The organism is Streptomyces sp. NPDC039424, assembly GCF_055639495.1.
Genome location: NZ_JBVKAI010000010.1, coordinates 56,649 through 111,366, shown reverse-complemented (window position 1 = coordinate 111,366; position 54,718 = coordinate 56,649). Strand labels below are relative to the sequence as shown.

Below are 54,718 nucleotides of genomic sequence, written 5' to 3'. Positions count from 1 at the left end.
GGCGTGATGGCGGTGGCCTCCTTCGACATCACCTCCGACAGTTTTGTCTCGGCGTGTTTGCCGCTCTTGTAGTGACTCTTGGCCGTGGTGACCGCCTCGGCGTAGGACGTGAGGGCGTCTGCCACTTCGCGAAAGGCGACCGACAGGGCATCGGTGAGGTCCCTCGCCTCACTCAGCCGCTTCGCGTACAGGTCGCGCGCCTCACTTTGCCAGTCCACTTTGCCCGCCTTGCGGAAGGCGTCGTCAGTGGTGTCGATCAACTTGTGCAGACGTGTGAACTCCGCGGCACTCCGCCCGATGAGCGCAGGGTTCGCATCTTCCAGGAACTCGACATCCTCGCGGTAGGCCACAGCGGATCACCGGTCTCCGGCTTCGGTGTAACGCCCCGACACCAGAACGGAGTGCAGCTGCCGACGGACCGCGTCGTCGTACTCCGTGTACGCGTTGCCCGAGGACTTCAGCGTGCTGGACAACGCCGCCAGCAGTACGACCGCGTCGGTGTACTGGTCCTTGGCGAACCGGGCGAACGTCTCGACGCCCGAGGCGACGTCGGGGTGGGACCTGGGAGCGCGGCACATGGTCGCGTTCTCGCCGTCCATCCGCCCCTCGTACAGGACTCCGGCGATCTCCAGCAGCAGATGCGAGCTGCCGTCGATGGAGTCCGCGCTCACCGAGAACCCGTCTCCGTGACCGCCGGCACCGGCGGCGGAACCAGCGCTTCCGTCAGCCGGCAGCTGGTTCAGCTGCATATGCGCCGACTGCTGTTGCCGGACAAGAGCATCCGTCTTGAGCTGGGCCCATTCCTCTTCCCACGACACCGTGTCCGCCCCCCGTCCGACTGCCGCACCGCCTGAACACAGACGTTCTTGCCACCCCCAAGTCTGCCATGAACAGACCAAGGATGATCAAAGTCGAACCGACACCCTGGCCGCCCGCTCACGTGGGCATAGTTCGGTCACCACCCGCGGAAGAAGTCGTGACCGCTGCGCCCCGCATGCCGTCGCTGCGACGCTCCGTCATCACGCCCAGCTCGATCGGCTCGGTGACCAGCCGGGGCAGGTCGTCCGGGCGGCGGGGGCCGGTGCGGACGAGGGAGGGCTCGGCCAGTGCGGCCGGCAGGTCCCCGTCCTTCCACAGGCCGAGCACCGTCGCCTCGGGGATGGGGACCTGGCAGCCCGCGAACGGCTCTATCGCCAGCTTCACCCAGGGCGTGTCCTCGCTCGTCTCGTGGTGCAGCGCGCGGCTGTGGGAGGGGTTTTGCCCGTGCGCGTGGCGTCAGCCGCCGCGGCCAAGGCTTGGAGGAAACTGCGGGGGCTGATCTGGCCCCTGCCATCCATGAGGTGGTTCGGCAGCCATGTACAGGGCCTGCCCTTGCGGTAGTTGCCGCCCATGAACGGGTCGGCGATCTCCGCGAAGAGCTTCTCCTGGGCCTCTGCGACGTTCCGCAGCAGCAGGGGCGGCTCGTGCCGCACGACCTTCTCGTCGCTCTCCGGCGGTTGTGGGCGTAGCGCACCGCCTCGGCGAGCTGGCGTACCAGGTCCAGACGGACCTCAGGAGTGAGCCGGCCACTGTACGCGTCGAGGTAGGCGTCGAGCCGCAGGTCCGAGGCGCGGTGCCGGAACAGGATCGCCGGGCCGCTGACGTGCTCACGTATCTGCACCGCCTGCACGATGCCGCGGTGATTGATGCCCTGACAGCACCTGGTACTCGCGGCGGGCCGCCCGGTCCACCTCCTCCCAACAAGGGCCCGCGTCCAGGGCGCGCGGCTGTGACCGCCAGTCGTCACCAAAACGAAGATGAGCCGTCGAATGGCTGACCCCGATGCGCTTCATCAGCTCTCGAGCAGTGCGCCGGCCTGCGGCGTGACCCGCCGGCTCTCCCGCTCGGGCGGCAGACTCAGCAGACCGTCCCAGATGCCCGGCAGTCCGCTCCCGCCGCCGTCCGGTCTTTCCGTTCACTGCGACAGGCCGGTCGGGGCACGAGCTGCTCCGCTGCATCGTCCCGCGACATTGCACCGAAACGACGAGATCCCGGTCAGACGGTGACCGTCTGACCGGGATCTCGGGACCACTTCCGGTGTGTCCCGGAAAGTGATGCTGCGTGGACCTGAGGGGATTTGAACCCCTGGCCCCCTCGATGCGAACTACGGGCGGGGCGGTCGTTGAGGTCTACCGAGCTGGTCAGATGGGCCGCCAGAAGCGTGGACGGTTGGAGCCGGCCGGTGGGGTTGCTGTACTTCGCTGCTGTACTGCAAGCCCCGGGCCACCTGCACGGGGATCCTCGTCTAGCTCACTGCTCGGATAGCCCCTCGGGCTTCTGCCTATTGCGGCACTCGGGCCGCCAGCACCCAGCTGCGTTTACCAGCGCAAGATAGAATTCGAGGCTTGCCGAAATCGCTTGCCCGGTGCCGGGGTGACGCCAAGTTAGTACACCCTGAGCAATCGCCAAAGGCAATGGAATTGCACGGCAAATACACCTCCACCACCACATCGCGGAACCTTCTTCACGCTCCCACATTCTCCCGCCTCCCTGGCAGAACTCGGCACCTCATTTGAGTGGACAAACCCAGACGCGCGGACCACTTTGGCCCTGGACTCACAGGCTGCCGAACTACTTCCAGAGAGGCAAAGATTTGTGTGTACACACGTGTACACCTTGTGTACACACAAGTACACTCGACCCATTCCCCGCTCGTGCTTCAGGCGCTAAAATGCCCGCGTGGGCGAACTCTCCGAGGAAACTTCTGATCTTGAAATCGGGATTCGCGAGGCGCGAGCGAGTCTTAGTGAGCTGATCAATAAGGTCGAACGGGATGGCATTGTCGTGCACCTGACGCGACACGGCCGCCGCGCCGCCTCGCTGGTAGCACCTTCTTTCGAGCAACCTACAGTCGTCTCGGGAAGGCCAGTTCAGTATCCGAGGGACACCACGACGTCCATCCGACTAATCGAGAGCATGTTGGTGGATAGCGCCGAGCTCACCCCCGACCTGTCTGAAGTGTTTCACGAGCGCAAGGGCGAACTAGTCGGCGAGCTAGCGCTCCTCATGATGTTCCTGTATCACCCCTTTATCGGAAAGTCGGACGACGGGAGCATCATAATCCTGAAGGAGGACGGCAACGAGGATGCAGAGTCAAGGGATCGCATCTCTCTAACGGACTTGATCATCCCGAGAGTTTTAGCCGCGAAAGATGACGGATATCTATTCGATGGCAGCTCGCTACCCATTATCGCGGGCGCCCTTTGGGCCTTGCAACTGGGGAAAAACCCAGCGGAATGGCGAAATTCGCTAAACATCCCAATCAGTATCGATGAATTAATGACATGGGTGTACGCTACGTACTACTTCGCAGCATTTTTGAATTACGCTTACGGTGACGGCTACGCCGAGCACCTGATGTACCTCTCAGACGAGGCCCTGCGAAGCAATATAATTTAGCCAATGGCAATAAAGGGCATATTTTCCACGGGCTCGACGGAGTCACGATGGGCGAGTTAAAGGCCTCTGGGCGTGATCAGTACCAGAAGCAGTGAAAGGCCAATTCTCAGACGTGCCGCCGGGCAGTCGATTGATCCATGCTGATGCGTCCACCAGGCCACGAAGGTCGGCGTAGCGACTTTGGCCGGGAGCTGCTTTGGCGCGAGTGATCATGGCCCCGTAAGCTTGCGGCGCGTCGGGCAGTCTGTGGACCTGCCCGTTAAAGCACGACGTTGGGGCCATGATCTTCGAGGCTCGCGCCAAAGTGGCTGGCTAAAGTCGCGGAGCCGACCGCCCCAGCCACCGCGGGTTTCTCTCCACGTCATGGCCGCGTCCGCCGTCCGGCCGTGGCCCGGTAGCGGGATCAGCGGGCCGTTCGAACGCCCGCGCATCACGTAGCGTTGGCCCGCATGCCGCCGCCACCACGATCCGGCCTCTTTCGGTAACACAAAGCCTCTTTGACCTGCACCGTTAAGGTCAACGTCGCCCCCGTGCCCGTGTTGGATTTGGCCGCTGCGTGCGGCGACGGGCGGGCGGCGACGTGCGGCCGGTGGCGGAGACATGGAGGCGGCGCGGCGGCGACCGACCGGCGCCGCCGCGCTTGGCGCGGCCCTCGGACCTGGTTCGACCCCTTGTGGGCAACTGGGTGGAAAGGGGTGCGTGTGTGGCCTGTGAGACGTGGGCGTTGGGGTCAAGCGGCTGTTGATCTTTTCCATTCCTGAGGCCGGATCGTGGTGGCGGTGGCGTGCGGGCCGACGCGTCCGTTATGGGTCTGGGCGAAGTATGCGGCGGTCGGGTTGGCGATGATTGGCAAGCGCCGTCGGCCGCCGGACGAGCGAGCGCAGCGAGCCTTGATGAAGTAGGGAAACTCCCACCGCATCCCGGCGGCAGAGGGCTGGTGATCTACGCGTCGTAGCTAACAGGCCTACTCGTGCGCGTAGCTACACGGCTACGCTTGTGTCGGCCGACATAACCGACGGGAGCGTGCTCAGGGGATGGGACCAAAGTCCGAGCGGGTCTACCGCACGATTCGCGAGTGGATCGCGGCAGGCAAGTACTCGCCAGGCTCCAAGCTCCCGTCAGAGCGGACCCTCACTGAAGAGTTGGACATCGGCCGTACGGCACTCCGGCAGGTACTCGCCAAGCTCGTCAACGAGCGCGTTATCGAGGTACACGGGCGTAGCTCTTACCGCGTTCCCAACCGATCAGCGATCACTGAAGTGCCCGGCGACCTGGAGCCGTGGCAGATCCACGGCGAGCGGACCGTGTACGACAACCGCTGGGTGAAGCTGAGCCTCGTCGACGTAGAGCCTCCGGGTGTCGAGCGATTCGAGCATCACGTCGTGCGGCTGCATCACGTCGCTATCGCTGCCGTCCTCGATGACCAAGAGCGCGTGCTCATGCTCTGGCGCTACCGCTTCGTCGCCGACTCCTTCGGCTGGGAGCTTCCTGGTGGCATCGTGGACGAGGGGGAAGATCCCGCCCAGGCTGCGCTTCGAGAGGTCGAAGAGGAAACCGGGTGGCGACCCGACTCGCTAGAGCATGTGGTCACCTACCAGCCCATGGTGGGCATGGTCGACTCCCCGCATGAGATCTACGTAGGCCGCGGCGCCAAACACATCGGTGATCCGACCGATGTTGAAGAGTCCGGCCACGTGGCCTGGGTCCCGCTCGCCGACATCCCCGGCCTGATGGAGCGAGGCGAACTGCTGGGATCAGGAACCCTCGTTGCCCTTCTTCACGTACTCGCATCACGCACGGCAGGGGCGTCGCCTACAACCGCTGTGTGAGCTGTTCGATGCGCCGCCGATGACGCACCGAGCCGGTTCGGCTAGCCAACAACCGGGCCTCGCGAAGGTGCGTGTGCGCCTGGTCGCACTCGCCGCGCGCGAGGTGAGCTTGCGCAAGATCGCACCGCAATCCGGCTGTGGCCCGGACGAAAGTCGGGTCTGCGGAGTCCAGTGCGACGTACAGGCTACTGACGGCATTGTCGTCCCCAAGCAAGGCGAGCACGTTGCCGTGCCACCTGGCTAGGTGGCCTTGATTCAGGAAGATGCTCAACATGTCCGGGTCCCGAGCTTCTTCGCCGGGCGGGAGCAAGTTCATGGCGTTGTCGAGCGCCCGCCGGCACTCTTCAGGCATCCCGGCCTTGGCACAGATCTCCGCCTCAGCGGCGTATAGCCATGCTTGGAGCCGGGGCGACATCATCTTGCCGCCCTCGCGTTGAGCGTCACGAACGAGCTGCACTGCGACCTCAGGCCGACCAGCGTCGCAAAGCACATACGCCTGCTCTGCCATCGCGTGGGCGAGGTACATCGGCTCGTCGGCCTCCTTGGCTGCCCGCTTGCCCAACTCGTAGTGACGCCACGCTCGTTCAACGGCACCAACGTCAAGTGCTTGCCATGCTGCGAGCGTTGCGGCTCCGGCAAGAGCAAGAGCGACGGGGCGTCGGGTCTCGGGGAGCACCGCGAAAGTTAGGGCATCTTCCAGCGTGGACAGGTGGCCGGTCATCTGGTCGATGAGGCTCGCGGCTCCCATCTGGCGATCGACGGTCCGCAACAGCTCTGTCTGATCCATGAACGTCTTGACCATGGTCAGACTGACACCTCGTGCCGCATCTATCCGGTTCACTAGCTCGTCGTATCCGTCGGCTTCGATGGCCGCAGTTGGGGCCACGTGCCTGCCGTGCAACTCGTCGTCCGTGGCGCCGAGTAGAGCCCTAAGGATCTTGGCGTAGCGCTCGCTGATCGGCCTCTTGCCGTTCTCCCACTCCGAGACGTAGACGCGCAAACTCGCCGTCGAAGCAACGGAGAGCATGTGCTGGCGTGCGTACTTCTCGATCTCGTGGACTAAGCGCTCTTGTGACCACTCACGCGCATTCCGCACCGTTCGGAGTCCGCTACTCACGTGCACCGCCCTGCATGTGATTCCTGATCCCTAACACCAGCATGCCTCACATCGACGCAGGTCGGGAGGGGTTAACAGGCGCCTTAACTGTGCTGCCGTGAACCCTTGTTGGCTACCGCGGCGTTGGGCTGCGCGGTTCCCTAGAAGTGTCGCAGCAAAGCGAGTTGAGCAAGCCGAAGCGCGACACCGCTTGACATCTGGTGCGCACCAGATGCAACCTACTGGTGCGCACCAGTTGGGAACGCAACGCCCGAGCCTAGGTGGCCGGGCCCAACATCCGCACAGGAGCGGCGACCCACCGCCAAGCAAGTACGCCGCTCCCGCCCCTCTGAAGGGAAGTTCAATCATGCGTCAGATTCCCGTCGACACGAACGGCGCGACCTTGATGGTCGCTCAGCCCCCGCAGACCAAGATGCGTGACAAGCGCAACGGCGTGATCGCTACCGACATCGACACCGGTCACACCCTCGTGACGGTCGACGTGCTGTTCGTGATGAATGGCAACGCGGAGGTCGTCACGGTGACGGTGACCGAGCCGGACATCTCCGGTGACCTGGCCATGGGCACACCGATCGCGATCACTGGCCTGGTGGCGCGGCCGTGGGAGAACGAGTTCAACGGCCAGAAGCGGCACGGCATCAGCTTCCGTGCGGTCGCGATCACCTCGCTCGCCGCTGCCGCGTCGAAGCCGAAGGCGGCCTGAGCATGACGACGTGGATAGGGGTCGCGCTCGCGGTCCTGGCCGGTGTGGCGCTGCTGCTGAAGTGGCGCCGCCCGGTCTGGTACTGGCTGAGCTTCGGCGTCACCCTCGCGATCCTGCGGGTGCTGTTCCGCTACGCGGCCGTCATGGAAGCCTGCCGCCTGACCGTGCCCGCCTCGCGGATGCGCCGGGCGCTGGCCCGGTGGATGAAGAAGCCGGTCCCGCAGCAGCGGGTGCCGCGTCTGCTGTGGATCCGCCCGACCCGGACCGGCCTCCGGCTGCGGATCCGGCTGTGGCCCGGACAGGACGCGTTCGAGTTCGCCGCCGCCTCCGACCGGCTGCGCCACTCCTTCGCCGTCCATCAGGTCACCTCCCGCGAGATCAAACCCGGCGTCATCGAGATCGCCCTGACCGGCTACGACGTCCTCAAGCGGGTACAGATGCCCGCCGACACCGACCGGAGCCTGTTGAAGATCCCGCTCGCCCTGGTCGAAGACGGCTCGGTGCACTACCGCAACTACCGCGAGGTCCCGCACGCGATCACGGTCGGCGTGACGCAGTCCGGGAAGTCGGTCACCCAACGCACCGTGATCAAAGAGCTCGCCTCTCAGCCGGTCGCACTGGTCGGGATCGACTGCAAGAAGGGCGTCGAACTCGGGCCCTTCGCCCGCCGCTTCTCCGCGATCGCCGACAACCCCGACGACGCCATGGAACTCCTGGAAGCCCTCGTGGCCCGCATGGAGATCACCTACGACACGATCCGCCGCACACAGAGGATCAGCGCGGACACCCCGGATGCGGAGATCGCCGCGAACATCTGGGACCTCCCCTCGGAGCTGCAGCCGGTGCCAATCGTGGTCACCATCGACGAAATCGCCGAACTCGCGCTGAGCACGAAGAAGAACGACCCGCGCCGCGACCGCATCGTCAAGGCCCTGGTCCGCCTCGCCCAGCTCGGCCGCGCAGCCGGGATCTTCCTGGACATCTACGGCCAGCGCTTCGGCTCCGAACTCGGCGACGGCATCACCATGCTCCGCGCCCAGCTCACGGGCCGGATGGTGCACCGCGTCAACGACGAATCGACCGCGAAGATGGCGTTCGGGGACATCTCCCCGCACGCGGTGTTCGCCGCCACACAGATCCCCAACGACCGGCGCGGTATGGCCGTGGTCGGCTACTCGACCGGCGAATGGGTCCGCATCCGCACCCCGCACACGACCATGCGCCAAGCCGTGGCCGCCTGCAACAAGCACGCTCACCTGGCCCCGGTCCAGCCGGAGTTGGCCCGCTTCCGTCCACTGGATGACCTCGCGCCGGTTGAGGCGCCCGCGGTGATCGAAGCCGCCTGACTCCCCCTGTTCCACGGTCGGCGCGACCGCCTTCGCGCCGGGTCCCTACCCGTCCCATGCCTGAAGGAGGAACGCCTCCCATGTGTGAGAACTGCGAGGACTTCCACCGCACCGTGATCCTGCTGGGCGCCCTGGCCCTGTACGCCGACACCCTCGGCCCCAACGCCGACCACGTGTTCATCGAGACCGTCGGCCCCTCGCTCGCCGCGTCGCTGCCGGAGCCGCCGCCCGGCCTGTTCCCGCCCGGCTACGACCCCACCGACGGCCCGGAGTACCCCGGCGAGGGGTGGACCCCGTGACCGCCGCGAAGAAGCGGACCACCCGCCGCCGCATGAGCACCGCCCCGAAGCCGGAGCCGGTGAAGTGCCCGACCTGCAAGGGAACCGGCGAGGTCTCCCGCACGGTCCGCGTCGGCCGCAGGCAACGCCCGGTCGGCCAGCAGACCGGCCTGTGCCTGGCCTGCCTCGGCTCCGGCGAAGCCACCGACTGAACCCTCCCGGGCGGGACGGCCGGACTGGATCCCCGCCCCGCCCGGGCCCAACACCCTGAAGGAGGTGAAGACATGACCCGCTCGATCCGCCCCGATGCCGTCCTGATTCAGGCCGTGATCGCCGGAGCCCTGTCCTTCGCCCACCTGCACGACCTCGCCGCCGCGGCCGGGCAATCCGGCTGGAAAGCCTGGGCCTACCCGATCAGCGTTGACCTGCTGCTGGTGGCCGCCTGGCGTCGGCTCCGCTCGGACGGCCCGTCCCGCCTGGCCTGGTGCTGGTTCCTCGTCGCCCTCATCGCCTCGCTCGGCGCCAACGTCGCCACGGCCGGATTCCTCGACCTCGACCAGCCGCCCGCTCTGCTCCGGCTCGGCGTCGCCGGATGGCCCGCGCTCGCCTTCCTCGGCGGCACGCTCCTGGCCCACTCGCCGACCACGGCCGGGGACCGGGTGCCGGTTCCGCCGGCGCCCGCAGCCCCGGCCCCCGCACCTGCCCCCGAGCCGGTCTCCGACCCCGCCGCGCCGCCTGCTCCCCTCGCCGCGAACGAGGAAATCCCGGCCCTGCCCGCCGCCGCGGAGCCTGCTCTGACCGTGCCGGTCCCTGCCGCTCTAGTGGCACACGCCCGGAAGGTCGCCGACGACCACCACGCCCGGACCGGATCGCCGATCGACACCGACACCCTGCGTGCCCGCCTCGGCGTCCCCGCCCCCATGGCCGACGCCATCGCCGCCCAACTCACCTGAGGAGAAAGGAACTTCACCCATGGGCCTGTACCAGATCTGGAGCGAGATGCACCGCGTGGGCACCACCGCGATCGGCGGCGGACCCGACCGACGCACCGGCGAGATGAAGTACGTCGCCGCCTGCGAAGCCGAGGACTGCGGATGGTCGTCCGCCTACGAGTCCTACGAGGCCGCCATGGTCGCCGCCCGCGGCCACCGCTGCCCCGTCCGCTGACCCACCGAAGGGAGATCAGCTCATGTCCGTTCCGCTGTGGTTCTTCATCGCCTGCCTGGGCCTGGTCGGCGTCAAGCTCGTCCGCCCGCCCTGGTGGCTCGTGATCGTCCTGCTGATCGGCGGCTACCTCCTCGCCGACAGCTTCCTCGCCCCCGCCATCGACACCGCAACCAAGTAAGGAGACCCCGCCATGATCCGACCCAAGATCCCCGTCAACCCGACCCCCACCGGGCTCAGCACCCCGCCCGCCGTCATCCAGCCGACCAGCATCACCCCCGGCGCTCCGACCCCGCCCGCGCCGATGGCCCCGGCTCCGGCACCCTCCCGGCCCACGGTCCAGCTCACCCCCGGCACGGTCGTCGCCGTCGCCGGAATGGGGACCGCGGTCGTCCTCGTCGTCGGCACCGTCCTGGTCTCCATGCTGCTCGCCGTCGCCATCACGGGCGCCTCGCTCGCCATCTGCGCCCTGGTCATCCGCTCGATCCTCAGCACCGACACCCGACGCTGACCGGCCCCCGGAGCGGCCTCTGTCGCCAAACTTCGTCCGCTCCGGGCGCCGTCCCACTCCGAACCAAAGATCCGGAAGGAACCTCCATCATGACCGGCCACACCCCGGCCCCGCACACCGCGGCGCGCATCTGCCCGAACTGCCACGGCTTCGCCACCGTGGCCGTATCCTCCGGCCTCGGCCGTGACCACCGTGGTCACCTGTGCACGATCACCGTCGACTGCCCGGCCTGCCACGGCCACGGCACCACCCCGCTCCCCGCCGCCGCCCAGCTCGCCGGGGGCCGCGCATGAGCGACACCGCGACCTTCGCGGGCCTGGACCCGGCCACCCTCGCCGACACACTCAGGGTGGCCGGGTCACCGGGCTTCGACCGCTGGCAAGACCAGATCCGCCGTACGGGCGGCTGCTCCGACCCGATCCACCTGACCGGTTGGGTCCTGCACAAGGACAAGACGACCGGCGAACTCCTGCACCGCTACACCACCGCAAACGAGCCGGGCGGACGGCTCCGCATCGCGTGCGGCAACCGGCGTGCCTCCAGCTGCCCCGCGTGCGCCTGGACGTACGCCGGAGACACCTACCACCTGATCCGCGCCGGACTCGTCGGCGACGACCGCCGCGACATCCCCGGCTCGGTCCGCAATCACCCCCGCGTCTTCGCCACCCTCACCGCGCCCTCATTCGGCCCAGTCCACAACCGGCCCAAGGCAGGTGTCTGTGCCTGTGGCACCCGCCACAGTGCCGACGATGCCGCGCTCGGTACGGCCCTGGACCCGGCGACCTACGACTACGCGGGCGCGGTCCTCTTCAACAATCACGCGAGCGAGCTGTGGATGCGCTTCGCCAACCGGCTGCGCCGCGAGATCGCACGCCGGGCCGGGCTCACGCAACGCGAACTCGCGGAGGTCTGCCGGGTCTCCTACGGCAAGGTCGCCGAGTTCCAGAAGCGCGGTGCCGTCCACTTCCACGCGGTGATCCGCCTCGACGGACCCGAAGGACCCGACTCCCCACCGCCCGCGTGGGCCTCGGTCGGCCTGCTCACCGACTCGGTCCGAGCTGCCGTCCGGCACTCCTACACGACGGTGAGCGTGCCCGCCTCCGGCGACCAGCCTGCCCGCACTTTCCAGTGGGGTCGACAGCTCGACGTGCGCCCCGTCAAAGCCTTTGGGGATGGCTCCGAGCTGACCGAACAGGCCGTCGCCTCCTACGTCGCCAAGTACGCCACCAAAGCCGCCGAAACGACGGGCACGGTGGACCGGCGCGTCGGCAACAAGGAAGTCCTGGAACTCCTGGGCGTTCCCGACCACCCCCGGCGGCTGATAGAAGCCTGCCTGGACTTGCACGCCTTCTATCCGGACCGCAAGCTGCGCGACTGGGCCCACATGCTCGGCTTCCGCGGCCACTTCAGCTCCAAGTCCCGCCGCTACTCCACCACCCTCGGCGCTCTGCGCCAGACCCGCGCCGACTACCGCGCCGCCCAAGAACGCCAAGCCCGCGGCCTCGACGACACCGCCCCCGACACTGTGCTCGTGCTCGCCGACTGGCAATACGTCGGACACGGCCACACCCCCGGCGAATCCGCACTCGCGGCATCGATCGCCCGCGACCTCCAACTCAACCGCGAAACCGCCCGCGAAGCCCTACAAGACCACCGCGCCCTGGAAGGAGCGGCCGCATGACAACCACCGTGATCGAGAGGAAGTGGTACACCACAGCAGAGGTCGCCGCGATGCTCGGCTACGGCCTCTCCAAGACCAAGATGCTGGTCCTGACCGGGGAGATCCGCTCGATCAAGGACGGCCGCAACCGCCGCATCCTCCCCCGTTACGTTGACGAGTACGTCGAGCGCCGGGCCCAGGAAGCCGAAGCGGCGTGGTCAGCGTGAGCGGCAAGCGGGGCAACGGTGAAGGCTCGATCTACCCGTACAAGAACGGCTTCGCGGCCTACGCCTGGGTGACCACCCCTGAGGGCAACCGCAAGCGGAAGTACGTCTACGGCAAGACCCGCGACGAGGTCCACAACAAGTGGATCGAACTGCACGCTGAGGCGAAGAAGGGACCGGTGGTCACCTCTACACCGACCCTCGCGCAGTACCTCGCGCGGTGGCTGAGGGAGGTCGTAGAGCCTGATCTGAAGCCCAAGACAGCCGAGACGTACGCCATGCATGTCCGGCTCTACATCGTGCCGGCGTTGGGCTCGAAGCGGCTCGACAAGCTCACCGTGCGCGATGTACGGAGCTGGGTGAACACCCTCTTGGAACAGTGCCAGTGCTGTGCCCAGGGCCTGGACGCGAAGCGGGATACTCCGCGTTGCTGCGCCGCTGGCGACTGTTGCGAGCGCATCCCCTCCCGCCGAACCGTCCAGGACGCTCGCGCGGTCCTGCGGTCGGCCCTGACCAACGCCATGACGGAAGAGCTGATCTCGAAGAACGTGGCGGCTCTCGTCAAGGTCCGGTCGGCGCGGAAGAAGAAGCGGCACCCGTGGTCCGTGGAAGAAGCGCGGCAGTTCCTCGAAGCGGCCAGTGCGGCCCATGACCCGCTGTACGCGGCGTACGTCCTCATCCTGGTTCTTGGCTTCCGGCGCGGCGAGGTGCTGGGCCTCACCTGGGAGAACGTGAATCTGGATGCCGGGGAGATCACTGTGCAGATGCAGCTTCAGCGGATCAACCGGCGCCTGGTCCATGACGAGACCAAGACCGAGGCGTCTACGGCCACGCTGCCGCTGCCTCAGATCTGCATCGCTGCTCTACAACTCCGCCTGGAGGAGAGGGAGTTGGCGAAGCGGGCGGCCGGTGAGCTGTGGACGGACTCCGACTTCGTGTTCACGACCCGCTACGGCACCCCGTATGAGCCGCGCAACTTCAACCGGCTCTTCGTCGCTCGGTCGGCCAAGGCGGGCGTCCGACGCATCCGTCTGCACGACACCCGGCACACGTGCGGCTCGCTGCTCGCCGCTCTCGACGTGCATCCTCGCGTCGCGATGCAGATCCTCCGGCACAGCAAGATCGCGGTGACGATGGAGGTGTACACGCACGTCCCGTCCGAGTCGACGCGTCGCGCGCTGCGGAAGCTCGGCAAGCACCTTGGGAAGCAAGATCGGAAGTAGTTGCTGTACTTCGCTGCTGTACGGCATGCCAAAGCCCCTACTGATGATCACCAGTAGGGGCTTTGAGCTGCGTGGACCTGAGGGGATTTGAACCCCTGGCCCCCTCGATGCGAACGAGGTGCGCTACCGGACTGCGCCACAGGCCCTTGCAACGAGTGAAACTTTAGCATCCCCATCGGGGTGCTTGGAAATCCGTTCCCTGACTGGTCAGAGGCGGGCTTCCGCGGGTGTGGCGGCCGTCACTCGTTGGCCGCGCGCGGCCGGTCGCCGTCCTCGTACTGGTCGAAGAGCGGGGTGCGTCCGCGCTCGCGGGCGCGTCGGGCGGAGGCGGCCCGCCGGGCGTCGCTGCGCCCGTCCGCGGTCGGCCGGTCCTCGTCGGCGCCCTCCGGCTCGTCCGCCTCCGGCGCGGGTTCGGCAGCCTTCGCCTCCTGCTCCGGCACGACCGCGCTGGACCGCGCCGAACTCCAGGCGTCGGGCGCGCCCAGGTCGACGTCGGAGGTGGCCCGGGGTGCGACCGGTGCGGTCACGTACGTCGGCAGCGGCACGGGCACCGGGTCCCAGCTGTCGCCGTGCCCGGGCCGGCGCCGGCGCTCGCGCTGCTGGTCGACCCACTCGGCGTGGTCGGTCTGCTCGACGAGGGCGCGGCGGTCCGCGGCGAGCGCGGACAGCCCGGGGTCGGTCTCCGCCTCGGGGCTCTCGTCCGGCTCCGGGGAGCCGGTGCCGCCGTCCAGGGGTGCGCGCCGGCGCGGCTGGCGCTCGCGCAGCCGCTGCGCCGCGGCCTCGGCCCGGCGCCGGTCCATCTGGTAGGCGAAGCGGCGGCGTTCCTGGGCGCGCAGGTAGACGATGTACGCGCTGAGCAGTACGGCGGGGACGCCGGGCGCCCACAGGAAAGCCAGGCCGCCGACGGCGGCGACGATCGCGCCGAGCGTGAAGGCGAGGAAGAGCATCACCGTGGTACGCCGCCGGCGGGCGAGCACCTTGGAGCGCTGGGCGCGTGCCGCGGCCGCCTCGGTCGAGGGGGCGCGCCGCGGGACGGGTACCCGCTTGGGGTCGGACGCGGGCGCCGGGGCGGACTTGGGCGGAGGCGTGACGGTGTGGTCGCGCATCGGTTCCGGGCTTCCGGAAGCCTCCGGCTCGGTCTCCGCCCGTACCTGCCGACGGGTCGGAGGAATGGCGAAGGCCCGGACGTCCACCGAATCGGTGACGGCGTCCGGGGCGTCGTCCGGCTCCCCCTCTTGGGCGGAGCGCGCCCGCAGGTCCCTGGCGTATCGGCGCTCCATGCCCGCCCTTCCGGACAGCAGCCGGATGGCGGTGCTGAAGCGTTCCGTCGGACGGGCCTCATTAAGCTCGTCCTGCCTACGGAGCCACATCGGCACCAAGTAGGCGGCCCAGGCCCCGACAATGACTGCGTAGATGAGGCCGCTGCTGCTCACGCCTCACACGGTAGAGGGGTTTGCGCGAGGCCATCCGCCAATTGGGCCGGTGTGTCGCACGATCTGGCTGATATTTCCAGCTTTTTTTGCGGCCGATGCGATCAGCCGATCAATTTCGAACGCTTATTCGAGTTAGCGGGCTTGCTCAATTGGAGGCGTTCCGCGAGCGTGCGCGCCTCCAGCGCGCGAGCAGCCCTTCCGGCACCTCTTCCGCGGTGAGCGCGTACACGAGGTGGTCGCGCCAGGCTCCGTCGATGTGGAGATAACGCGGTCTGAGCCCCTCCTCGCGGAATCCGAGTTTCTCCACGACCCGCCGACTGGGCCCGTTCTCGGGGCGAATGCAGACCTCGATGCGGTGCAGTCCGACGGTGCGGAAACAGTGGTCCACGACGAGCGCCACGGCCGTGGGCATCACCCCGCGCCCGGCCACCGCCTCGTCCACCCAGTAGCCCACGTGCCCCGAGCACATCGAGCCCCAGGTGATCCCGGCGACCGTCAACTGCCCTACCAGGTGCCCCTGGTACTCGATGACGAACGGCAGCATCCGGCCCGCGTTCGCCTCCGACCTGAGGTGCCGCACCATCTGCCGGTAGGTCGGCCGGTGCGTGACCGGCCCGGTGGGCGTGGGCGGCGGAATGGTCGCCTCCCAGGGGCGCAGCCAGTCACGGTTGCGCCGGTTCACCTCGCGCCACGCCCGCTGGTCGCGCATCCTTATCGGCCTCAGGACGATGTCGCCGTCCCTCAGCACGGCGGGCCAGGACGGGCCGTTCAGCTCGCACCCCCACTGCCGGCGCCGGGTCTGGGGTGGTCACCGCCGCGGATCTGGTCGACGGCGTGCACCAGGAGGGGTTCCAGGACGGCCAGTCCGTCCTTCACCCCGCCCGTGGAGCCCGGCAGGTTGACGATCAGCGTGCCGCCCGCCACTCCCGCGAGGCCCCGCGAGAGCGCCGCGGTCGGCACCTTCTCCCGGCCGAACGCCCGGATGGCCTCCGCGATGCCCGGCACCTCGTGGTCGATCACCCGGCGGGTCGCCTCGGGTGTGCGGTCGGTGGGCGAGATGCCGGTCCCGCCGGTGGTCACGACCACCTCGTACCCGGCCTCGACGGCGGCACGCAGGGCCGCCTCCACCGGGTCCCCGTCCGGGACGACCTGCGGCCCGTCCACGGCGAACCCGAAGCGCGCCAGGCCGTCGGCGACCAGCGGGCCGCCCCTGTCCTCGTACACCCCGGCCGCGGCCCTGTTGGAGGCGGTGACCACGAGAGCCCGGTATGTCATGCCCGGCTCCAGTCGCCCGACTTGCCGCCCGTCTTCTCCTCCACCCGTACGTCCGTGATGACCGCTCCCTTGTCGACCGCCTTGACCATGTCGATCACGGTGAGCGCCGCGACCGAGACCGCGGTGAGGGCCTCCATCTCGACGCCCGTACGGTCCGTGGTCTTCACGGTGGCCCGGATCTCGACGGCGTCGTCCGCGACCGACAAGTCCAGTTTCACACCCGACACCGACAACGGGTGACACAGCGGGATCAGGTCCGGGGTGCGCTTGGCCCCCATGATTCCCGCGATGCGCGCGGTGGCGAGGGCGTCGCCCTTGGGCACCCCCTCGCCGCGCAGCAGCTCCACCACGCGGGGGGAGACGAGGACGCGACCGCTGGCGCGGGCGGTGCGGGCGGTCACGTCCTTGTCGGACACGTCGACCATGCGGGCCGCGCCCGCGTCGTCGATGTGCGTCAGTCGGTCCTGCGCAGGGGGTCCGGGGGTCTCCCCCCGGGAAGGTACGGTCATGCTGTGCGGCGCTCCCCGGTCCGGGCCTGTTGTGGCGACACGGTACCGCCAACCGGTGGCGCTCAGCCGAGCAGGACCACCTCGACCTCGGTGCCGGGCTCGACGGTCTCCATGTCCTCGGGGACGACGATCAGCGCGTCGGCCTGCGCCAGCGCCGCGATCAGGTGCGAGCCGGAGCCGCCCACGGGCGACACCTCGCCGTCGGCGTACGCCCCGCGCAGGAACTGCCGGCGCCCCTTGGGCGAGCTGAGCGCCGTGTCCGTCCTCAGGGTCGCCCTGGTCGTGGGCCGGTGGACGTCCTCCAGCCCCATGAGGGTGCGGATGGCGGGGCGGACGAACAGCTCGAAGGAGACGTACGACGACACCGGGTTGCCGGGCAGGGCCAGCAGGGGCGTGTGGTCGGGGCCGATGGAGCCGAAGCCCTGGGGCTTGCCCGGCTGCATGGCGAGCCTGCGGAAGTCCACGCCGCCGCCCGGCTCGTCCTCGTCGCCGACGTGCGCCAGCGCCTCCTTGACCACGTCGTACGCGCCGACGCTCACACCGCCCGTGGTGACCAGCATGTCGGCGCGGATGAGCTGGTCCTCGATGGTGGAGCGGAGGGTCTCGGCGTCGTCGACGACGGCGCCCACCCGGTAGGCGATGGCGCCCGCGTCCCGGGCCGCCGCGGTGAGGGCGAAGCTGTTGGAGTCGTAGATCTGGCCGCTGCCCAGCGGCCCGCCGGGCTGGGCGAGTTCGCTGCCGGTGGACAGGACGACCACGCGCGGGCGCGGGCGCACCCGGACCGTGCCGCGGCCGATCGCGGCGAGCAGCGCGATCTGCGGCGGGCCGAGGACGGTGCCGGCCTCCAGGGCGCGGTCCCCGGCCTGCACGTCGCTGCCCGTCGCGCGCACATGCGCGCGTGCCTCGGCCGGGCGGTACACGCGCACCTGCCCGGTGGCGCCCTCGGGGGCCAGGCTGCGGGCGCGCATCCCGCCGACCGGGCCCTCGCCGAGCCCGCCGTCGGTCCACTCCACGGGGATGACGGTCTCGGCGCCGGGCGGCAGCGGCGCGCCGGTCATGATGCGGGCGGCCTGCCCCGGTCCCACCGGGGTCAGCTCGGCCGCGCCCGCCGCGACGTCCCCCACGACGTCCAGCACGGCCGGGAACTCCTCGCCCGCGCCCGCCACGTCCGCGACCCGCACCGCGTACCCGTCCATGGAGCTGTTGTCGAACGGGGGCAGCGAGACCGGCACCATGACGTCCTCGACCAGGACGCAGCCCTGGGCGTCGAGCAGTTGCAGCTCGATGGGTTCGAGGGGGCGGACGGTGGCGAGGACGTCCTCCAGGTGCTCGTCCACCGACCACAGGCGGTCGGAGGCGGCGGGGCGGGTCGCGGCGCTGCTCAACTCTGCTGCATCTCCTCGGCTACGTAACTGCGAAGCCAGGTCCGGAAGTCCGGGCCCAGGTCTTCACGTTCGCACGCGAGTCTGACAATGGCACGCAGATAGTCGCCGCGGTCGCCGGTGTCGTAGCGGCGGCCCTTGAAGACCACGCCGTGCACCGGGCCGCCGACCTTCTCGTCCTCGGCGAGCTGCTGGAGCGCGTCGGTCAGCTGGATCTCGCCGCCGCGGCCGGGCTCGGTCTTGCGCAGTATGTCGAAGACGTGCGGGTCGAGGACGTACCGGCCGATGACCGCGTAGCTCGACGGGGCGTCCGCCGGGTCCGGCTTCTCCACCAGTCCGGCCACCTTCACGACGTCGCCGTCGTCGGTGGGCTCGACGGCCGCGCAGCCGTAGAGGTGGATCTGCTCGGGGGCGACCTCCATGAGCGCGATCACGCTGCCGCCGTGCTGCTCCTGAACCTCGATCATGCGCTTCAGGAGCGGGTCGCGCGGGTCGATCAGGTCGTCACCGAGCAGGACGGCGAAGGGCTCCTGTCCGACGTGCGGGGCGGCGCACAGGACGGCGTGGCCGAGGCCCCGGGGGTCGCCCTGGCGGACGTAGTGCATGGTGGCGAGGTCGCTGGACTCCTGGACCTTGGCGAGCCGGCCGGCGTCCCCCTTCTTCTGCAGCGCCGATTCGAGCTCGTAGTTGCGGTCGAAGTGGTCCTCCAGCGGGCGCTTGTTGCGCCCGGTGACCATGAGGACGTCGTCGAGCCCCGCCGACACGGCCTCCTCGACCACGTACTGGATCGCGGGCTTGTCCACGACCGGCAGCATCTCCTTGGGAGTGGCCTTCGTGGCCGGCAGGAACCGGGTACCGAGACCTGCTGCCGGGATGACAGCCTTGCTGATCCTGGGGTGCGACTGAGTCATGTCCGCAACCTTATCCGGTGCCTTTGTGGAAAAACTGTGGCTCCGGCTGTTTGTCTCTCATATGAGCACATTGAGAAAGGCGCGGGTACGACCTGTGGAACACGTGGGCCGTGAGGCCGAGCCTGGCAAGCGAATGTTGCGCCGGGAGTTCCTCGCGGTGAGGAACAGGTTGACGCCGGATGGCGTGCGGGAAGCGGGCACCGCGCTGGCCGGACGCGCCCTGGAGCTGCCCGAGCTGGTGCGCGCGGGCACGGTGGCGGCGTACGTCTCCGTGGGGAGCGAGCCCGGCACGCTCGCGCTGCTCGACGCGCTGCGCGCGCGGGGCGTGCGCGTCCTGCTCCCGGCGCTCATGCCGGACAACGACCTGGACTGGGGCGTGTACGCCGGGGCGGACTCCCTCGTCCGTGTTCAACATGGCGGCCGGATGGCCCTCTTGGAACCCTCCGGCGAGCGCCTCGGCCCGGACGCCGTGACGGCCGCCGACGCCGTCCTGCTGCCCGGGCTCGCGGTGGACGCGCGCGGGATGCGGCTGGGGCGCGGCGGAGGGTCCTACGACCGGGTGCTGGCACGTCTGGAGCGCGCGGGCGCGGACCCCGCGCTGGTGGTGCTGCTGTACGACTCGGAGGTCGTCGAGCGGGTCCCCGAGGAGCCGCACGACCGGCCGGTGCACGCGGTGGTGACGCCGTCGGGGGTGCGGCGCTTCCGGGGCGCCGCCTGAGGACCGGACGGGAACGGCCCTCCACGCGCGCGTGGAGGGCCGTTGTGGTGACGTGTCAGGGCGTCACGGTTTCAGCACGAGGGTGTCGCTGGTGCTGTCGTCGACCGCCTTGTCCGAGAAGGACCACGGCAGCAGCTCGCCCTTGGCCCACTTGCCGGTCTGGTCGGTGTAGTGGGCGCTGTAGGCGTGTCCGGAGGCGCCGCTGAGGTTGATCCACTTCGACTTGTCGAGGTCGCCGAGGTTGACCACCATCCGCATCGACGGCACCCAGACCACGCCGTAGCCGCCGGCCGCGTTCCAGCCGCTCGCGTTGACCGTGGCCTCGCCGCCGCTGAGCTTCCAGGGGCCGCGGTTGAGGACGTACTTGAGGAACGCGGGCCCGTCGGTGCCCAGGGTCTGGTTCTTCAGGAACAGGCGGTGCAGCCGGCCCCAGCTCCAGGTGTCGATGTCCTTGCCGAGCTTGGCGGTCAGCTCCCAGCGGGCGTCGATCATGGCCCGCCGGAACAGCTCGTCCCGGTTGTCCGCGCCCTTGCGGTTGCCCGACTTGGGCGTCTTCCACCAGTCGCTGTTCGGCTTGTCCATCAGGGTGCGGACCACCTCGAACCAGCGGTCGCCGCCGTCCGGCTGCGCCTGGTCGGCATCGCGTTCGCCGCACTCGCGCACCTTGGTGTCGTCGTCCACGGGACCGGTGCTGTCGATCTTGTCGACGTACAGGCACTGGCCCTTGACCCGCAGTTCCTTGGGCAGCTTGTTGCCGAAGGCGAGCTTGAGGATGTTGCGCCAGACCGCGTTGAAGTAGGCGGCCGCGGCGGAGTCGGCGTCCTGGGTGTAGTCCCAGCCCTCCAGGAGCTTCTGCGCCTGGCGGACGTCGTCGTCGTCCAGGTTGATCTTCAGCAGCTTGGGCACCAGCAGCTTGGCGATCTCACTGCTGTTGTCCAGCTGCATCTGGCGCATGTCGTCGGTCGAGACCTTGCCGCCGCCCTTGATCTTCGACTCGATCAGGTCGCTGATCCGCTGGCTGCGGGTGCCGTAGCCCCAGTCCGCGGTGAGCGTGTAGGGGTACTTGTCCTTGTCGACGACGGACTGGTTGGCGGTGACGATGTAGCCGCGCTCGGGGTCGTACTCGTAGGGCAGCTCGTCCTGCTTGATGTAACCGGTCCACTTGTACTTGGACTCCCAGCCCGGCACCGGGACGGAGCCGTCGTCGCCGTCCGCGCGCGTGGGGATCTTGCCGGGCAGCGTGTAGCCGATGTGCTTCTTGTCGGCGTAGACGAGGTTCTGCGAGGGCACGTCGAACAGCGCCGCCGCCGCGCGGAAGCCGTTCCAGTCGGCCGCCTTGTCCATGGCGAAGACGGCGTCCATGGAGGTGCCCGGCTGGAGGGCGGTCCACTTCAGGGCGATGGCGTAGCCGTCGCCGCGGTCGGGTGCCGAGGCGTCGACGCCGGCCTTCTTGCCGACCTTGACGAGTTCGTCGTCGCGGTCGGACAGCAGGGGCATGCCGTCGTTGGTCTGCCGGACGACGATCTTCTTGGCCTCGCCGCCGGCGACCTCGATGGTCTCCTCGCGGGTCTTGAAGGGCCGGACCTTGCCGTCGTACAGGTAGCCGTCGCCGCTGAGCTTCTCCAGGTAGAGGTCGGTGACGTCGACCCCGGAGTTGGTCATGCCCCACGCGATGTTCGCGTTGTGGCCGATTATGACGCCGGGCATGCCCGCGAAGGTGTAGCCGGTCACGTCGTACTGGCACTTGGCGGAGACGCTCCGGCAGTGCAGGCCCATCTGGTACCAGACGGAGGGCAGCGAGGCCGACAGGTGCGGGTCGTTGGCCAGCAGGGGCTTGCCGGTGATGGTGTACTTCCCGGCGACCACCCAGGAGTTGGAGCCGATGCCCTGCCCGTTCACACCGACGGCCGTCGGGAGGTCGTCCAGGACCTTGTAGAGGCCCTCCAGCTGGCTCGTGAGGCCTGAACCGTTCGCGGACGAGCCGGCGGTTCCGGTGCTTCCGGCCGTGCCCGCGGCGCCCTGCGTGCCGCTTGTACCGGTTGCGCCGGTCGTGCCGCTTGCGCCGTTCGCCCCGCTCGTGCCGTTCGTGTCGCCACTCTGCTCGAACGTCTTGGTGAGCTCGTTGTACTGGCCCTCCTGGACGATCGCCTTGTTGCGGCCGTACGGGTAGTCCGGGTACAGGTCGGCGATCTGCTGGGGGCCGAGGCGGCTGGTCATCAGGGCGCGGTCGATCTCGTCCTGCATGTTGCCGCGCAGGTCCCAGGCCATCGCCTTCAGCCAGGAGACCGAGTCGACCGGGGTCCACTTCTCCGGCTTGTAGTCGTTGGTGAAGCCCAGGGCCGCGTACTCCAGTGAGAGGTCCTCGCCGTCCTTGCCCTGGAGGTAGGCGTTGACCCCCTTGGCGTACGCCTGGAGGTACTTCTTCGTGGCGGGCGACAGCTTGGTGTCGTACTCCTGCCGGGCCACGCGGTCCCAGCCCAGGGTGCGCAGGAACTCGTCGTTCTTGACCTGGCCCTTGCCGAACATCTCCGACAGGCGCCCGGAGGTCATGTGGCGGCGCACGTCCATCTCGTAGAACCGGTCCTGCGCCTGGACGAAGCCCTGCGCCATGAACAGGTCCTCGTCGGACGAGGCGTAGATCTGCGGGATGCCGTAGCCGTCCCGCTTCACGTCCACGGGCCCGGACAGCCCGTCGAGCGTGATGGAACCCTTGGTCTGCGGGAAGGAGGCGCGGACGGTGCTGATGGACCAGTAGGCCCCGAAGGCGATGCCTCCAATGACGGCCAGCACCAGCACGAGCACGATCAGACGGGCTTTGCGCCCCTTCTTCCTGCCGGACTTGCCGGGCTTGTCACCCGTTGAGGCGGTGGTGTTGGGGGGCATCGCTGTCCTTGCTGTCCTAACGCGAGCGGCAGGCGGTACTGGAGTGCTGGAGCAACCATAGGCGCAGGGCCCGATGGCACTTGACGCGGAGTCGGGTCCAGGCACGGACGGACGTTCGATCTTGCCCTGTGAAGCGTCAAGAAATCGTCAAGAGTTAGGTAAGGTAACGAAGTAACCGGGAGAAGTTGACCGGAAAACATCGACCGAAATCTGCCGGGAACCCGCCCGACGGGAACCGCCCGCCGGAGACCCAGGGGAGGCACCGCCGCTGACTGTCCACCACCTCAACCAGCTCCTGCTCGTCTGCTCCCTCGTCCTGCTCGTCGCGGTCGCGGCGGTCCGGATCTCCTCGCGCAGCGGGCTCCCCAGCCTGCTCGTCTACCTGGGGATCGGCGTCCTCATGGGCCAGGACGGCATCGGCGGCATCCACTTCAACAACGCCGAGCTCACCCAGGTCATCGGATACGCGGCCCTGGTCGTGATCCTGGCCGAGGGCGGTCTGGGCACGAAGTGGAAGGAGATCAGACCGGTCCTGACGTCCGCCTCCACCCTGGCGCTGGCCGGGGTCGCGGTGAGCGTCGGGGTCACGGCGGCGGGCGCGCACTACCTGATCGGGCTGGAGTGGCGGCAGGCGCTGATCATCGGGGCGGTGGTGTCCTCGACGGACGCGGCGGCGGTGTTCTCGGTACTGCGCAAGATCCCCCTCCCCGCGCGCGTGACGGGCACGCTGGAGGCGGAGTCCGGATTCAACGACGCCCCGGTGGTCATCCTGGTCGTCGCCTTCTCCGCGGCCGGCCCGGTCGAGCACTGGTACGTGCTGCTGGGCGAGATAGCGCTGGAGCTGGCCATCGGCGCGGCCATCGGCATCGCGGTGGGCTGGCTCGGCGCCTGGGGCCTCAGGCACGTGGCGCTGCCCGCCTCCGGCCTCTACCCGATCGCCGTCATGGCCATCGCGGTCACCGCCTACGCGGCCGGCGCCCTGGCCCACGGCAGCGGCTTCCTGGCCGTCTACCTCGCCTCCATGACGCTGGGCAACGCCAGGCTGCCGCACTGGCCCGCCACCCGCGGCTTCGCCGAGGGGCTCGGCTGGATCGCCCAGATCGGCATGTTCGTCCTGCTCGGTCTGCTGGTCACCCCGCACGAGCTGGGCGACGACGTCTGGCCCGCCCTGGTCATCGGCCTGGTGCTGACCATGGTGGCGCGTCCGCTGAGCGTGGTGCTCAGCCTGGCGCCGTTCCGGGTGCCGTGGCAGGAGCAGGCCCTGATGTCCTGGGCCGGGCTGCGCGGCGCGGTGCCCATCATCCTGGCGACGATCCCCATGGTGAACGGCGTCGACGCCAGCCGCCGCATCTTCAACATCGTCTTCGTGCTGGTCGTCGTCTACACCCTGGTCCAGGGCCCGACGCTGCCCTGGCTGGCCAGGGCACTGCGGCTGGGCGAGGACACGGAGGCCGCCGACCTCGGCATCGAGTCGGCGCCCCTGGAGCGGCTGCGCGGTCACCTGCTGTCGGTGTCGGTCCCCGAGGGCTCGCGGATGCACGGCGTCGAGGTGAACGAGCTGCGGCTGCCGGCCGGGGCCGCCGTCACCCTCGTCGTCCGCGAAGGAAAATCGTTCGTTCCGCTGCCGAGCACGGTGCTCCGGCACGGGGACGAACTGCTCGTGGTCGCCACCGACCCGGTCCGGGACGCGGCGGAACGGCGGCTGCGCGCGGTCGCCAGGGGCGGCAAGCTGGCCGGATGGCTCGGGATGAACGGCACGAATCCCAGGTGAACGCGGCCATGGTGCTCTTCTTCACAGCCGTATCCGGCCTTGATCCCTGTATGATGAAGGTCATAGGTAACCCTGATCGAACCAACTCTGCCTGACGCAGAGCTGGCGCGACCGTATGGCGGCCGGGACACCCCGCGGTGGGCGCCGGTATCTACCGCAGTTCCGCGCAAGAGGACAGCTCTCGGCGCCCCCCGCACGGGCGCGCTACCAGGCGGCAGAAAGGCACGGGCCGTGGCATCCACGGTCACCTCCGAGCGCCCCGGGTACGGGCAGCTGCTGCGCACTCGCGGCGCCTGGACGTTTCTGCTCCCCGGCTTCGCGGCACGCCAGCCGTTCGCGATGCTCACCATCTCCATCGTGCTGCTCGTGGAGCACACCACCGGCTCGTACGGCGCGGCGGGTGCCGCCGCGGCGGCCACCGGTGTCTCCATGGCGCTGTTCGCGCCCTACAGCGGCCGCCTCGCCGACCGCTACGGACAGCGGGCGGTACTGGTCCCCGGCGTCCTCGTGCACGGACTGTCCGGCCTCGCCCTGACGGCGCTCGCGCTGACCCACGCCCCCCTGTGGGCGCTGTTCGCGGCGGCCGTGCCGACCGGTGCCTCGGTGCCGCAGGTCGGCCCGATGGTGCGCGCCCGCTGGGGCGTGAAGCTCCAGGACTCCCCCCTGATGACCACCGCGGCGGCCTTCGAGTCCGTCACCGACGAGCTGACCTTCGTCGTCGGCCCGCTGCTGGCGACCGCCCTGTGCACCGCCGTGGACCCGGCCGCGGGCCTGGTCACCGAAGCGGCGCTGACGCTGGTCGGCGGGCTGCTGTTCGCCGCGCAGCGCGGCACCCAGCCCCCCGCGGGCGCCGACGCCGGGCACGCGCGCGTGGAGCACGCCTCCGCGCTGCGCGTCCCCGGGGTGCGCGTGCTGATCGTGACCTTCCTGGGCATCGGGTCCGTCTTCGGCGGCATGCAGGTCGGTCTCGCCGCGTTCACCGAGTCGATCGGCGAGCCCGGCCTGAACGGCGTCCTGTACGGCACCTTCGCCGCCGGCAACATGCTCTCCGGCATCGCCTGCGGCGCGATCGCCTGGAAGGCCGCCCCGCAGCGGCGCCTGGTCCTCGGATACGCGGCGCTCGCACTGACCGCCTCCGCCCTGTGGACGGCCCACTCGGTGCTCGTCCTCGCCGGGCTCGGCCTGCTGGTCGGCATGTGCATCGCGCCCGCCCTGATCACCGGCTACACCCTGGTGGAGGACCTGGTCCCGGCCGGCGCCCGCACCGAGGCCTTCACCTGGCTGACCGGAGCGGTCGCGCTCGGCCAGGCGGCGGCCGTCACCGCCGCCGGACAGCTGGAGGACCGCCTCTGGGACGGCGCCGGGTTCCTGGTGCCGGCGGCCGGTACCGTACTGGCCCTGGCGACCCTGGTGGCGCTGCGGTCGCTGCTGGCCGCCCGGCCGGCGACCCGCACGGTCGCACGTGGCGTCGGTCACCGCGTGCCGGTGACGGTGGACTGATCCCCCGGAATACGTCACTATGGATCGTCGTTAGCACTCATCGAGTGAGAGTGCCAGGAGGAAGACAGTGCCGACCTACCAGTACCAGTGCACCGAGTGCGGCGAGGGCCTCGAGGCGGTGCAGAAGTTCACCGACGACGCTCTGACCGAGTGCCCCAACTGCGGTGGCCGCCTGAAGAAGGTGTTCTCCGCGGTCGGCATCGTCTTCAAGGGCTCCGGCTTCTACCGCAACGACAGCCGTGGCTCCTCGTCGAGCAGCAGCCCGGCGTCGAAGTCGTCGAGCTCCTCCTCGTCGAGCTCCGCGTCTTCCTCGTCGTCCGCGCCTTCCGCGTCGTCGTCTTCGTCGTCCGACGCGAAGTCGTCGTCCGGCTCCGCCAGCAGCTCGGCCGCCTGATCTTTCTCCTCCGGGACCCTGCCGTCACCCGACGGCGGGGTCTTCGGCGTTTGCGCGGGCGGCTACTGTGCTGGTCATGGCGAACGCAGAGATCGGTGTAATCGGCGGCTCCGGCTTCTACTCGTTCCTGGACGACGTGACCGAGATACAGGTGGACACCCCGTACGGGGCGCCCAGCGACTCCCTCTTCCTCGGCGAGATCGCGGGCCGGCGGGTAGCCTTCCTGCCCCGGCACGGCCGCGGGCACCATCTGCCGCCGCATCGCATCAACTACCGGGCCAACCTCTGGGCGCTGCGGTCCGTCGGCGTCCGCCAGATCCTCGGCCCCTGCGCGGTCGGCGGGCTGCGCCCCGAGTACGGGCCCGGCACGCTGCTGGTGCCGGACCAGCTGGTGGACCGTACGAAGTCCAGGGACCAGACGTACTTCGACGGGCTGCCGCTGCCCGACGGCACCGTCCCGAACGTCGTGCACGTCTCGCTGGCCGACCCCTACTGCCCCACCGGCCGGGCCGCCGCGCTGAAGGCGGCGCGCGGACGCGACTGGGAGCCCGTGGACGGCGGCACGCTGGTCGTGGTCCAGGGCCCGCGCTTCTCCACCCGTGCCGAGTCCCTGTGGCACCAGGCGCAGGGCTGGTCCGTGGTGGGCATGACCGGCCACCCCGAGGCCGCGCTCGCCCGTGAGCTCGAACTCTGCTACAGCACGCTGGCCCTGGTCACCGACCTCGACGCGGGCGCGGAGACCGGCGAGGGCGTCTCCCACGAGGAGGTGCTGCGGGTGTTCTCCGCCAACGTGGACCGGCTGCGCGGCGTGCTGTTCGACGCGGTCGCCGCGCTGCCGGACACCGAGTCCCGGGACTGCCTGTGCGGGAACGCGCTGGGCGGGATGGATCCGGGGTTCGTGCTGCCGTAGCGGTGCCGCAGCGCTCCGGAAGCGCGCCTTCGGGTGAGCGAGTTGTCCACAACCCGTCGGTCGTCCACCGGCTCCGGCGAGCTTCGGCGCGAGGCCTCATCGTGGGATCGCAAGCCGTTCCCGGTCCCCTCGCCGCAGGTGGTGTGTCCTCGTGTCCGTGTGCCCCTCTTCTCCGCCGTTCCCCTCTTCTCCGCCGTTCCCCTCCTCGCCTCCCGTTCTCTCCCCTCACCCCCTGGGCAGCGACGCCCCCGCCACCCGTGAGGTGCCGCACTTCGCTCCGGTGCGGGTGCGCGGCGGGCGGTACAGGCTCCAGCGGCTCGTGCGGCAGCGCAGGCGGGCGGTGGCGGCCGGTCTCGCCGTGACCGCGGCGGCGCTCGTGGCGGCCGGACCGCGCGCCGCGACGGAGCCGCAGCGCGGGGAACGGGCGCGCGGACATCCCGTGACGGGACCGGTACGGCGGCCCGGCGCGGTCGAGGTGGTGACGGCGCCGGTCCGGATCGCCGACGCGGCCACGGTACGGCTGCTGCGGCCCGGCGACCGGGTCGACGTCATCGCCGCCGAGGGCCCGGCGGCCGGCGGCGACGCCCGGGTGGTCGCGCGCGGGGCGCGGGTGACCAGGGTGCCGCGGCCCCTGGACGGGGCCGCCGAGAGCGGGGCGCTGGTCGTGCTCGCGGTGCCGCGTCCCACCGCGGCGCGCCTCGCCGGCGCGAGCGCGACGGCCCGGCTGGCGGTGACGCTGTGCTGAGCCGCACGATCACACCCCCGGGGTGGACAGGGTCACCTCGTCGTGTCGTAGGTTCTCGTCGTGCCGTGGGTTGCGGAGCGCTTCCCTCCACATTCTGTGCGTGCGACGAGAGGCCCCGAGGTGAGCGAGAAGAAGGAACCGAGCGTCTGGCAGGGCTTCAAGGCCTTCCTGATGCGCGGCAACGTCGTCGATCTGGCGGTCGCGGTGGTCATCGGCGCCGCCTTCACCAACATCGTCAACGCGGTGGTGAAGGGGATCATCAACCCGCTGGTCGGCGCGGTCGGCACGCAGAACCTGGACAACTACAGCTCCTGTCTGAGCTCGACCTGCAAGGGCACCCACGGCATCCAGCTGATGTGGGGCTCCGTCCTGGGCGCCACGCTCACCTTCGTGATCACCGGCGCGGTCGTGTACTTCCTGATGGTCCTGCCGATGTCGAAGTACCTGGCCCGGATAGAAGCCCGCCGGAAGGCGCGGGAGGGCACGAAGGAGGTCATGGAGGTGACCGAGCTGGAGGTGCTGAAGGAGATCCGCGACGAGCTGGTCGCCCAGCGCGCCGCGCGCCTCGACAAGCGGTAGCGGCGGGCCGCGCTCAGAGGTGGTGGGGCGGCTTCTCGTCGAGGAAGCGCTTGAGGTCGGCGGCGCCGTCACCCTCGGTCCGCTCGCCCCACCCGTGGTCGGTGTCGTCGGAGGACTGGTGGCCCAGCGGGTCGTCGAAGACCAGCGCGGGCTTCGGCTCGCGGGGCTCGGGGGTGGGGGCGCTGCTCATACCCACCAGGGTACGGCCCCGCCCGAACGCCCGGCGTCCGTCGCCCGCACCGTCTCCGGCGCCCGGGGGCCAGACTGGCCCGCATGACAGTTGACGCACTGACGGACGTCACGGGACTGCGGGTGGGGCACGCGACCCTCGTCGGCGACGGCCGGCTCACCGGCACCACGGTCGTCCTCGCCCCCGAGACCGGAGCGGTCGCCGCCGCGGACGTGCGAGGCGGTGGCCCCGGCACCAAGGAGACCGACGCGCTCGATCCCCGCAATGTGGTGCAAAAGGTCGACGCCGTGGTGCTGACCGGTGGCAGCGCCTACGGGCTCGACGCGGCGTCCGGGGTAATGGCCTGGCTGGAGGAGCACGGGCGCGGGGTACGGGTCGGGCCGGATACCGGGCAGGTCGTACCGGTGGTGCCCGCCGCCTGCGTCTTCGACCTGGGCCGGGGCGGGGACTTCCGGGCCCGGCCGGACGCGGCCACGGGACGGGCGGCGGTCGAGGCCGCCGCGGCGAGCGCGCCCGGGTCGCCGGTGCGGGAGGGGTGCGTGGGCGCCGGTACGGGCGCCGTGGTGGGCGCGCTGAAGGGCGGGGTCGGCACCGCGAGCACGGTGCTCGGCTCGGGGGTCACGGTGGCCGCGCTGGTGGTGGTCAACGCCGCGGGGTCGGCGCTGGATCCGGAAACGGGGGTGTTGTACGGGGAGTTGTTCCAGGGGCGGGTGGAGTACCCGCGGGCGCCGGTCCACGAGGCCGCCCGCCGGCGCATCGCCGAGTCGGCCGCGCGGTACTCCCCGCCGCCGCTCAACACCACGCTCGCGGTGGTCGCCACCGACGCGGACCTGTCGAAGGCGCAGGCGCAGAAGCTGGCCGGATGCGCCCACGACGGCATCGCGCGGGCCGTCCGGCCGGTCCATCTGCTCAACGACGGCGACACCGTGTTCGCCCTCGCCACCGGAGCCCGTCCGCTCGCCGCCGAGAACCCGCTCGCGCTCAACGACGTGCTCGCGGCCGGCGCGGACGTGGTGACCCGCGCGATCGTCCGCGCCGTACGCGCCGCCGAGCCGGTGGACGGACCGGGCGGGGCCTGGCCGTCGTACGAGGAGCTGTACGGGGGGAGTTGACACACCGGGGGGCTTCGATTGTCCCGGTTCTGTCACCGGATGGCGTTCACCGCGCACGGAGGGAACCTCCCCCTGCCCCGGTTCCCTCTCTCCCCACGCACTGGAGCGGATCACGCACATCACACGAACTGGAGCAGCCCGTGACAACGCCGGACATCGCAGCGCGGCGCGCACTGGGGGCCTGTGCCGCCCTGTTGGTCGGCGCCCTCACCCTCACCGCGTGCGGCGGCGACGCCAGCGCCAGCAACGACGACGCCAAGGGCGGCAAGACCTCCGCCAAGACGTCCACCGCGAAGATAGTCATCTCCGCCAAGGACGGCTCCACCAGCGCGTCCATCAACGCCACCGGCGTGAAGGTCAGCGACGGCAAGCTGACCGACGTGAAGATGACCGTGTCGGGGTCGGGGCAGGCCGTGGAGGGGGCGATATCCGCCGACGGCAGGACCTGGAAGCCCAAGGCGCAGCTGGAGCGCGGTACCAAGTACCGGATATCGGCGACCGCGAAGGACGCCGGCGGTCGCACGGCCGCCGCCAACTCCATCTTCACCACGGTCAGCACGTCGAACAGCTTCATCGGGACGTACACGCCGGACAACGGCACGACGGTGGGCGTCGGGATGCCGGTGTCCTTCACCTTCGACAAGGCCATCAGCGACAAGAAGGCCGTGCAGTCCCACATCACCGTCACCTCCAGCAGCGGGCAGCGGGTGGCCGGGCACTGGTTCGGGGCGCAGCGGCTCGACTTCCGGCCCGAGGAGTACTGGAAGGCCGGCTCCAAGGTCACGATGAAGATCGACCTGGACGGCGTGCAGGGCGCGAACGGCGTCTACGGCGTGCAGAAGAAGACGGTGACCTTCACCATCGGGCGCTCGCAGGTCTCGACCGTCGACGTGAACAAGCAGACCATGACCGTGGTGCGCGACGGCAAGACCCTGAAGTCGGTGCCGATCTCGGCGGGCAGCCCGCAGCACACCACGTACAACGGGCAGATGGTGATCTCCGAGAAGTTCACGCAGACGCGGATGAACGGCTCGACGGTCGGCTTCGGCGGCGAGTACGACATCCCGGACGTGCCGCACGCGATGCGCCTGACCTCGTCCGGCACCTTCATCCACGGGAACTACTGGTACAACCAGGGCAATCCCCCCTTCGGGCGCGAGGGCACCAGCCACGGCTGCGTGGGACTCGCGGACGTGCAGGGCGCCCAGGGCGCCACGACCGCCAAGTGGTTCTACGACAACTCGCTCATCGGGGACGTCGTGATCGTCAAGAACTCCCCCGACAAGACGGTCTCCCCGGACAACGGGCTCAACGGCTGGAACCTGTCATGGAACGACTGGACCGCCGGAAGCGCCGCCTGACCGGCGGTTTCTGACGAAACCTCGGGCCGCGCGGGAATCTTCCGCGCGGCCCGCGCGTTTTCCCGGCATACGTTTTCTCGGTTCCCGGACATGATGTCCGACCGAGGGGCTACGGTATGCACCCACAAGGTGACATGCAGCAACGCCGGGAGAAACCTTGAGCGTTCCGTACGAGACGGCAGCGTACGAACCAGCCGAGTCGCCCGAGTCTCCGGAGGAGCACCTCGCGCGACTCCTCGGCCGTGCCCTGAACTCCTTCGAGCTGCCCGACGAGGCCATACGGCGGCTGGACTGCGCCCTGGCCCACGACAGTTCGCTGCACTCCGCCCACCACAGCGCGGGACTGCACCGCGAGACGTACCGGCACACCTGGCTGCTCGCCGACGGCTCGGCGGTCACGCTCTGGGAGCTGGTGCACAACACCGCGCCCGGCAGCGAGCCGCAGCACGAGGTGTATGTGGACGAGGAGGAGCTGCGCGCCGCAACGGCCCGGCTGCCGCTGCCGGCGGACGCGCCGGACTTCGAGCTGCCGGTGCTGACGCAGTTGTCGCCGATCCCCGAGCCGCGGCATGTGTACCTCCCGGACGACTCGGCGGACCACGCGCGTCGGCTGCTGCGCCGCGCGGAGAACCCGGACCGGCCGGACGAGGCGACGGCGGCGCTGCTGGCGACGGCTTTCGCGCACCAGATCACCCAGGCCTTCGGCCGTCCGGGCCGGGCGGGCCGGGGCGGCCGGAGCTTCTCGCTCTACGAGCACGCCTTCCTGCTGGGGGACGGCGAGGAGCTCTCCCTCTGGGAGGTCGAGCACACGGCGACCCCCGACGGGCGCCATATGTGCGAGGTGTACGCGTCGGAGGACGCGGCCCGGGCCGCCATGGACCGCCGGGCGGCCCGGCAGGCCTGAGTCGGCCAGGGGGTGTCGTTCGGATCAGCCCGGATCAGGCCGCGGCGTCTGGTGCGGTGCATCGCAAGGCGGAGCGTCACCCGCGTACTGGGCGTACTCGGGTGATGCGACAACGCGGCGAGGTGCCGTGCCAGGCGTCGCGGACCCGGGGTGATCCGAAGGACACCCCCTAATGCCCGCCCAACTGCCGTACCAGCCCCGCGAACGCGTCTTCCTCCGCCGGGGTCAGTTCCGCCGACTCCAGGTCGGGGGCGGTCTGGCGCTGCTGCGGGAGGGCGGGCAGGACCGGGAGAGAGGCCGGGGACCGGCCGGAGCGCCGTGCGGCGGCCGCGAAGCGGCGGCGGCGCAGGATGCCCGTCACGAGGGTCACCCAGGCGGCGGTCACCAGGGCGAGGAGGACCACCACCAGCAGCTGGAGGATCGAGACGTGCGCAGGCATGCGCCCCAGTACACACCACGGTCCGGGACTTTGGTCCCGGACCGTGACGTATCTCGCAGGTGCCGTGAACAACTCACAGCGCGCTAAAGGGACAAGGAGTGCCGGGCGGTCAGGCCGCGACCGGCTGCTTCCGCTCGGCCGACGCCGTGCCCGGGCCCGCCGCCGACCCGTTGGCGGCGGCCTCCGGGGCCTGCTTGCGCATGCCCTTGAGGACGACCACCAGCGCCGTCGTGACGCACACACCGGCCGCGATGGCGACCAGGTAGAGGAACGGGTTGCCGATCAGCGGGACCACGAAGATGCCGCCGTGCGGGGCGCGCAGGGTGGCTCCGAAGGCCATCGACAGGGCGCCGGTGACCGCGCCGCCGACCATCGAGGACGGGATGACGCGCAGCGGGTCCGCCGCGGCGAACGGGATCGCGCCCTCCGAGATGAAGGAGGCGCCCAGGACCCAGGCGGCCTTGCCGTTCTCGCGCTCGGTCTGCGTGAAGAGCCTGCCGCGCACGGTCGTCGCCAGGGCCATCGCCAGCGGCGGGACCATACCGGCCGCCATGACCGCCGCCATGATCTTCATCGCGGAGTCGCTGGGGCTCGCCACCGCGATACCGGCCGTGGCGAAGGTGTACGCGACCTTGTTCACCGGGCCGCCGAGGTCGAAGCACATCATCAGGCCGAGCAGGGCACCGAGCAGGATGGCGTTGGAGCCGGTGAGGCCGTTGAGCCAGTCGGTCAGGCCCTTCTGGGCGGAGGCGATGGGCTTGCCGATCACCACGAACATCAGGAAGCCGACGATCGCCGCGGAGATCAGCGGGATCACGACCACGGGCATGATGCCGCGCACCGCCGCCGGGATCTTCACCTTCTGGATCGACAGCACCACGCCACCGGCGATCAGACCGGCCGCGAGACCGCCGAGGAAGCCCGCGTTGATGGTCACCGAGATCGCGCCGCCGACGAAGCCGGGGACGAGACCTGGCCGGTCCGCCATGCCGTAGGCGATGTAGCCCGCCAGGACCGGGACGAGGAAGCCGAAGGACACCACGCCGATCTGGAAGAGCAGCGCGGCCCAGCTGTCGGTCTGGGTCCACACGAAGTGGTCCATGACCGACGGCGCCTTGTTGATCTTGTAGCCGCCGATCGCGAAGCCCAGGGCGATCAGCAGACCGCCCGCCGCGACGAACGGGACCATGTAACTGACGCCGGACATCAGCCACTTGCGCAGCTTGGTGCCGTAGCCCTCGGTGGAGTCACCGGCCCGCTCGACCGGCGTACCGGGTGCCGCGCCCGCCGTGACCTCGCCGCGCTCCGCCTTGCCGCGGACCTCGGAGATCAGCTCGCCGGGCCGGTTGATGCCCGCCTTCACACCGACGTCGACGGTCGGCTTCCCGGCGAAGCGGTCCTTGTCGCGCACCGGCACGTCGTGGGCGAAGATCACGCCGTCCGCCGCCGCGATCACCGCCGGGTCGAGCCGGGTGAAACCGGCCGAGCCCTGCGTCTCGACGGCGACCTCGACGCCCGCTTCACGGCCCGCGGTCTCCAGCGACTCGGCGGCCATGTAGGTGTGGGCGATGCCGGTCGGACAGGAGGTGACGGCGACGATACGGAACGGCCGCGCCTCCTCGGCGGGGGCCGCGCTACCCGCTGCGGCGTCGGCGGAGGCCGCCGCCGACGCCGCAGCGGAGTCTTCGGAACCGGCCGCCGGGGCCTCGTCGTCCGCCGCCTCGTCGCCCCGGATCAGGGCGGCAGCCGCGGCGGCGTCGTCCACCGAGCGCAGCGCGGAGGTGAACTCGGCGTTCATCAACTGGCGGGCCAGCGACGACAGGATCGTCAGGTGGGCGTCGTCGGCGCCGGCCGGTGCGGCGATCAGGAAGATCAGGTCGGCCGGGCCGTCGGGCGCGCCGAAGTCGATCCCGGCGGCGCTGCGCCCGAAGGCCAGTGTCGGCTCGGTGACGTGCTCGCTGCGGCAGTGCGGGATGCCAATGCCGCCGTCGAGGCCGGTCGGCATCTGCGCCTCGCGGGCCGCCACGTCGGCGAGGAAGCCCTCCAGGTCGGTCACCCGGCCCAGGGACACCATGCGCTCGGCGAGGGCGCGCGCCGCCGCTTCCTTCGTATCGGCGGACAGGTCGAGGTCGACCAGGTCCGCGGTGATCATCTCGCTCATCGCGGGCTCCTTCGCACGCGTATCGCCCGGGGGGTGGGGTGGGCGGGGGTGGGGACGGGGGTGCTGTGGGGGGAGGTGGGTCGTGCAGCGGTGGGTGCGGAGACGGGACCGGGGAAGCCCCGCCTCCGCGGGCCGGCGGAGCGGCTCAGGGTGCCCTGCCGACCGGCGGTCGCGACGAGTAACGAGGAGCCTCGCCGCTTCATGGACGGTGGTTTCAGGGCGGGTTCCGCATCCGGCTGCCGGGATGCCGCGAAGATGTGCGTCGTACGTACGTTCATGACACCGGCTCCGTAAGCTCGCGGTCCACCGGGACCTCCCTCGTGACCGTCACCGCCGCCGGGTCCAGGTCGGCGGGGGTCGGCATCACACTGCCGGGCAGCTGGACGGCCGCCGCGCCGTGCGCGACGGCGGAGGCGAGGGCCTCGGGGCCGCTGCCGCCGGCGATCAGGAAGCCGGCGAGCGAGGAGTCGCCGGCGCCCACGTTGCTGCGTACGGCGGCCACGCGCGCGCTGGCGAACCAGGCGCCCGCGCCGTCCACCAGCAGCTGCCCGTCGGCGCCCAGGCTCGCGAGCACGGCGCGCGCGCCCATCTCGCGCAGTTCCTCGGCCGCCTTCACCGCGTCGCCCACGGTCGCCAGCGGGCGCCCGACGGCCTCCGCGAGCTCCTCGGCGTTCGGCTTCACCACGTCCGGGCCCTCTCGCAGCGCCTCCAGCAGCGCGGGCCCGGAGGTGTCCAGGGCGATGCGCTTGCCGGCGGCGTGCGCCCGCGCGACCAGGTCGGCGTACCAGGCGGGGGCGAGGCCGCGCGGCAGGCTGCCGCAGCACGCGATCCAGTCGGCGTCGTGCGACTGGGCCCGGACCGTCTCCAGCAGCAGCTCCTGCTCCTCCGGGGACAGCTCCGGACCAGGCGCGTTGATCTTCGTCAGGACTCCGTCCGCCTCCGCGAGCGCGATGTTGGAGCGGGTGGCCCCGGCGACCGGGACCGGTGCGACCTCGATGCCCTGGGCGTCGAGCAGGTCGGCGACGAGCGCGCCCGGCGCACCGCCCAGGGGCAGGACGGCGACCGTGCGCTGCCCGGCGGCGGCGACGGCCCGCGAGACGTTCACGCCCTTGCCACCGGGGTCCATGCGCTCGCCGGTGGCGCGGATGACCTCTCCGCGCTCCAGCGACGGGACCTCGTACGTGCGGTCGAGGGACGGGTTGGGGGTGACGGTGAGGATCATGCGCGCACTACTTCCGTGCCGCCGCGCTCGATGGCGACGGCGTCGTCGGGGCTCAGCCCGCTGTCGGTGATCAGCAGGTCCACGTCGCTCAGGCCGCCGAAGCGGGCGAAGTGCTCCTGGCCGTGCTTGGTGGCGTCGGCGAGCAGCACCACGCGGCGGGCGGCAGTGATCGCCGCGCGCTTGACCGCGGCCTCGGCGAGGTCGGGGGTGGTCAGACCGTGCTCGGCGGAGAAGCCGTTGGCGGCGACGAACAGGACGTCGGCGCGGATCTCGCCGTACGCGCGCAGCGCCCAGGCGTCCACGGCGGCGCGCGTACGGTGCCGTACACGCCCCCCGACCAGGTGGAGCTGGATGCCCGGATGGTCGGCGAGGCGGGCCGCGATCGGCAGGGAGTGCGTGACGACGGTGAGCTGCGACTCCAGGGGGATGGCCCCGGCCAGCTGGGCGACCGTCGTGCCGGCGTCGAGGATCATCGTGCCCTCGGTCGGCAGTTCCGCGAGGGCCGCCTTGGCGATGCGGTCCTTCTCGTCGGCGGCCGTGCTCTCGCGTTCGGCGAGGTCCGGCTCGAAGTCGAGGCGTCCGGCCGGGATGGCACCGCCGTGCACCCGGCGGACGAGGCCGGCGCGGTCGAGGGCCTTCAGGTCACGGCGGATCGTTTCCGCCGTCACCTGGAACTCCTCGGCCAGCGACACCACGTCCACTCGGCCGCCATCACGGGCGAGGCGGAGGATCTCCTGCTGCCGCTCCGGTGCGTACATGTCCGTTCACCTCCGACTCATGCCCGAACGTGTGGTTTCAATGGCGAGGCTACGCCCAGATGTCCGGAAAGTAAACAGGTTCGGTTTTGATTCGGGCATGAACGGACTTCTGGTCCCGTCGGAGTCGGCCGAGCACGCCGAAGGGCCCGACGTCACCGGGACGCCGGGCCCTTCCTTCGGGGAGGTACTCAGGACACGAGTTCCCGCTCCCTCTCCTCCACCGCGACCTCCGGCTCCGCGCCTTCCACATGCTGCGCCGGCCGCTTGGGCAGCGCGAACATCAGCAGGAAGATCGCACCCATGACCCCGGCCACCCAGCCCAGAGCGTGCTGGAAGGCGTCCACGAACGCCGGGCCCACCTGGGGCGGGGTCAGGTCGTCGTCGATCGAGCCGAAGAAGACCACCGACACCAGGCCCAGCCCGAGGGCGTTGCCCATCTGCTGCACGGTGTTGATCAGGCCGGACGCCGAACCGGCGTGCTCACGCGGCACCTCGGAGAGCACCGCGTCCGTCAGCGGGGCGACGATCAGGCCCATGCCGACGCCCATGACGACCAGCGGGAGCGCCATCTGCCAGGGGGCGATGCCGAGGCCGTACCGGTGGGCCTCCGCGATGTAGATCAGGACACCGAGGGCCATCACCAGCGCACCCGCCTGCAGCACCTTGCGGCCGAAGCGCGGCACCAGCTTCTGCACCGACATCCCGGCCGCGACGGAGACCGCGATCGAGAAGGGCACGCCGGTCAGTCCGGCCTTCAGCGGGCTCCAGCGCAGGCCGGTCTGCATGTACAGCGTCCACACCAGGAAGAAGACGCCGAGCCCGACCCCGAAGACGGTCTGCACCGCGATGCCCGCCGCGAAGCTCTTCACCCGGAACAGCGACAGCTCGACCAGCGGGGAGCCGTCCCGCGCGCCCTTGTGCCGCTCGTAGGCCACCAGCGCCGCGAAGACGCCGACCGCCCCGGCCATCGACACGTACCCCCACAGCGGCCAGCCCAGCTCGCGGCCCCGGGTGAGCGGGTAGAGCAGCATCAGCAGGCCCAGCGTCACCAGCGCGACACCGACGAGGTCCAGCTTCAGCGCCTTCGGAGCCTTCGACTCGGTGATGAAACGGCGGCCGAGGAGGAAGGCGACGACGCCGACCGGCAGGTTGATGAGGAAGATCGGCCGCCACTGCAGCCCGAACAGGTTCCACTCCGTCAGCAGCGCGCCCAGCAGCGGGCCCGAGACCGCGCCCAGGCCGACGACCGCGCCGAACATCCCGAAGACCTTGCCACGCTCGTGCGCCGGGAAGGTGGCGTGCACGATCGACAGCACCTGCGGCACCATCATCGCCGCCATCGCGCCCTGGAGGATGCGGGAGGCGACCAGCATCTCCGGGTTCGCGGCGAAGCCGCACAGCGCGGAGGCGAGGGTGAAGCCGCCTATGCCGACGAGGAACAGCCGCCTGCGGCCGTGGATGTCGCCGAGCCGTCCGCCGGTGACCAGGCCGGCGGCGAACGCGAGGGCGTAACCGGCGGTGATCCACTGGATCTGGCTGAAGGAGGCGCCGGCGTCCTGCTGGATCGAGGGAATCGCGATGTTGACGATCGTGACGTCGACCAGGTCCATGAAGGCGGCGGTCATCACGATCGCGAGGGCGAACCAGCGGCGGCGGTCACCCACCGCGGACTGGGTGGTGCTGGTGGTCTCGGTGGAGGTCATGGTTCGAAGGTAGAGCCCCACTAGGTCAGATCGTGTCCTACTTCTGCGGCATTCTGCAGGCATGACGACGGACACTCCGGCCCGGCTGCTCCAGCTCCTCTCCCTCCTCCAGACGCCCCGCGAATGGCCCGGCGGCGAGCTCGCCGACCGGCTCGGGGTGTCCCGCCGCACGGTCCGGCGGGATGTAGACCGGCTGCGCGAGCTGGGCTATCCGGTGCAGGCGACCATGGGCGCGGACGGCGGATACCGGCTGGTCGCGGGCAAGGCGATGCCCCCTCTCGTGCTCGACGACGAGGAGGCGGTGGCCATCGCGGTGGGGCTGCGGGCCGGTGCCGGGCACGCACTGGCGGGGGTCGACGAGGCGTCCGTACGGGCGCTGGCGAAGCTGGAACAGGTGCTGCCGGCCCGGCTGCGCCACCGGGTCTCCACCCTGCAGGCCGCGACGACCCCGCTGACCAGCGGGGACGGGGCGAGCATCGCGCCCGAGACGCTCACCGTGATGGCGTCGACGGTGGCCGGGCGGGAGCGGCTGCGGTTCGCGTACCGGGCCAAGGACGGAAGCGAGTCGCGGCGGCAGACCGAGCCGTACCGGCTGGTGTCGACCGGGCGGCGCTGGTATCTCGTGGCGTACGACCTCGACCGCGACGACTGGCGTACGTTCCGCGTCGACCGGGTGAGCGAGCCGTTCGCCACCGGCGCGCGGTTCACTCCCCGGGAGCTGCCCACCGGGGATGCGGCGGAGTATCTGCGGCGCTCCATTCGGCGGACGCAGGATTCGTACGCGTACGTGGTGACCTTCGCGCGGTCCGCGGACTTCGTCGCCGCCCGTGTGCCCGCCTGGGTGGGCCGACCGGAGCCGGTGGACTCGGGAGGCTGCGTGCTGCGGGGCGAGTCCTCGGATCCCGTGGAGTGGCTGGCGGTCCGGCTGGCGATGGTGGGCTGCGACTTCACGGTGCGGGAGCCCGAGGAACTCGTGCGGTGCGTACGGGAGTTGGGTGGGCGGTTGAACCGGGCGGCGGGTGGGTGAGCCACTGCCGGGCGGGCGGTGCGGCCCACAGCCGCGACGGCTACGGCATCCCCTCCCACGGAAACCCACGCAACGCCGCCAGGTTCCGCAGCGCCAGCGCCGCGGGTCCCTCCGGCCCGGAGGGCGGGGCCGGGGTGGCGGCCCAGGACTCGACCGCCACCCGCACCGCGGCGCCCGCCACCGTGGCGGCGAAGCGGAGGTCGCAGCGGGCGGCAACGTTGTCGGAGCCGGAAGGACCGACGGGGCCGGGGGGAACGGGAGGACCGGGGGGAGAGGGAGGGCCGGGAGGAACGGCGGTCCGTGCCGCCAGGATCTCCGCGAGCGTCCGCTCCGACTCATGGCACACCTCCGCCCACACCTTCCGCAGCGCCGGGCTCGTGGCGGCGAGGCGGATGAGGGTGCGGACCCACTCCCAGGACGCGGCGGAGACGGCGTGGCCGGGAGTCAGGGTGTGGCGGACGGCGTGTTCCAGGGCCTCGGGGACGGACAGGGCCGCCGGGGCCTCGCGGACGGCCTCCGCCCAGCGCTGGGCGCCCGCCGCGTAGAGCGGGGCGACCGCCTCCTCCTTGGTGGCGAAGTAGCGGTAGAAGGTGCGCGGAGCGCAACCGGCCGCCGCGGCGATGTCCTCGGCCCGGGTGGCCCTGAGGCCCCGGCTGACGAAGAGCTTGGCCGCCGCCCGCGCGATCTCCATCCGCGTCTCGGCCCTGCGCCGCTCCGTCAGTGATCCCGGGGGAGCGGCAGACGCGGAAAGGGCCTGGTCGGGGGTCTTGCGCGGGGGACTGGGGTCGTTCACGGCGGCAGGTTATGCCCATGTGGCAGAATCTGCCATCCGGCGGGCCACCCCGGGGTTCAGGTACGGGGTGCCCCGCCCTTCCAGCATGTCCGCGAGGCCCACGACCCGCGAACGCCGAGGAGCCGGGCTCCGGCACCCGGGGGGACAGGCGCCGGAGCCCAGCTCGGGGAAGGTCCCGGCGCCGGGGGGGGGTGTGCGTCGGGACGTGGCTCAGGGGAGAGAACGTCTCTCGGAGGGCGGTGGAGGTGCGGTTCCGGGCCCTCTACTCCCGGGCCCTGAGGTGTTTTTCCCAGGGCCCCGCGAGTTGAAGCGGCGCTACAGCGCCATGTTTGCGCGGTCTTCCGCCACCCGGCGTACGCGGTCGCCGAGCGGTCGGCTCACCGGCAGCGCGCAGGGCGGCCGGCGGTCACGCCGCCGCGTCGAAGCCCGTCTGGCGGGCCAGCTTCTTCAGTTCGAGCAGCGCGTGCTTCTCGATCTGGCGGATGCGTTCACGGGTCAGGCCGTGCTCCTTGCCGACCTCGGTCAGCGTGCGCTCCCGGCCGTCCTCGATGCCGTACCGCATCTTGATGATGGATGCCGTGCGCTGGTCCAGGCGGCCGATCAGGTCGTCCAGTTCCTCGCTGCGCAGCAGCGTCAGCACCGACTGCTCGGGCGAGACCGCGGAGGTGTCCTCCAGCAGGTCGCCGAACTGGGTCTCGCCCTCGTCGTCCACCGCCATGTTCAGCGAGACCGGGTCACGGGCCCAGTCGAGCACGTCGATGACGCGCTCCGGCGTCGAGGCGAGCTCGGTGGCGATCTCCGCGGGCTCCGGCTCGCGGCCGTTCTCCCGGTTGAACTCGCGCTGCACGCGGCGGATGCGGCCCAGCTCCTCCACCAGGTGGACGGGCAGCCGGATGGTGCGGGACTGGTCCGCGATGGAGCGGGTGATCGCCTGACGGATCCACCAGGTGGCGTAGGTCGAGAACTTGAAGCCCTTGCGGTAGTCGAACTTCTCGACCGCGCGCACCAGGCCGGCGTTGCCCTCCTGGATCAGGTCGAGCAGGGGCAGTCCGCTGCGGGGGTAACGGCGGGCCACGGCGACGACCAGACGCAGGTTGGAGCGGATGAACACGTCCTTGGCGCGCTCCCCCTCGGCGACCAGGGCTTCCAGCTCCTCGCGGGTGGCGTTCGCCTTGGACTCCTCGAACCCGTCGAGGATCTGCTGTGCGAACACCCCCGCCTCTATGGTCTGGGACAGGTCGACTTCCTTGGCAGCGTCGAGCAGCGGCGTCCGCGCGATCTCGTCGAGGTACATGCCGACCAGGTCGCGGTCGGCGATCTCGCCGCCATGGGCGCGAACACTGCTTGCCGCGTCGGCCGTCTCGCCGGTGGCGGACTTACGACGGGCGACGGCACGGGTTGCCATGCGTGCTCCCTTGCGATGGTGGGTCAGCGGGCGGTCCAGGTGGACGCTCGGCACTCCGACAGATGAACGGTTCGGACTCTGGTCGAGTGCCCGGCATCCGAAGGAAACAACGACTGGAATCCGGACAGAATTCCCAACCCACCCCTCGATTTTTCTGATCATGCAGTACCCTGTCGGGCCACACGGGGAGGCATGATGCCGTCACAGCGCGCAGAGGTGCAGGTCAGACCGGGAGTCGAGGGTGACCTCGAGGCCCTCACGGACATCTACAACCACTATGTACGTGAGACGCCCATCACATTCGACACCGTGGTCTTCACGCCGGAAGAGCGACGCCCCTGGCTGCTCTCCCACCCGGAAGACGGCCCGTACCGCCTGATGGTTGCCGTGGACGCCCGGTCACAGCGGATTCTTGGCTACGCCACATCCAGCCCCTACCGCGCGAAGCCCGCGTACGGCACGTCCGTGGAGGCGACCGTCTACCTCGCCCCGGACGCCGGCCGCCGCGGCATCGGCACCCTCCTGTACAAGGCCCTCTTCGAGGCCCTGTCCGGCGAGGACCTGCACCGCGCCTACGCGGGCATCGCCCAGCCGAACGAGGCCTCCACGCGGCTGCACGAGCGCTTCGGCTTCCGGTACGTCGGCACATACCGGGAGGTGGGCCGCAAGTTCGGCCGCTACTGGGACGTGGCCTGGTACGAGAAGGAGCTGTGAGCCCGCGCGCGGGCGCCCGCAGGACCGCTCAGCCGAACTGCACCGACCGCTTCGCCATGCCCATCCAGAAGCCGTCGATCACCGACTTCTGCGCGTCCAGCTCACCGCCGGCCTCCGCCGCGCCCATGGTGACGAAGAGCGGGGCGAAGTGCTCGGTGCGCGGGTGGGCGTAACGGCCCGCGGGAGCCTTGTCGAGGAAGTCCAGCAGGGAGTCCCAGTCGCGGGACTCCAGCGCGTGCCGCCCCCAGTCGTCGAACTCCGAGGACCAGCTGGGCACACCGTTGCCCGCGTACCGCAGCGCGGCCAGGTTGTGCGTGAAGAAGCCGGAGCCGACGATCAGCACGCCCTCGTCGCGCAGCGGGGCCAGCCTGCGGCCGACCTCCATGAGCCTCACCGGGTCGAGGGTCGGCATGGAGACCTGGAGGACCGGGATGTCGGCGGCGGGGAACATCTCCACCAGGGGGACGTACGCGCCGTGGTCGAGGCCGCGGTCCGGGATGTCCTGCACGGGCGTGCCGGGGGCGCGCAGCAGCTTGCGTACGGACTCGGCGAGCTCCGGTGCGCCGGGTGCCTCGTACCGCACCTGGTAGTAGTGCTCGGGGAAGCCCCAGAAGTCGTAGACGAGCGGGACCGTCGTGGTCGCGCCGAGGGCGAGCGGGGCCTCCTCCCAGTGGGCGGAGACCATCAGGATCGCCTTGGGGCGGGGCAGGCCGGCGGACCATGCGGCGAGCTGGCCGGGCCAGACGGGGTCGTCGGCGAGCGGCGGGGCACCGTGACTGAGATAGAGGGTGGGCATGCGCCCCTGGGTGGCGGCGGACATGACGGCGGCTCCCTCTCGTACGACTTCACTCTGGTTCAGGATTGCTTTAACTCTCAAGCTTCACCAGACAGCCTACGACCTACTTGTTTAATGTTCAAGGAGAAGCCTCGTACAGTGGGATACATGAATACGGCACCCGATTCCGCCGCACAGCACCGCTGGCTCACCGACGAGGAGCAGCGCGTCTGGCGTTCGTACATCCAGGCCACCACCTTGCTGGAGGACCACCTCGACCGCCAGCTGCAGCGGGACGCGGGCATGCCGCACGTCTACTACGGCCTGCTCGTCGGACTCGCCGAGGCCCCGCGCCGCCGGCTGCGGATGACCGAGCTGGCCATGAAGGCCAAGATCACCCGCTCCCGCCTCTCGCACGCCATCGCCCGCCTGGAGAAGAGCGGCTGGGTGCGCCGCGAGGACTGCCCCTCCGACAAGCGGGGCCAGTTCGCCGTGCTGACCGACGAGGGCTACGAGGTGCTGCGGCGCACCGCGCCGGGCCATGTGACCGCGGTCCGCCAGGCGCTGTTCGAGCGACTGACCCCCGAACAGCAGAAGGCCCTCGGCGAGATCATGGAGATCGTCGCCGAGGGCCTCCAGCCCGACGAAGCGGGTGCGGACCTGCCCTGGCTCCGCTGAGGGAGCTGCGGTGCCCGCAGTGCCCGCGGTGCCCTTGAGGGTTCAGTGCGTCAGTGCGCGATCACCGGCACCGCCACCTCGTCCTCGACTCCCTCACCGGAGGCGACCGGGGTGGCGCCCGGGCGGCCGGCGTTGACGAAGGTCACCACGATCGCGGCGGAGACCACCAGGATGCCGACGGCGAACCAGATCGCGCTGGTGTAGCCGTGCACCATGCCCTGGAGCCCGACCAGCTGCTGCTGCGGCTTGGTGGTCGCGGTCGCGATGTGGTCCTTGACGTACGAGGTGGTCGCCGAGGAGGCGATCGTGTTCAGCAGGGCCGTACCGATCGCGCCGCCCACCTGCTGCGAGGTGTTGACCATCGCGGAGGCCACACCGGCGTCCCGGGGCTCGACGCCCTGGGTGGCCAGGGACATGGCCGGCATGAACGCCGTACCCATGCCGAGACCGAGCAGCAGCATCGCCGGCAGCAGCAGGGCCGCGTACGAGGAGCCGATCTCCATCTGGGTCAGCAGCAGCATGCCGAGCCCGGCGACCAGGAAGCCGGGGCCCATCAGCAGCCGGGGCGGGACCCGGGTCATCAGACGGGTGCCGATCTGGGTGGACCCGGTGATCATGCCCACGATCATCGGCAGGAAGGCGAAGCCGGTCTTCACCGGGGAGTAGCCCTTGACGATCTGGAGGTAGTAGGTCAGGAAGAGGAAGAGGCCGAACATCGCGATGATCGCCAGGCCGAGCGAGAGGTAGATGCCGCCGCGGTTGCGGTCGGTGATCACCCGCAGCGGCAGCAGCGGTGCCTTCACCTTCGCCTCGACGAGCACGAAGGCGAGGAGCAGCACGGCGGACGCGACGAACATACCGACCGTCACGGAGTCGCCCCAGCCGTCGGACTCGGCGCGGGTGAAGCCGTAGACCAGGGCCACCAGGCCGAGCGTCGACAGGATCACGCCCGGGATGTCGAGCGCGGACCGGTTCCGGCCGCCCTCCGGCTCACGGATGACGAAGTAGGCACCGGCCGCGGCGACCACGGCGAAGGGGATGTTCACGAAGAACGTCCAGCGCCAGTCCAGGTACTCGGTGAGGAACCCGCCGAGGATCAGGCCGACGGCGCCGCCGCCACCTGCGATGGCACCGTAGATGCCGAACGCCTTGGCACGCTCCTTGGCGTCCGTGAACATCACGGCGAGCAGCGAGAGCGCGGCCGGGGCGAGCAGGGCACCGAAGGCACCCTGGAGGGCGCGCGCCCCGAACATCATCGCGCCGGTGGTCGCCGCCCCGCCGAGCGCGGAGGCGCCGGCGAAGCCCGTCAGGCCGATGACGAAGGCCCGCTTACGGCCCCACAGGTCGGCGATGCGGCCCCCGAAGAGGAGCAGCCCGCCAAAGGCGAGCGCGTACGCCGTCACGACCCACTGGCGGTTGCCGTCGGAGATGCCAAGGTCCTCCTGGGCGGAGGGCAGGGCGATGTTCACGATGGTCGCGTCGAGCACGACCATCAGCTGGGCGAGCGCTATGAAGACGAGCGCCTTCCAGCGGTTGGCGTCGGCGGAGCCGACGGTGGCTGGGACAGTTTTCGACATGGGGGTACCCACTTCGGGACTTCGTGACGGAAAGAAAAGCCGGAAAGAAAAAGAGAAGTTGGGAAGGAGGGCTGATCGGTCAGGCTTGCCTGAAGTCCTCCAAGGTCGCGGCCGTGCCCGGCAGGACGGAGCGGGCCGGGGCCCGTAGACCGTCCAGGAACAGTTGCAGGTGCCGGTGGACGAAGCGGTCGATGCTGAGGCATCCCGCACCGGCCGGCGGGCGGCTGAGCTGGGACACGGCGACGATCAGGTCACCGACGCCGACATCGGGGCGGAGCTGACCGGCCGCCTTGGCGCGGTCCATGATCTCCCCCACGAGCTGCTCGCTCCGCTCCCGCGCCGCCTCCAGATCGGGATGGTTCTGGTCGAAGGTGCTGGAGATCATCGGGCACAGCGCGCTGATCCGCTCGTCGGCGGCGGCGTGCACGAAGCGCTCCAGAGCCTCGAACGCGTCCCCCGTCTCCGCGAGGGCCTGCTCGGCCGCCCGCACCGTACGATCGATGACGGAGCAGACGACCTCGCGGACGAGGGCGTCACGGTCCGGGAAGTTGCGGTACACCGTGGCGTTGCCGACGCCGGCCCGGCGGGCGACCTCGTCGAGCGGTACGTCAGAACCGAACTCCACGAACATCTCCCGGGCGGCGGTGACGATCCGCTCCCGGTTGCGCAGCGCGTCGGCGCGCGGCCGGGCCGTCTTGCGCTGCACGGGGTCCGGAGACGTCACGGTCTGCACGGTGTACTCCTGGGCTGGTGGTCCCGGGCTGGTGGCCCTGGTGGCTGTGGTGGCTGCGGGAAGCGATCCGGGGAGCGAGTCCCCGTTTCGGCCGGACACAGGGCTAAACGGGGAAACGCTCCCCGGTTATTTCCCGACCCCGAAGAAAGCCCCTGTGACCTGAGTCACATAGGGGAGGGCGTGGTGCACTACTCGCCCTACTCGCGAGAAACCCACGATCGGTCTCCTCCAGCGCGCGCCCGCAGCCCTGCCGACACAGGGTGATCGCAAGGGTGCAGCCGGAGACCGGCGGCTGCCGTGGAGCGGAAGGTCCATGCATGCAGCCGCAGTCGTCCAGCGGCCGGCGTGCGCCGGGCGCACACCGGATACGCCCGCGCCGCGTGGTCGCCCTCGCATCCGTGACCGTGCTGACCCTCGCGGTCAGCACCTCGGCCGGCACCGGGCACCTCACGGCGGACCCCAGCACGGCCGGAGCGGCTCCGATCGCCCTGGCCCGCTCCCCCGCCCTCGCTCCCTGCATGATCAGCGGCGGCCGGGACATCCAGATGACCGAGGGCATCCCCACCCCGGGCGGCTACTCCCGCTCCACCGGCACCGTCCACGCCCTCACCCTGATGGTCGACTTCTCCGACGCGCCCGGCGAGGGCAGCGCGCTCGACCGCTTCCACGAGTTCTTCCCGCAGACCCGGGAGTGGTTCCGCGCCGCCTCCTACGGCCGTCTCGACTACCGCCCCGAGACTCCGGTCACCGACTGGCTGCGGATGCCGAAGCCGTTCAAGGCCTACGGCATAGAACGCGGTGCCCCTTTCGACCCCGGCTACCGCGACCTGGTCCAGGACATCGTGGCCGCCGCCGACCCCACCGTGGACTTCCGCTCGTACGACCTGCTCAACGTGCTGATCACGCCGAACGCGGGCCCCTCCGCCCTGGACACCGTGCTGTCGGTGACGTTCGCCGGCAACGGGGAGGCGCCGGTGGCCGACGGCATACCGGTCGCCAACGCCTCCTTCGTCTACTCCCGCCAGGACGACGGCTCCGGCTCCTACGCCCAGACCGGCTACCGGGTACTCCCCCACGAGAACGGCCATGTCTTCGGCCTGCCCGACCTCTACACCCAGGACGGCGGCGGCGCGGTCGGCCACTGGGACATCATGAGCGAGGACTGGGGCGCCAACAACGACCTGCTCGGCTGGCACAAGTGGAAGCTGGGCTGGCTGGACGCCGCCCAGATCGGCTGCGCGGCGGCGCCCGGCACCGCGGAGTACAAGCTGACGCCCCTGGCACGGACCGGCGGCCAGAAACTCGTCTTCGTACCGACCGGCGGCGGCAGCGGCTACGCCCTCGAACTGCGTACCCGGGGCGGCAACGACGAGACCGTCTGCCGCCCCGGCATCCTCATCTACAAGGTCGACGCGAACGTCGACACCGGCCGCGGCCCCATCACCGTCTTCGACTCCCACCGCGACTCCGGTGGCTGTACCCGCAGTCCCAACGTCCACGAGGAACTCTCCGACGCGCCCTTCGGCCCCGGAGAGACCTTCAAGGACCCGCGGCACGGGATCACCGTCGAGGTGGCCGAGGGTGATCCGGAGGGGGACTACCGGGTGCGGGTGACGCGGAAGCGGGAGCCGGGGTAGGCCGGGTGGCCCGGCCGTCCGGCCGTCCGGTAGTCCGGCGGCCGGGGATTACGGTAGGCGTGCCGAGACCGCCGTACCGGAGAGCCGGAGCCGATGCCCGCGAAGACCGCACTGGACGCCGACGCCTCGTGGGGGGCCTGGGGGGCACGGGGAGCCGCCGAACCGCCCGCCGAGGCGGTGACGCCGCTGATCCGCGGGATCGCCGTACTGCGGCAGCTCACCGAGGCGGGCGGCACCCTGAGCCCCAGCGCGCTGGAACGGGCCACCGGCCTCGCCCGTTCCACGGTGGACCGGATCACCGCGACGCTCGAGCGCATGGGATACGTCCGCCTGGACGGCCGGGACGCGGTCCTCACCCCCCGCGTCATGGAACTGGGCAACGCCTACCTGGCCTCCCTCCGCCTGCCCGCGCTGCTGGACGCCCGCGCCGACGCGCTCGCCGACGAACTGGACGAATCGGTGTCGCTGGCGGTCGCCGACCGCGACGGCATCCGCTTCATCCACCAGGCCACCCGCCGCCGCGCGATGTCCCTCAGCTTCCGCATCGGCGACCTCCTCCCCGCCGAACGCACCGCCCCGGGCCCGCTGTTCGCCACCGAGTGGACCGAGGCGGACTGGACCCACTGGCGCGAGCGCCGCGCGGCCGACCCGGAGGACCGGAGCTTCCCGGCGGTACCGCCTCCGATCGACCCGGCGACCGCGACCGCCACCGAGGAGGACTTCGTACGACGCTCCGCGCGAGCCGCCACCGACGGCTACGCCCTGGACGACCAGCTGATCGAACCGGGCCTGGTGGCGGTCTCCGTACCGGTACGGGACCCGGCGACGGGCCGGGTGGCCTGCGCCGCGAACGTGGTCAGCCACACCAGCCGCCACACCGCGGCCGACCTGCGCGACACCCTCCTCCCCCACCTCCGCACGGCGGTCACGGCGATGGAACGGGACCTGTCCACCGCACCGCCCTCCCCCTCCACCCCGTCACCCTCCGGCCTGGCCACCTGGACCACGGCCTCCAAACACGAACTCGGCCGCGACTTCATCGAATCCCTGGCCCGAGGCCTCACGGTCCTGACAGCCTTCGGCGAGGGCCGAACCGCCCTGACCCTCACGGAGGTGGCGAAGGCCACGGGCCTGGCCCGGGCGACGGCACGGCGGGCACTGATCACCTACGAGCACCTGGGCCTGGTGACTCACAGCATCGCGGACACCGGGGCGACCTTCACCCTCACCCCCCGCGTCCTGTCCCTCGGCTTCCCACCCCTCTCCCGCACCACCCTCCCCCAACTGGCGGCTCCCCACCTGAGGGCGCTGGCGGACCGCGTCGGGGAGCCGACATCACTGGCGATCCTGCCGCCCCCGGAACCGGGCGCGAACACATCCACCCCGGAGCCGATGATCCAGCTCACGGCCAGAGCCACCACCAGCCGAGTCCTCACCGCGAACATCACCGTCGGAACCCGTCTCCCGGCCCGTTCCACCTCCCTCGGCCGCGTACTCCTGGCGGACAACACCCCCGCCCTGGAGCACATCCGCACCCAGGGCTACGCCCTGGCCGACGAGGAACTCGAATCAGGCCTCCGCTCCATCGCCGTCCCCATCCGCGACCGCACCGGCACCGCCGTCGCCGCCCTCAACATCTCCACCCACGCGGCCCGCCGCACCCTCGCCGACTGCGTGACCCACCTCCTCCCCGAACTGACCACCGCCGCCACCCACCTCCACACCGACCTCCACACCGCATCCCGCTTCACCCCCGTCCCCCTCTCCTGACCCCGCACCCCCACCCCCGAGATCCGGTACGCTGACGCCTGTGGCCCACACGGCCACGATCCGCCTTCGTAGCTCAGGGGATAGAGCACCGCTCTCCTAAAGCGGGTGTCGCAGGTTCGAATCCTGCCGGGGGCACAGCGAGAAGGGCCGGCTCAGGAGGGGTTTCCTCCCAGGCCGGCCCTTCGTCGTTTTCGGGGGCGTGCCACACGCGTGCCACTAGAGTCCACGCGGAGTCCACATCTCTAGCCGGAGGCACCTCCCACCGCCGTCGCGCATCATGGCCCCGATGCCGAAGCCGGTGGCGAGCTGCGCGGGAGTGTCGTGCCGGCGCAAGTGCACCGGACCGACCAGCTCCGTTGCGGACGGTTACGTCGTCACTCGATCAGTGGTCACGCTGAACACTTCAGTGGCCACGCTGGAATACCTCGCTGGCAACGCCCACCTCGGCGGAACGATTACGGCGAGACCTCCACCAACCCCAGACCGTGTGGCCCACCAGAGCGACCGCAACGGCAACAGCCGTGAACCGAACGGTGGTCCAGGTATCCAGAACAACCTGACTCGGCCCGCGCGACTCCGTCTCCAGACGCATGGAAGTCTCATAAAAAGCCACCAGGGGAATAAGCAGCCGGAAGAACAGGCCGCCGATGCCCGGCATGCGCGCGAGGTTCCCCAGGAGCCCAAGGGGCGCTCCGAAGAAGAATGCCAGCACACCCCAGAGGGCAATTCCGGATGATCCCGCACCTGAGGAATCCAGTCCCCCCAGGGAGGCCAGGCTTACCTTAGTCACGTAGTAGGTCACGACACCGATAGCCAGCCCCAGAGGCGCGAGAACAACCGATTCGATTTTAGACCGGCGGAAATAACCCACCAGAAACGCGTAACAGGCCCACGGCCACCCACCGGTGAAAACGGCGCCCACGGCCGCACCTGGATGGCCGCCCCAATGCTCAGCGGCAGGCCCTACCAGGCCGAGCAACAAGCCAAGCCCGAGTGGCATCGCAAACGACGCGGCCCGAGCACCCCAAAAGTTCACTCTCTCCCCTTCCGGCCCTAACACGGCATTACTCCGGGCCCGTGTGCGCCCGGAGTAATGACCCACCCGAGGGAGATCAACCTTCAGCACTGCGGACAAGTTTATGCATTATCGTAATACGCATAGCAGGTATATGCCGCACCTTGCGTGTGGTTGGCGTAGGAAGTCTCCCCCTTCGCCACCCAGCCACTTGAATGGTCGATGTTGATGACCCTGACCGTTGACTTGTGCTTCACATCCGCGATGTAGTTCGAGTAGCACTTCTTATGAGTTCCACCCGACACCAGATCGTACCCATAGCACCACCTGCCATGAGTCACATCCTGGCAGGTGTTCCCTCGCGGCTGAACGGCCGAAGCCTTGATTTCCAGCTTTACCACGCCCCACTCAGAGGGGTTACCCAGCTGCGCCGGCGGCTTGACGCCGTCACCCCTCTTGTGGATGACGGGCTGCCCAGCCTTGAGGCCGTCGCTGACCTTAACCACGGTCTCGCCGGCACGGATTCCGCTCTGAGGGCCGTAGGCCGCCGCCGGGGTGGCAAAGCTGGAAACCGCAAGCACGGCGCCCGAAATGCCGAAGAGTATTGACTTTCCAAACCTTTTCACGTTTCCCCCTTTTTCTCCCCCGCTATGGGGGACCAGGAATGATCTTCTACGAGGACGCTGCGGCGGTCAAGCTTGGCCGATTTACGACCCCGGCACGGCCTGAAATCGTTGTTGGGCGGTGGTATTCACGGGCGGGGCCTCTCAAGCCGACCGGGCACATCAACATCGCCTCCGCCCGACGCGCCCACACCGACCAACACCAGCCGAGGTTCGTGCCGCAACCGTGCCGGATGCGGGGTGTCGCAGGTTCGAATCCTGCCGGGGGAACCAGCGAGGAGGCCCCGGACCATCAACGCGGGCGGTCACGTACGACCGGGACGCCTCTTCCTGGCCTCAGCTGTCGGCGGTCACCTCGTCGTACGACGGCGTGGGGGTCGGTGTCTCCGTGGCGGCCGCCTCCGTGGCGCCGCCCGTCGGCTTGGCGGTCGCGGAGGGCTTACTGCCGTAGCTGGAGTGCATGACGGCCATTCCGGTGCCGATGACCGCCGCGCGGCCGGTAATCCGGGGTCGCGCCTACTGCCAGCCGCCGGTGAAGTCGCTGCTGAGCTGGGCGTCGCAGATGTTGTAGCCGCCCGACGCGTGCCCGGACTTCGTTTGCCCGTCCACGGTCACGCTGCAGTTGATGTCGCCCGACCCCTGTAGCTGGGCGTTCAGCGTGTAGTACATCGCCCCCTTCTTGAGGGGCAGGATGGCCTCGAACTCGCCGTTCTTGAACACGCCCTTGCGGGTGTCGCTGTCGGAGCCGTAGTTGATGTCGAGACCGCCGAGCGCTCCGGCCGGGGCAGTACCCCAGACTTTGAAGACGACGGTCTTCGGGGCGCCGGCCTTATTGCCGCCGTCCTTGCCACCGGCGGCCGTCTTATTGCCGGTCGTGGACTTCGAGGCGCTGCTGCTGGAGTCGTTCGAGCCGCTGCCGCTGACGGCCGCGGCGGCGATGCCGAGGACTACGGCCACGCCGACGAGGCCGAGACAGCCGAGACCGATGACCTTCCCTGCGCCAGGTCCCTTTTTCGGCGGCTGCGGCTGAAACGGCGGCTGCCCGCCGTGGGGAGCCTGGCCGTAGGGCTGTTGCGAGCCGGCCCATCCGGGATGCTGCGGCTGCTGGTTACTCACGGGTCCCCCCAAGGTGTCTGCTGTCGAGAGCAAGATGTGTGACATGTAAGGATGGAGTGCGGTTGCCGCTTACCTGCTGGATTCACCCCATCGTGGTAAACCGGCCGGACGTGCACGGCCGACTGCCCCGCAACGAAGGCCCTGACTGGGCGGATTGCGTGCAAGGTCCGGGATCACCCGGCAGTGGACTGTCAGAGCACTGGAGCTATGGATCAAAAGGCGTCTGGCATCTACGGCTGACGTCAACGACGGTGGACGCCAGGATCCGATCGCTAGGCTCGGCTCCGTGAGCGAAGACGCCCGCCTCATAGCGAACCACCGAGTCCATGTCGTACCCGTGATCCTGGCTCTGGCCAATCCACCGTGGCAGCGGAACGTGTGGCTCGACCCTTCGGTGTTCGAGAACCTGGACCACGTCTTCCACACGCTCTTCGACGACTTCTGCGACGCGGACGAACCCGAGCGATACCTCGGCGTCAGTCTCAGAACTGAGGAAGAGGTCGCTCTCATGCGAGAGCTCGGCATCGCGCTCAACACCGCCGCAACCGAGGCACCCAACGACACCGACGCGGAGTATCTCCAGGCGTCCGTCTGGCCAGAAGTCGTGACCGTTGCCGGACGCCTCGCTCAGGTCATGGTCGCGAACGACCCTCCCGAAGGCTGTTGCAGGCCACCGACCGCGGCGTTCGCGTCTGGCATCTCAGCAACTCCGCCCAGCTCGGGGCCGAGTCGTTCATTCCGGCGACGCCCGGAACCGGAGCCCAGTTCGACTACCGCCTGGTGGGCAAGAAGCGACTGCTCGCCCTCGAAGGGGTGGGCGTGAACTATCTGCTCGACGTGACGGATACACCGGATTCATTCCAGGTTCTGGCGGTGACGCGCTCCCCCAGCATGTTCACGGGCGCCGACATCGCCCTCAGCCCCGACGGGCGCCTCCTCGCCGATGTGGAGGTGTACGAGGGCAAAAAGGTCGGCAAGAAGGGCAAGAAGGAGCAATACGTCGGTCTGCGGCTGCGCGCGGCCCGCAAGTGTGCGCCTTTGCTGTCCACCATCGACGAGTTGGACAACGGTGTGCAGGCGATCGCGTTCAGCCCCACCAAGCCTGTCCTGGCGGTGTCCGACATGAACGGCTGGAAGGACAGCAACCACAAACCACCGGTCGTACGGATCTACGACATCGCGGACCCCAAGCGTCCACGGCAGATCGGCCGGATCAAGGCGACGACCACGCACCTCGACTTCTCCCCGGACGGTGAGAGTCTCCTGCTCGCCGATTCCCCCTTCGCCGACCGCGATGATCCCCAACCCCAGGCCATGGATCAGTTGCAGGCCTGGGACCTGACGGACCCGACGCACCCGGAGAAGCGGTGGTGGCGGAACGTACCGAACGCAATCGATTCGGCGCACGTCGCGTTCCGGCCTGATGGCAAGCTGCTCGCCGCCTACGAAAGCGACGGAACCTTGAGACTGTGGCGCGTCGAGAAGCACCGGCTCGCCGAAGAGGTGTCCCACGTCAGCATGGGCCTCTCCGGCAGCCCGATCGCCTTCAGCCCCGACGGAACCCGTCTCGCCCTGCTCACGCAGAAAAAGGTGGGTGCCGACACACGCCCGGAAATCTGGGACGTGACCGATCCGAAATCCCCCAAGCTTCATTCCTACCTGCCCAGCGGATCGTCCCTGTTCTACGCACTCGGGTTCACCCCGGACGGCGATTCGCTCGCCATCGTCAGGTCCGAGGGTGTCGACATCTGGGACATCAAACCGGAACGCGTGATCGGCGACCTCTGCAACGGGGTCGGCGACCCCATCACCCGTAAGCAGTGGCCTCGTGACCTGACAGCGGCGGGGCGGACGCCCGCCGAATCCTGAAGTTCCGTGTTACCTCGGACGCTTGCCCCGGGCGCCGGGCCGGGCTGTGTGATGATGCACGGCAATGGCCGGCCCTGGGGAGGGACCGGGGTGCGTGAGAAGGGACGGGAGCGCATCGTGGGCAAGGGCGGGGAGTCCATACCGGACGAGGAGTGGGAGCGCTTTCTGCGGGACGCCGAGGCCGGGAGCCAGGGCGCGCCCGAGGAGCCGTCGGCGCGGGCCCGGATGGTGGCGCGGCGGCTGCGGGAGGAGAGCGGCCCGCCGGAGGGGTGGCGGACTCAGAAGCCGGCCCGGCGACGGGGCAAGGGCTGGTACGCGGTCGGCGTGCTGGTCGCGGTCGGCGTGCTGGTCGTGGCACTGGATCCGGGGCGGGTGACCGGATGGTTCGGAGGCGGAGACGGCGGGAGCGCCCCGCTCGCGGCGGAGTCGCAGCGCCCGGACAAGCCGCCGGCGACCCAGGCGGCCCAACAGCCCACGCTGGAGCAGCCGTTCAGGGGATCGCCCGCGGGGCGGTGGGGCGACGGGACGGCGGGGATCAGCCTGCCCGCGGCACGGGCGACCGGCTGGATGAGCAAGGAGCAGGTCGCGCAGGCGCTCGACCGGACCCGGGACTTCCTCGCCGCGTCCAGTCTG

Annotated in this window: 58 protein-coding genes and 2 tRNA genes (2 of these 60 only partly in view); 33 read left to right on the top strand and 27 right to left on the bottom strand. The window is 70.0% G+C overall.

What is annotated here, in order from left to right; all coding sequences use genetic code 11:
* The 3 genes from ACZ7L0_RS24700 to ACZ7L0_RS24690 all read right to left on the bottom strand — a co-directional run.
* Positions 1-260 carry the 5' end (the start) of a hypothetical protein gene (locus ACZ7L0_RS24700; protein ID WP_471244707.1) on the bottom strand. The gene continues 988 nt to the left of window position 1, outside the view, so only the first 260 of its 1,248 coding nucleotides appear in the window; it begins with the start codon at positions 258-260; its stop codon lies off the left edge, out of view.
* 96 nt (positions 261-356) lie between these two features.
* Complete coding sequence (locus tag ACZ7L0_RS24695) at positions 357-671, bottom strand: hypothetical protein (protein WP_471244706.1); 315 nt, start codon at positions 669-671, stop codon at positions 357-359.
* 265 nt (positions 672-936) lie between these two features.
* Positions 937-1,203: a hypothetical protein gene (locus ACZ7L0_RS24690; RefSeq protein ID WP_471244705.1), complete on the bottom strand. Its 267-nt coding sequence runs from the start codon at positions 1,201-1,203 to the stop codon at positions 937-939.
* Positions 1,204-2,718: 1,515 nt separating this feature from the next.
* On the opposite strand from ACZ7L0_RS24690, the gene ACZ7L0_RS24685 reads away from it, so the two are divergent.
* A complete protein-coding gene (locus ACZ7L0_RS24685) occupies positions 2,719-3,438 on the top strand; it encodes a type II toxin-antitoxin system Phd/YefM family antitoxin (protein ID WP_471244704.1) in 720 nt (239 codons plus the stop codon).
* A gap of 1,034 nt (positions 3,439-4,472) precedes the next feature.
* On the top strand, positions 4,473-5,267 hold the full coding sequence (locus ACZ7L0_RS24680; RefSeq protein WP_471244703.1) for an NUDIX domain-containing protein: 795 nt from the start codon (positions 4,473-4,475) through the stop codon (positions 5,265-5,267).
* On the opposite strand, the gene ACZ7L0_RS24675 is transcribed toward ACZ7L0_RS24680, so the two are convergent.
* Entirely contained in the window at positions 5,251-6,384 is a 1,134-nt protein-coding gene (locus tag ACZ7L0_RS24675) for a helix-turn-helix domain-containing protein (RefSeq protein ID WP_471244702.1), read from the bottom strand. The genes ACZ7L0_RS24680 and ACZ7L0_RS24675 overlap by 17 nt on opposite strands.
* Before the next feature lie 346 nt (positions 6,385-6,730).
* Between ACZ7L0_RS24675 and ACZ7L0_RS24670 the strand changes: the two genes are divergently transcribed.
* The 12 genes from ACZ7L0_RS24670 (at position 6,731) to ACZ7L0_RS24615 (ending at position 13,493) form a co-directional block, all read left to right on the top strand.
* Positions 6,731-7,087 (top strand): SCO3933 family regulatory protein, encoded by a 357-nt coding sequence (locus ACZ7L0_RS24670; protein WP_471244701.1) that lies wholly within the window; start codon positions 6,731-6,733, stop codon positions 7,085-7,087.
* 2 nt (positions 7,088-7,089) lie between these two features.
* Entirely contained in the window at positions 7,090-8,433 is a 1,344-nt protein-coding gene (locus ACZ7L0_RS24665) for an FtsK/SpoIIIE domain-containing protein (RefSeq protein WP_471244700.1), read from the top strand.
* 80 nt (positions 8,434-8,513) lie between these two features.
* On the top strand, positions 8,514-8,732 hold the full coding sequence (locus ACZ7L0_RS24660) for a hypothetical protein (RefSeq protein WP_471244699.1): 219 nt from the start codon (positions 8,514-8,516) through the stop codon (positions 8,730-8,732).
* Positions 8,729-8,923 carry a hypothetical protein gene (locus ACZ7L0_RS24655; protein WP_471244869.1) on the top strand — a complete coding sequence of 65 codons (195 nt, stop codon included), beginning with the start codon at positions 8,729-8,731 and terminating at the stop codon, positions 8,921-8,923. Before ACZ7L0_RS24660 ends, ACZ7L0_RS24655 begins: the two co-directional genes overlap by 4 nt.
* Positions 8,924-8,995: 72 nt before the next feature.
* Positions 8,996-9,664 (top strand): DUF2637 domain-containing protein, encoded by a 669-nt coding sequence (locus ACZ7L0_RS24650; RefSeq protein ID WP_471244698.1) that lies wholly within the window; start codon positions 8,996-8,998, stop codon positions 9,662-9,664.
* Positions 9,665-9,683: 19 nt separating this feature from the next.
* Positions 9,684-9,878 carry a mobile element transfer protein gene (locus ACZ7L0_RS24645; protein WP_471244697.1) on the top strand — a complete coding sequence of 65 codons (195 nt, stop codon included), beginning with the start codon at positions 9,684-9,686 and terminating at the stop codon, positions 9,876-9,878.
* A gap of 22 nt (positions 9,879-9,900) precedes the next feature.
* Positions 9,901-10,056 (top strand): hypothetical protein, encoded by a 156-nt coding sequence (locus ACZ7L0_RS24640; RefSeq protein ID WP_007382116.1) that lies wholly within the window; start codon positions 9,901-9,903, stop codon positions 10,054-10,056.
* A gap of 12 nt (positions 10,057-10,068) precedes the next feature.
* Complete coding sequence (locus ACZ7L0_RS24635; protein ID WP_471244696.1) at positions 10,069-10,386, top strand: SpdD-like protein; 318 nt, start codon at positions 10,069-10,071, stop codon at positions 10,384-10,386.
* Between the two features lie 89 nt (positions 10,387-10,475).
* Entirely contained in the window at positions 10,476-10,679 is a 204-nt protein-coding gene (locus ACZ7L0_RS24630; protein WP_471244695.1) for a hypothetical protein, read from the top strand.
* Positions 10,676-12,067 carry a replication initiator protein RepSA gene (gene repSA, locus ACZ7L0_RS24625; RefSeq protein ID WP_471244694.1) on the top strand — a complete coding sequence of 464 codons (1,392 nt, stop codon included), beginning with the start codon at positions 10,676-10,678 and terminating at the stop codon, positions 12,065-12,067. The genes ACZ7L0_RS24630 and repSA overlap by 4 nt, the downstream gene beginning before the upstream one ends.
* Positions 12,064-12,273: a helix-turn-helix domain-containing protein gene (locus ACZ7L0_RS24620; protein WP_392117380.1), complete on the top strand. Its 210-nt coding sequence runs from the start codon at positions 12,064-12,066 to the stop codon at positions 12,271-12,273. The genes repSA and ACZ7L0_RS24620 overlap by 4 nt, the downstream gene beginning before the upstream one ends.
* Complete coding sequence (locus ACZ7L0_RS24615; protein WP_471244693.1) at positions 12,261-13,493, top strand: site-specific integrase; 1,233 nt, start codon at positions 12,261-12,263, stop codon at positions 13,491-13,493. The genes ACZ7L0_RS24620 and ACZ7L0_RS24615 overlap by 13 nt, the downstream gene beginning before the upstream one ends.
* A gap of 72 nt (positions 13,494-13,565) precedes the next feature.
* Here the strand turns inward: ACZ7L0_RS24615 and ACZ7L0_RS24610 are convergent.
* The 7 genes from ACZ7L0_RS24610 to galU form a co-directional block, all read right to left on the bottom strand.
* Positions 13,566-13,639, bottom strand: a tRNA-Ala gene (locus ACZ7L0_RS24610).
* A gap of 93 nt (positions 13,640-13,732) precedes the next feature.
* On the bottom strand, positions 13,733-14,926 hold the full coding sequence (gene sepX, locus ACZ7L0_RS24605; protein ID WP_471244692.1) for a divisome protein SepX/GlpR: 1,194 nt from the start codon (positions 14,924-14,926) through the stop codon (positions 13,733-13,735).
* A 145-nt stretch (positions 14,927-15,071) separates the two neighbouring features.
* Positions 15,072-15,674: a GNAT family N-acetyltransferase gene (locus tag ACZ7L0_RS24600; RefSeq protein WP_471244691.1), complete on the bottom strand. Its 603-nt coding sequence runs from the start codon at positions 15,672-15,674 to the stop codon at positions 15,072-15,074.
* A 20-nt stretch (positions 15,675-15,694) separates the two neighbouring features.
* Complete coding sequence (locus tag ACZ7L0_RS24595) at positions 15,695-16,201, bottom strand: MogA/MoaB family molybdenum cofactor biosynthesis protein (RefSeq protein ID WP_471244690.1); 507 nt, start codon at positions 16,199-16,201, stop codon at positions 15,695-15,697.
* Positions 16,198-16,710: a cyclic pyranopterin monophosphate synthase MoaC gene (gene moaC, locus ACZ7L0_RS24590; RefSeq protein ID WP_471244689.1), complete on the bottom strand. Its 513-nt coding sequence runs from the start codon at positions 16,708-16,710 to the stop codon at positions 16,198-16,200. Before moaC ends, ACZ7L0_RS24595 begins: the two co-directional genes overlap by 4 nt.
* Positions 16,711-16,772: 62 nt before the next feature.
* A complete protein-coding gene (glp, locus tag ACZ7L0_RS24585; RefSeq protein ID WP_471244688.1) occupies positions 16,773-18,095 on the bottom strand; it encodes a molybdotransferase-like divisome protein Glp in 1,323 nt (440 codons plus the stop codon).
* Positions 18,092-19,003 carry a UTP--glucose-1-phosphate uridylyltransferase GalU gene (galU, locus tag ACZ7L0_RS24580; RefSeq protein ID WP_471244687.1) on the bottom strand — a complete coding sequence of 304 codons (912 nt, stop codon included), beginning with the start codon at positions 19,001-19,003 and terminating at the stop codon, positions 18,092-18,094. The genes glp and galU overlap by 4 nt, the downstream gene beginning before the upstream one ends.
* A gap of 133 nt (positions 19,004-19,136) precedes the next feature.
* Between galU and ACZ7L0_RS24575 the strand changes: the two genes are divergently transcribed.
* A complete protein-coding gene (locus tag ACZ7L0_RS24575) occupies positions 19,137-19,721 on the top strand; it encodes a 5-formyltetrahydrofolate cyclo-ligase (protein ID WP_471244686.1) in 585 nt (194 codons plus the stop codon).
* A 63-nt stretch (positions 19,722-19,784) separates the two neighbouring features.
* Here the strand turns inward: ACZ7L0_RS24575 and ACZ7L0_RS24570 are convergent, their stop codons facing one another.
* Entirely contained in the window at positions 19,785-22,604 is a 2,820-nt protein-coding gene (locus ACZ7L0_RS24570) for a penicillin acylase family protein (protein WP_471244685.1), read from the bottom strand.
* A 208-nt stretch (positions 22,605-22,812) separates the two neighbouring features.
* Between ACZ7L0_RS24570 and ACZ7L0_RS24565 the strand changes: the two genes are divergently transcribed.
* From ACZ7L0_RS24565 to mscL, 6 genes are all read left to right on the top strand, one after another.
* Positions 22,813-24,375 (top strand): potassium/proton antiporter, encoded by a 1,563-nt coding sequence (locus tag ACZ7L0_RS24565; protein ID WP_471244856.1) that lies wholly within the window; start codon positions 22,813-22,815, stop codon positions 24,373-24,375.
* Positions 24,376-24,606: 231 nt separating this feature from the next.
* Positions 24,607-25,875, top strand: a complete 1,269-nt coding sequence (locus tag ACZ7L0_RS24560; protein WP_471244684.1) for an MFS transporter — start codon at positions 24,607-24,609, stop codon at positions 25,873-25,875.
* A gap of 67 nt (positions 25,876-25,942) precedes the next feature.
* Entirely contained in the window at positions 25,943-26,269 is a 327-nt protein-coding gene (locus ACZ7L0_RS24555) for an FmdB family zinc ribbon protein (protein WP_471244683.1), read from the top strand.
* A gap of 76 nt (positions 26,270-26,345) precedes the next feature.
* Complete coding sequence (locus ACZ7L0_RS24550; protein WP_471244682.1) at positions 26,346-27,179, top strand: S-methyl-5'-thioadenosine phosphorylase; 834 nt, start codon at positions 26,346-26,348, stop codon at positions 27,177-27,179.
* 151 nt (positions 27,180-27,330) lie between these two features.
* Positions 27,331-27,924 (top strand): hypothetical protein, encoded by a 594-nt coding sequence (locus ACZ7L0_RS24545; RefSeq protein WP_471244681.1) that lies wholly within the window; start codon positions 27,331-27,333, stop codon positions 27,922-27,924.
* A gap of 120 nt (positions 27,925-28,044) precedes the next feature.
* The gene (gene mscL, locus ACZ7L0_RS24540; protein WP_471244680.1) at positions 28,045-28,503 is read left to right on the top strand and encodes a large conductance mechanosensitive channel protein MscL; all 459 of its coding nucleotides are present in this window, start codon (positions 28,045-28,047) and stop codon (positions 28,501-28,503) included.
* Between the two features lie 13 nt (positions 28,504-28,516).
* Here the strand turns inward: mscL and ACZ7L0_RS24535 are convergent, their stop codons facing one another.
* Complete coding sequence (locus tag ACZ7L0_RS24535; RefSeq protein WP_471244679.1) at positions 28,517-28,693, bottom strand: hypothetical protein; 177 nt, start codon at positions 28,691-28,693, stop codon at positions 28,517-28,519.
* A gap of 83 nt (positions 28,694-28,776) precedes the next feature.
* Between ACZ7L0_RS24535 and ACZ7L0_RS24530 the strand changes: the two genes are divergently transcribed.
* The 3 genes from ACZ7L0_RS24530 to ACZ7L0_RS24520 all read left to right on the top strand — a co-directional run bounded on the left by ACZ7L0_RS24530 (position 28,777) and on the right by ACZ7L0_RS24520 (position 32,070).
* Entirely contained in the window at positions 28,777-29,805 is a 1,029-nt protein-coding gene (locus ACZ7L0_RS24530; protein WP_471244678.1) for a P1 family peptidase, read from the top strand.
* 140 nt (positions 29,806-29,945) lie between these two features.
* The gene (locus ACZ7L0_RS24525; protein ID WP_471244677.1) at positions 29,946-31,166 is read left to right on the top strand and encodes a L,D-transpeptidase; all 1,221 of its coding nucleotides are present in this window, start codon (positions 29,946-29,948) and stop codon (positions 31,164-31,166) included.
* Positions 31,167-31,323: 157 nt separating this feature from the next.
* Positions 31,324-32,070, top strand: coding sequence for a DUF6227 family protein (locus tag ACZ7L0_RS24520; protein WP_471244676.1), 747 nt, complete (start codon positions 31,324-31,326; stop codon positions 32,068-32,070).
* A gap of 169 nt (positions 32,071-32,239) precedes the next feature.
* On the opposite strand, the gene ACZ7L0_RS24515 is transcribed toward ACZ7L0_RS24520, so the two are convergent.
* From ACZ7L0_RS24515 to ACZ7L0_RS24495, 5 genes are all read right to left on the bottom strand, one after another.
* Positions 32,240-32,509, bottom strand: coding sequence for a hypothetical protein (locus ACZ7L0_RS24515; protein WP_471244675.1), 270 nt, complete (start codon positions 32,507-32,509; stop codon positions 32,240-32,242).
* A 109-nt stretch (positions 32,510-32,618) separates the two neighbouring features.
* Complete coding sequence (locus ACZ7L0_RS24510) at positions 32,619-34,670, bottom strand: PTS fructose transporter subunit IIABC (protein WP_471244674.1); 2,052 nt, start codon at positions 34,668-34,670, stop codon at positions 32,619-32,621.
* A gap of 274 nt (positions 34,671-34,944) precedes the next feature.
* The gene (gene pfkB / locus ACZ7L0_RS24505; protein WP_471244673.1) at positions 34,945-35,892 is read right to left on the bottom strand and encodes a 1-phosphofructokinase; all 948 of its coding nucleotides are present in this window, start codon (positions 35,890-35,892) and stop codon (positions 34,945-34,947) included.
* On the bottom strand, positions 35,889-36,650 hold the full coding sequence (locus ACZ7L0_RS24500; protein ID WP_471244672.1) for a DeoR/GlpR family DNA-binding transcription regulator: 762 nt from the start codon (positions 36,648-36,650) through the stop codon (positions 35,889-35,891). Before ACZ7L0_RS24500 ends, pfkB begins: the two co-directional genes overlap by 4 nt.
* A 188-nt stretch (positions 36,651-36,838) precedes the next feature.
* Positions 36,839-38,353, bottom strand: coding sequence for an MFS transporter (locus ACZ7L0_RS24495; RefSeq protein ID WP_471244671.1), 1,515 nt, complete (start codon positions 38,351-38,353; stop codon positions 36,839-36,841).
* A gap of 61 nt (positions 38,354-38,414) precedes the next feature.
* On the opposite strand from ACZ7L0_RS24495, the gene ACZ7L0_RS24490 reads away from it, so the two are divergent.
* On the top strand, positions 38,415-39,380 hold the full coding sequence (locus ACZ7L0_RS24490) for a helix-turn-helix transcriptional regulator (RefSeq protein WP_471244670.1): 966 nt from the start codon (positions 38,415-38,417) through the stop codon (positions 39,378-39,380).
* Positions 39,381-39,420: 40 nt separating this feature from the next.
* Here the strand turns inward: ACZ7L0_RS24490 and ACZ7L0_RS24485 are convergent, their stop codons facing one another.
* Both ACZ7L0_RS24485 and ACZ7L0_RS24480 read right to left on the bottom strand, forming a co-directional pair.
* Positions 39,421-40,071 carry a TetR/AcrR family transcriptional regulator gene (locus tag ACZ7L0_RS24485; protein WP_471244855.1) on the bottom strand — a complete coding sequence of 217 codons (651 nt, stop codon included), beginning with the start codon at positions 40,069-40,071 and terminating at the stop codon, positions 39,421-39,423.
* 508 nt (positions 40,072-40,579) lie between these two features.
* Entirely contained in the window at positions 40,580-41,578 is a 999-nt protein-coding gene (locus ACZ7L0_RS24480; RefSeq protein WP_471244669.1) for a sigma-70 family RNA polymerase sigma factor, read from the bottom strand.
* Positions 41,579-41,773: 195 nt separating this feature from the next.
* On the opposite strand from ACZ7L0_RS24480, the gene ACZ7L0_RS24475 reads away from it, so the two are divergent.
* Positions 41,774-42,292: a GNAT family N-acetyltransferase gene (locus tag ACZ7L0_RS24475; protein ID WP_471244854.1), complete on the top strand. Its 519-nt coding sequence runs from the start codon at positions 41,774-41,776 to the stop codon at positions 42,290-42,292.
* Between the two features lie 28 nt (positions 42,293-42,320).
* Here ACZ7L0_RS24475 and ACZ7L0_RS24470 read toward each other — a convergent pair whose 3' ends face one another.
* On the bottom strand, positions 42,321-43,112 hold the full coding sequence (locus tag ACZ7L0_RS24470) for a dioxygenase family protein (RefSeq protein ID WP_471244668.1): 792 nt from the start codon (positions 43,110-43,112) through the stop codon (positions 42,321-42,323).
* Positions 43,113-43,235: 123 nt separating this feature from the next.
* Between ACZ7L0_RS24470 and ACZ7L0_RS24465 the strand changes: the two genes are divergently transcribed.
* Positions 43,236-43,745: a MarR family winged helix-turn-helix transcriptional regulator gene (locus ACZ7L0_RS24465; RefSeq protein ID WP_471244667.1), complete on the top strand. Its 510-nt coding sequence runs from the start codon at positions 43,236-43,238 to the stop codon at positions 43,743-43,745.
* A 50-nt stretch (positions 43,746-43,795) separates the two neighbouring features.
* On the opposite strand, the gene ACZ7L0_RS24460 is transcribed toward ACZ7L0_RS24465, so the two are convergent.
* Both ACZ7L0_RS24460 and ACZ7L0_RS24455 read right to left on the bottom strand, forming a co-directional pair.
* Entirely contained in the window at positions 43,796-45,322 is a 1,527-nt protein-coding gene (locus ACZ7L0_RS24460) for an MFS transporter (protein ID WP_471244666.1), read from the bottom strand.
* 79 nt (positions 45,323-45,401) lie between these two features.
* A complete protein-coding gene (locus ACZ7L0_RS24455) occupies positions 45,402-46,055 on the bottom strand; it encodes a TetR/AcrR family transcriptional regulator (protein WP_471244665.1) in 654 nt (217 codons plus the stop codon).
* Between the two features lie 317 nt (positions 46,056-46,372).
* Here ACZ7L0_RS24455 and ACZ7L0_RS24450 point away from each other — a divergent pair, with 317 nt between their 5' ends.
* The 3 genes from ACZ7L0_RS24450 to ACZ7L0_RS24440 all read left to right on the top strand — a co-directional run bounded on the left by ACZ7L0_RS24450 (position 46,373) and on the right by ACZ7L0_RS24440 (position 49,597).
* Positions 46,373-47,692 carry a M6 family metalloprotease domain-containing protein gene (locus tag ACZ7L0_RS24450; RefSeq protein ID WP_471244664.1) on the top strand — a complete coding sequence of 440 codons (1,320 nt, stop codon included), beginning with the start codon at positions 46,373-46,375 and terminating at the stop codon, positions 47,690-47,692.
* A 93-nt stretch (positions 47,693-47,785) separates the two neighbouring features.
* A complete protein-coding gene (locus tag ACZ7L0_RS24445) occupies positions 47,786-49,462 on the top strand; it encodes an IclR family transcriptional regulator domain-containing protein (protein ID WP_471244663.1) in 1,677 nt (558 codons plus the stop codon).
* Between the two features lie 62 nt (positions 49,463-49,524).
* Positions 49,525-49,597 (top strand) — tRNA-Arg (locus tag ACZ7L0_RS24440).
* A 268-nt stretch (positions 49,598-49,865) separates the two neighbouring features.
* Here ACZ7L0_RS24440 and ACZ7L0_RS24435 read toward each other — a convergent pair.
* The 4 genes from ACZ7L0_RS24435 to ACZ7L0_RS24420 all read right to left on the bottom strand — a co-directional run bounded on the left by ACZ7L0_RS24435 (position 49,866) and on the right by ACZ7L0_RS24420 (position 52,057).
* Positions 49,866-50,384 carry a hypothetical protein gene (locus tag ACZ7L0_RS24435; protein ID WP_471244662.1) on the bottom strand — a complete coding sequence of 173 codons (519 nt, stop codon included), beginning with the start codon at positions 50,382-50,384 and terminating at the stop codon, positions 49,866-49,868.
* Positions 50,385-50,599: 215 nt separating this feature from the next.
* Positions 50,600-51,103, bottom strand: a complete 504-nt coding sequence (locus tag ACZ7L0_RS24430) for a lactococcin 972 family bacteriocin (RefSeq protein ID WP_471244661.1) — start codon at positions 51,101-51,103, stop codon at positions 50,600-50,602.
* A 333-nt stretch (positions 51,104-51,436) separates the two neighbouring features.
* The gene (locus ACZ7L0_RS24425) at positions 51,437-51,562 is read right to left on the bottom strand and encodes a hypothetical protein (protein WP_471244660.1); all 126 of its coding nucleotides are present in this window, start codon (positions 51,560-51,562) and stop codon (positions 51,437-51,439) included.
* A 54-nt stretch (positions 51,563-51,616) separates the two neighbouring features.
* Positions 51,617-52,057 (bottom strand): MmpS family transport accessory protein, encoded by a 441-nt coding sequence (locus tag ACZ7L0_RS24420; RefSeq protein ID WP_471244659.1) that lies wholly within the window; start codon positions 52,055-52,057, stop codon positions 51,617-51,619.
* 445 nt (positions 52,058-52,502) lie between these two features.
* Here ACZ7L0_RS24420 and ACZ7L0_RS24415 point away from each other — a divergent pair, with 445 nt between their 5' ends.
* From ACZ7L0_RS24415 to ACZ7L0_RS24405, 3 genes are all read left to right on the top strand, one after another.
* Positions 52,503-53,039: an SCO4402 family protein gene (locus tag ACZ7L0_RS24415; RefSeq protein ID WP_471244658.1), complete on the top strand. Its 537-nt coding sequence runs from the start codon at positions 52,503-52,505 to the stop codon at positions 53,037-53,039.
* The gene (locus ACZ7L0_RS24410) at positions 52,997-54,085 is read left to right on the top strand and encodes a WD40 repeat domain-containing protein (protein WP_471244657.1); all 1,089 of its coding nucleotides are present in this window, start codon (positions 52,997-52,999) and stop codon (positions 54,083-54,085) included. Before ACZ7L0_RS24415 ends, ACZ7L0_RS24410 begins: the two co-directional genes overlap by 43 nt.
* Before the next feature lie 117 nt (positions 54,086-54,202).
* Positions 54,203-54,718, top strand: partial view of a hypothetical protein gene (locus ACZ7L0_RS24405; protein ID WP_471244853.1) — the 5' portion only. Its footprint extends 576 nt past the window's final position; the window shows 516 of its 1,092 coding nt (coding positions 1-516); its start codon is at positions 54,203-54,205; the stop codon falls past the right edge of the window.

What these genes read in the sequence shown, in the direction of transcription:
- ACZ7L0_RS24680 (WP_471244703.1), top strand. Translation starts at nt 4,473, where the DNA reads ATGGGACCAAAGTCCGAGCGGGTCTACCGCACGATTCGCGAGTGGATC.
- ACZ7L0_RS24670 (WP_471244701.1), top strand. Translation starts at nt 6,731, where the DNA reads ATGCGTCAGATTCCCGTCGACACGAACGGCGCGACCTTGATGGTCGCT.
- ACZ7L0_RS24665 (WP_471244700.1), top strand. Translation starts at nt 7,090, where the DNA reads ATGACGACGTGGATAGGGGTCGCGCTCGCGGTCCTGGCCGGTGTGGCG.
- ACZ7L0_RS24660 (WP_471244699.1), top strand. Translation starts at nt 8,514, where the DNA reads ATGTGTGAGAACTGCGAGGACTTCCACCGCACCGTGATCCTGCTGGGC.
- ACZ7L0_RS24650 (WP_471244698.1), top strand. Translation starts at nt 8,996, where the DNA reads ATGACCCGCTCGATCCGCCCCGATGCCGTCCTGATTCAGGCCGTGATC.
- ACZ7L0_RS24645 (WP_471244697.1), top strand. Translation starts at nt 9,684, where the DNA reads ATGGGCCTGTACCAGATCTGGAGCGAGATGCACCGCGTGGGCACCACC.
- ACZ7L0_RS24640 (WP_007382116.1), top strand. Translation starts at nt 9,901, where the DNA reads ATGTCCGTTCCGCTGTGGTTCTTCATCGCCTGCCTGGGCCTGGTCGGC.
- ACZ7L0_RS24635 (WP_471244696.1), top strand. Translation starts at nt 10,069, where the DNA reads ATGATCCGACCCAAGATCCCCGTCAACCCGACCCCCACCGGGCTCAGC.
- ACZ7L0_RS24630 (WP_471244695.1), top strand. Translation starts at nt 10,476, where the DNA reads ATGACCGGCCACACCCCGGCCCCGCACACCGCGGCGCGCATCTGCCCG.
- repSA (WP_471244694.1), top strand. Translation starts at nt 10,676, where the DNA reads ATGAGCGACACCGCGACCTTCGCGGGCCTGGACCCGGCCACCCTCGCC.
- ACZ7L0_RS24620 (WP_392117380.1), top strand. Translation starts at nt 12,064, where the DNA reads ATGACAACCACCGTGATCGAGAGGAAGTGGTACACCACAGCAGAGGTC.
- ACZ7L0_RS24595 (WP_471244690.1), bottom strand. Translation starts at nt 16,201, where the DNA reads ATGACATACCGGGCTCTCGTGGTCACCGCCTCCAACAGGGCCGCGGCC.
- moaC (WP_471244689.1), bottom strand. Translation starts at nt 16,710, where the DNA reads ATGACCGTACCTTCCCGGGGGGAGACCCCCGGACCCCCTGCGCAGGAC.
- galU (WP_471244687.1), bottom strand. Translation starts at nt 19,003, where the DNA reads ATGACTCAGTCGCACCCCAGGATCAGCAAGGCTGTCATCCCGGCAGCA.
- ACZ7L0_RS24575 (WP_471244686.1), top strand. Translation starts at nt 19,137, where the DNA reads ATGTTGCGCCGGGAGTTCCTCGCGGTGAGGAACAGGTTGACGCCGGAT.
- ACZ7L0_RS24570 (WP_471244685.1), bottom strand. Translation starts at nt 22,604, where the DNA reads ATGCCCCCCAACACCACCGCCTCAACGGGTGACAAGCCCGGCAAGTCC.
- ACZ7L0_RS24550 (WP_471244682.1), top strand. Translation starts at nt 26,346, where the DNA reads ATGGCGAACGCAGAGATCGGTGTAATCGGCGGCTCCGGCTTCTACTCG.
- ACZ7L0_RS24535 (WP_471244679.1), bottom strand. Translation starts at nt 28,693, where the DNA reads ATGAGCAGCGCCCCCACCCCCGAGCCCCGCGAGCCGAAGCCCGCGCTG.
- ACZ7L0_RS24530 (WP_471244678.1), top strand. Translation starts at nt 28,777, where the DNA reads ATGACAGTTGACGCACTGACGGACGTCACGGGACTGCGGGTGGGGCAC.
- ACZ7L0_RS24515 (WP_471244675.1), bottom strand. Translation starts at nt 32,509, where the DNA reads ATGCCTGCGCACGTCTCGATCCTCCAGCTGCTGGTGGTGGTCCTCCTC.
- ACZ7L0_RS24510 (WP_471244674.1), bottom strand. Translation starts at nt 34,670, where the DNA reads ATGAGCGAGATGATCACCGCGGACCTGGTCGACCTCGACCTGTCCGCC.
- pfkB (WP_471244673.1), bottom strand. Translation starts at nt 35,892, where the DNA reads ATGATCCTCACCGTCACCCCCAACCCGTCCCTCGACCGCACGTACGAG.
- ACZ7L0_RS24500 (WP_471244672.1), bottom strand. Translation starts at nt 36,650, where the DNA reads ATGTACGCACCGGAGCGGCAGCAGGAGATCCTCCGCCTCGCCCGTGAT.
- ACZ7L0_RS24495 (WP_471244671.1), bottom strand. Translation starts at nt 38,353, where the DNA reads ATGACCTCCACCGAGACCACCAGCACCACCCAGTCCGCGGTGGGTGAC.
- ACZ7L0_RS24490 (WP_471244670.1), top strand. Translation starts at nt 38,415, where the DNA reads ATGACGACGGACACTCCGGCCCGGCTGCTCCAGCTCCTCTCCCTCCTC.
- ACZ7L0_RS24485 (WP_471244855.1), bottom strand. Translation starts at nt 40,071, where the DNA reads ATGGAGATCGCGCGGGCGGCGGCCAAGCTCTTCGTCAGCCGGGGCCTC.
- ACZ7L0_RS24480 (WP_471244669.1), bottom strand. Translation starts at nt 41,578, where the DNA reads ATGGCAACCCGTGCCGTCGCCCGTCGTAAGTCCGCCACCGGCGAGACG.
- ACZ7L0_RS24475 (WP_471244854.1), top strand. Translation starts at nt 41,774, where the DNA reads ATGCCGTCACAGCGCGCAGAGGTGCAGGTCAGACCGGGAGTCGAGGGT.
- ACZ7L0_RS24470 (WP_471244668.1), bottom strand. Translation starts at nt 43,112, where the DNA reads ATGTCCGCCGCCACCCAGGGGCGCATGCCCACCCTCTATCTCAGTCAC.
- ACZ7L0_RS24465 (WP_471244667.1), top strand. Translation starts at nt 43,236, where the DNA reads ATGAATACGGCACCCGATTCCGCCGCACAGCACCGCTGGCTCACCGAC.
- ACZ7L0_RS24460 (WP_471244666.1), bottom strand. Translation starts at nt 45,322, where the DNA reads ATGTCGAAAACTGTCCCAGCCACCGTCGGCTCCGCCGACGCCAACCGC.
- ACZ7L0_RS24450 (WP_471244664.1), top strand. Translation starts at nt 46,373, where the DNA reads ATGCAGCCGCAGTCGTCCAGCGGCCGGCGTGCGCCGGGCGCACACCGG.
- ACZ7L0_RS24445 (WP_471244663.1), top strand. Translation starts at nt 47,786, where the DNA reads ATGCCCGCGAAGACCGCACTGGACGCCGACGCCTCGTGGGGGGCCTGG.
- ACZ7L0_RS24425 (WP_471244660.1), bottom strand. Translation starts at nt 51,562, where the DNA reads ATGCACTCCAGCTACGGCAGTAAGCCCTCCGCGACCGCCAAGCCGACG.